The sequence below is a fragment of the Pseudomonas sp. HUK17 genome (assembly GCF_001566765.1).
In genome coordinates, this window is sequence record NZ_LSMW01000009.1 from 1 (window position 1) to 55,561 (window position 55,561).

The 55,561-nt window shown below is 62.4% G+C and carries 54 protein-coding genes, 2 tRNA genes, 1 other RNA gene and 1 pseudogene (1 of these 58 cut by a window edge); 37 read left to right on the forward strand and 21 right to left on the reverse strand.

Features of this window, described 5'->3' with window-relative positions:
- The first annotated feature begins 16 nt into the window (after nt 1-16).
- Together AX284_RS05110 and AX284_RS05115 are read left to right on the forward strand one after the other, a co-directional pair.
- Nucleotides 17-92 (forward strand) — tRNA-Glu (locus tag AX284_RS05110).
- 4 nt (nt 93-96) lie between these two features.
- Nucleotides 97-172 (forward strand) — tRNA-Gly (locus tag AX284_RS05115).
- Nucleotides 173-263: 91 nt separating this feature from the next.
- Here AX284_RS05115 and AX284_RS05120 read toward each other — a convergent pair.
- On the reverse strand, nt 264-1,259 hold the full coding sequence (locus tag AX284_RS05120) for a sulfate ABC transporter substrate-binding protein (protein WP_064308485.1): 996 nt from the start codon (nt 1,257-1,259) through the stop codon (nt 264-266).
- Between the two features lie 168 nt (nt 1,260-1,427).
- On the opposite strand from AX284_RS05120, the gene smc reads away from it, so the two are divergent.
- The 3 genes from smc to ligA all read left to right on the forward strand — a co-directional run bounded on the left by smc (nt 1,428) and on the right by ligA (nt 8,515).
- On the forward strand, nt 1,428-4,913 hold the full coding sequence (gene smc / locus AX284_RS05125) for a chromosome segregation protein SMC (protein WP_064308484.1): 3,486 nt from the start codon (nt 1,428-1,430) through the stop codon (nt 4,911-4,913).
- Nucleotides 4,914-5,118: 205 nt separating this feature from the next.
- Entirely contained in the window at nt 5,119-6,015 is an 897-nt protein-coding gene (gene zipA, locus AX284_RS05130) for a cell division protein ZipA (RefSeq protein ID WP_064308483.1), read from the forward strand.
- A gap of 115 nt (nt 6,016-6,130) precedes the next feature.
- Entirely contained in the window at nt 6,131-8,515 is a 2,385-nt protein-coding gene (gene ligA, locus AX284_RS05135) for an NAD-dependent DNA ligase LigA (protein ID WP_068383881.1), read from the forward strand.
- A gap of 214 nt (nt 8,516-8,729) precedes the next feature.
- On the opposite strand, the gene galE is transcribed toward ligA, so the two are convergent.
- Entirely contained in the window at nt 8,730-9,818 is a 1,089-nt protein-coding gene (galE, locus tag AX284_RS05140; protein WP_017639608.1) for a UDP-glucose 4-epimerase GalE, read from the reverse strand.
- 359 nt (nt 9,819-10,177) lie between these two features.
- Here galE and AX284_RS05145 point away from each other — a divergent pair, with 359 nt between their 5' ends.
- From AX284_RS05145 to AX284_RS05175, 7 genes are all read left to right on the forward strand, one after another.
- Nucleotides 10,178-11,356: a glycosyltransferase family 1 protein gene (locus tag AX284_RS05145; RefSeq protein WP_068383883.1), complete on the forward strand. Its 1,179-nt coding sequence runs from the start codon at nt 10,178-10,180 to the stop codon at nt 11,354-11,356.
- Nucleotides 11,347-12,525, forward strand: coding sequence for a UDP-galactopyranose mutase (gene glf, locus AX284_RS05150; protein ID WP_064308481.1), 1,179 nt, complete (start codon nt 11,347-11,349; stop codon nt 12,523-12,525). The genes AX284_RS05145 and glf overlap by 10 nt, the downstream gene beginning before the upstream one ends.
- 8 nt (nt 12,526-12,533) lie before the next feature.
- Nucleotides 12,534-13,655: a beta-glucosidase gene (locus AX284_RS05155; protein WP_017639611.1), complete on the forward strand. Its 1,122-nt coding sequence runs from the start codon at nt 12,534-12,536 to the stop codon at nt 13,653-13,655.
- Complete coding sequence (locus tag AX284_RS05160; protein ID WP_064308480.1) at nt 13,652-15,418, forward strand: ABC transporter ATP-binding protein; 1,767 nt, start codon at nt 13,652-13,654, stop codon at nt 15,416-15,418. The genes AX284_RS05155 and AX284_RS05160 overlap by 4 nt, the downstream gene beginning before the upstream one ends.
- 88 nt (nt 15,419-15,506) lie before the next feature.
- Nucleotides 15,507-15,603, forward strand: an RNA gene (gene ffs / locus AX284_RS05165) — signal recognition particle sRNA small type.
- A 248-nt stretch (nt 15,604-15,851) separates the two neighbouring features.
- Complete coding sequence (locus AX284_RS05170) at nt 15,852-16,163, forward strand: hypothetical protein (protein WP_068384007.1); 312 nt, start codon at nt 15,852-15,854, stop codon at nt 16,161-16,163.
- A gap of 98 nt (nt 16,164-16,261) precedes the next feature.
- Nucleotides 16,262-16,615: a hypothetical protein gene (locus AX284_RS05175; protein ID WP_068383885.1), complete on the forward strand. Its 354-nt coding sequence runs from the start codon at nt 16,262-16,264 to the stop codon at nt 16,613-16,615.
- A gap of 26 nt (nt 16,616-16,641) precedes the next feature.
- On the opposite strand, the gene AX284_RS11840 is transcribed toward AX284_RS05175, so the two are convergent.
- The 5 genes from AX284_RS11840 to AX284_RS11905 all read right to left on the reverse strand — a co-directional run bounded on the left by AX284_RS11840 (nt 16,642) and on the right by AX284_RS11905 (nt 19,746).
- Nucleotides 16,642-16,842, reverse strand: a complete 201-nt coding sequence (locus AX284_RS11840; RefSeq protein ID WP_153015314.1) for a hypothetical protein — start codon at nt 16,840-16,842, stop codon at nt 16,642-16,644.
- Between the two features lie 12 nt (nt 16,843-16,854).
- The gene (locus AX284_RS05180) at nt 16,855-17,199 is read right to left on the reverse strand and encodes a hypothetical protein (protein WP_068383887.1); all 345 of its coding nucleotides are present in this window, start codon (nt 17,197-17,199) and stop codon (nt 16,855-16,857) included.
- Nucleotides 17,196-17,393, reverse strand: a complete 198-nt coding sequence (locus tag AX284_RS11845; protein ID WP_153015315.1) for a hypothetical protein — start codon at nt 17,391-17,393, stop codon at nt 17,196-17,198. The genes AX284_RS05180 and AX284_RS11845 overlap by 4 nt, the downstream gene beginning before the upstream one ends.
- A gap of 132 nt (nt 17,394-17,525) precedes the next feature.
- Entirely contained in the window at nt 17,526-17,825 is a 300-nt protein-coding gene (locus AX284_RS11850; RefSeq protein ID WP_153015316.1) for a hypothetical protein, read from the reverse strand.
- Between the two features lie 61 nt (nt 17,826-17,886).
- Complete coding sequence (locus AX284_RS11905) at nt 17,887-19,746, reverse strand: hypothetical protein (RefSeq protein ID WP_068383889.1); 1,860 nt, start codon at nt 19,744-19,746, stop codon at nt 17,887-17,889.
- A 26-nt stretch (nt 19,747-19,772) separates the two neighbouring features.
- Between AX284_RS11905 and AX284_RS11860 the strand changes: the two genes are divergently transcribed.
- On the forward strand, nt 19,773-20,180 hold the full coding sequence (locus AX284_RS11860) for a hypothetical protein (protein ID WP_153015317.1): 408 nt from the start codon (nt 19,773-19,775) through the stop codon (nt 20,178-20,180).
- Between the two features lie 28 nt (nt 20,181-20,208).
- On the opposite strand, the gene AX284_RS05190 is transcribed toward AX284_RS11860, so the two are convergent.
- From AX284_RS05190 to AX284_RS11870, 5 genes are all read right to left on the reverse strand, one after another.
- A complete protein-coding gene (locus tag AX284_RS05190; RefSeq protein ID WP_068383891.1) occupies nt 20,209-20,598 on the reverse strand; it encodes a hypothetical protein in 390 nt (129 codons plus the stop codon).
- Complete coding sequence (locus AX284_RS05195; protein WP_068383893.1) at nt 20,595-21,125, reverse strand: hypothetical protein; 531 nt, start codon at nt 21,123-21,125, stop codon at nt 20,595-20,597. The genes AX284_RS05190 and AX284_RS05195 overlap by 4 nt, the downstream gene beginning before the upstream one ends.
- A gap of 120 nt (nt 21,126-21,245) precedes the next feature.
- Nucleotides 21,246-22,070 carry a DUF6945 domain-containing protein gene (locus tag AX284_RS11865; protein WP_153015318.1) on the reverse strand — a complete coding sequence of 275 codons (825 nt, stop codon included), beginning with the start codon at nt 22,068-22,070 and terminating at the stop codon, nt 21,246-21,248.
- Entirely contained in the window at nt 22,048-22,227 is a 180-nt protein-coding gene (locus tag AX284_RS11910; RefSeq protein ID WP_160329273.1) for a hypothetical protein, read from the reverse strand. Before AX284_RS11910 ends, AX284_RS11865 begins: the two co-directional genes overlap by 23 nt.
- 1,383 nt (nt 22,228-23,610) lie before the next feature.
- A complete protein-coding gene (locus AX284_RS11870) occupies nt 23,611-23,940 on the reverse strand; it encodes a hypothetical protein (protein ID WP_153015319.1) in 330 nt (109 codons plus the stop codon).
- A 117-nt stretch (nt 23,941-24,057) separates the two neighbouring features.
- Between AX284_RS11870 and AX284_RS11945 the strand changes: the two genes are divergently transcribed.
- Nucleotides 24,058-24,219: a hypothetical protein gene (locus AX284_RS11945; RefSeq protein WP_177329648.1), complete on the forward strand. Its 162-nt coding sequence runs from the start codon at nt 24,058-24,060 to the stop codon at nt 24,217-24,219.
- Nucleotides 24,216-24,497 carry a hypothetical protein gene (locus AX284_RS05205; protein WP_068383897.1) on the forward strand — a complete coding sequence of 94 codons (282 nt, stop codon included), beginning with the start codon at nt 24,216-24,218 and terminating at the stop codon, nt 24,495-24,497. The genes AX284_RS11945 and AX284_RS05205 overlap by 4 nt, the downstream gene beginning before the upstream one ends.
- 196 nt (nt 24,498-24,693) lie before the next feature.
- On the opposite strand, the gene AX284_RS05210 is transcribed toward AX284_RS05205, so the two are convergent.
- From AX284_RS05210 to AX284_RS05220, 3 genes are all read right to left on the reverse strand, one after another.
- Nucleotides 24,694-25,263, reverse strand: coding sequence for a recombinase family protein (locus AX284_RS05210; protein WP_068383899.1), 570 nt, complete (start codon nt 25,261-25,263; stop codon nt 24,694-24,696).
- Between the two features lie 127 nt (nt 25,264-25,390).
- Complete coding sequence (locus AX284_RS05215; RefSeq protein WP_068383901.1) at nt 25,391-25,582, reverse strand: hypothetical protein; 192 nt, start codon at nt 25,580-25,582, stop codon at nt 25,391-25,393.
- A gap of 268 nt (nt 25,583-25,850) precedes the next feature.
- Nucleotides 25,851-27,137 (reverse strand): site-specific integrase, encoded by a 1,287-nt coding sequence (locus AX284_RS05220; protein ID WP_068383903.1) that lies wholly within the window; start codon nt 27,135-27,137, stop codon nt 25,851-25,853.
- A 399-nt stretch (nt 27,138-27,536) separates the two neighbouring features.
- Between AX284_RS05220 and AX284_RS05225 the strand changes: the two genes are divergently transcribed.
- The 7 genes from AX284_RS05225 to AX284_RS05255 all read left to right on the forward strand — a co-directional run bounded on the left by AX284_RS05225 (nt 27,537) and on the right by AX284_RS05255 (nt 35,054).
- Nucleotides 27,537-27,818 carry a hypothetical protein gene (locus tag AX284_RS05225; protein ID WP_064308479.1) on the forward strand — a complete coding sequence of 94 codons (282 nt, stop codon included), beginning with the start codon at nt 27,537-27,539 and terminating at the stop codon, nt 27,816-27,818.
- 185 nt (nt 27,819-28,003) lie between these two features.
- Complete coding sequence (dnaX, locus tag AX284_RS05230) at nt 28,004-30,004, forward strand: DNA polymerase III subunit gamma/tau (RefSeq protein WP_064308478.1); 2,001 nt, start codon at nt 28,004-28,006, stop codon at nt 30,002-30,004.
- 33 nt (nt 30,005-30,037) lie between these two features.
- Nucleotides 30,038-30,364 (forward strand): YbaB/EbfC family nucleoid-associated protein, encoded by a 327-nt coding sequence (locus AX284_RS05235; protein ID WP_007162246.1) that lies wholly within the window; start codon nt 30,038-30,040, stop codon nt 30,362-30,364.
- A 62-nt stretch (nt 30,365-30,426) separates the two neighbouring features.
- Nucleotides 30,427-31,026, forward strand: coding sequence for a recombination mediator RecR (recR, locus tag AX284_RS05240; protein ID WP_064308477.1), 600 nt, complete (start codon nt 30,427-30,429; stop codon nt 31,024-31,026).
- A 98-nt stretch (nt 31,027-31,124) separates the two neighbouring features.
- Nucleotides 31,125-31,634 (forward strand): sigma-70 family RNA polymerase sigma factor, encoded by a 510-nt coding sequence (locus AX284_RS05245; protein ID WP_068383904.1) that lies wholly within the window; start codon nt 31,125-31,127, stop codon nt 31,632-31,634.
- Nucleotides 31,631-32,560 carry a DUF4880 domain-containing protein gene (locus AX284_RS05250; RefSeq protein ID WP_064308476.1) on the forward strand — a complete coding sequence of 310 codons (930 nt, stop codon included), beginning with the start codon at nt 31,631-31,633 and terminating at the stop codon, nt 32,558-32,560. The genes AX284_RS05245 and AX284_RS05250 overlap by 4 nt, the downstream gene beginning before the upstream one ends.
- A 76-nt stretch (nt 32,561-32,636) precedes the next feature.
- Entirely contained in the window at nt 32,637-35,054 is a 2,418-nt protein-coding gene (locus AX284_RS05255; RefSeq protein WP_068383906.1) for a TonB-dependent siderophore receptor, read from the forward strand.
- A gap of 37 nt (nt 35,055-35,091) precedes the next feature.
- On the opposite strand, the gene fnr is transcribed toward AX284_RS05255, so the two are convergent.
- Nucleotides 35,092-35,823: a fumarate/nitrate reduction transcriptional regulator Fnr gene (fnr, locus tag AX284_RS05260; RefSeq protein WP_068383908.1), complete on the reverse strand. Its 732-nt coding sequence runs from the start codon at nt 35,821-35,823 to the stop codon at nt 35,092-35,094.
- Between the two features lie 63 nt (nt 35,824-35,886).
- On the reverse strand, nt 35,887-37,269 hold the full coding sequence (gene hemN, locus AX284_RS05265) for an oxygen-independent coproporphyrinogen III oxidase (protein WP_068383910.1): 1,383 nt from the start codon (nt 37,267-37,269) through the stop codon (nt 35,887-35,889).
- A gap of 111 nt (nt 37,270-37,380) precedes the next feature.
- On the opposite strand from hemN, the gene AX284_RS05270 reads away from it, so the two are divergent.
- Nucleotides 37,381-38,028 carry an alpha/beta family hydrolase gene (locus AX284_RS05270; protein ID WP_064308473.1) on the forward strand — a complete coding sequence of 216 codons (648 nt, stop codon included), beginning with the start codon at nt 37,381-37,383 and terminating at the stop codon, nt 38,026-38,028.
- Here AX284_RS05270 and AX284_RS05275 read toward each other — a convergent pair.
- Both AX284_RS05275 and AX284_RS05280 read right to left on the reverse strand, forming a co-directional pair.
- Nucleotides 38,025-39,593, reverse strand: a complete 1,569-nt coding sequence (locus AX284_RS05275; protein WP_064308472.1) for a rhodanese-related sulfurtransferase — start codon at nt 39,591-39,593, stop codon at nt 38,025-38,027. The genes AX284_RS05270 and AX284_RS05275 overlap by 4 nt on opposite strands.
- Complete coding sequence (locus AX284_RS05280) at nt 39,590-40,192, reverse strand: cysteine dioxygenase (RefSeq protein ID WP_064308471.1); 603 nt, start codon at nt 40,190-40,192, stop codon at nt 39,590-39,592. Before AX284_RS05280 ends, AX284_RS05275 begins: the two co-directional genes overlap by 4 nt.
- A 252-nt stretch (nt 40,193-40,444) precedes the next feature.
- On the opposite strand from AX284_RS05280, the gene AX284_RS05285 reads away from it, so the two are divergent.
- From AX284_RS05285 to AX284_RS05350, 14 genes are all read left to right on the forward strand, one after another.
- Nucleotides 40,445-41,224, forward strand: a complete 780-nt coding sequence (locus AX284_RS05285) for a class II aldolase/adducin family protein (RefSeq protein ID WP_068383912.1) — start codon at nt 40,445-40,447, stop codon at nt 41,222-41,224.
- Entirely contained in the window at nt 41,221-42,174 is a 954-nt protein-coding gene (locus tag AX284_RS05290; protein WP_068383914.1) for an ABC transporter substrate-binding protein, read from the forward strand. The genes AX284_RS05285 and AX284_RS05290 overlap by 4 nt, the downstream gene beginning before the upstream one ends.
- Nucleotides 42,175-42,179: 5 nt before the next feature.
- Nucleotides 42,180-43,145: an ABC transporter substrate-binding protein gene (locus AX284_RS05295; RefSeq protein WP_093250931.1), complete on the forward strand. Its 966-nt coding sequence runs from the start codon at nt 42,180-42,182 to the stop codon at nt 43,143-43,145.
- Between the two features lie 210 nt (nt 43,146-43,355).
- Nucleotides 43,356-44,384: an ABC transporter substrate-binding protein gene (locus AX284_RS05300; RefSeq protein WP_017639637.1), complete on the forward strand. Its 1,029-nt coding sequence runs from the start codon at nt 43,356-43,358 to the stop codon at nt 44,382-44,384.
- 63 nt (nt 44,385-44,447) lie between these two features.
- A complete protein-coding gene (locus AX284_RS05305; RefSeq protein ID WP_017639638.1) occupies nt 44,448-45,290 on the forward strand; it encodes a MetQ/NlpA family ABC transporter substrate-binding protein in 843 nt (280 codons plus the stop codon).
- Nucleotides 45,287-46,384 (forward strand): methionine ABC transporter ATP-binding protein, encoded by a 1,098-nt coding sequence (locus AX284_RS05310; protein ID WP_068383918.1) that lies wholly within the window; start codon nt 45,287-45,289, stop codon nt 46,382-46,384. Before AX284_RS05305 ends, AX284_RS05310 begins: the two co-directional genes overlap by 4 nt.
- The gene (locus AX284_RS05315; RefSeq protein ID WP_068383920.1) at nt 46,377-47,030 is read left to right on the forward strand and encodes a methionine ABC transporter permease; all 654 of its coding nucleotides are present in this window, start codon (nt 46,377-46,379) and stop codon (nt 47,028-47,030) included. Before AX284_RS05310 ends, AX284_RS05315 begins: the two co-directional genes overlap by 8 nt.
- Nucleotides 47,031-47,321: 291 nt before the next feature.
- Nucleotides 47,322-48,413 (forward strand): dimethylsulfone monooxygenase SfnG, encoded by a 1,092-nt coding sequence (gene sfnG, locus AX284_RS05320; RefSeq protein ID WP_068383922.1) that lies wholly within the window; start codon nt 47,322-47,324, stop codon nt 48,411-48,413.
- A gap of 3 nt (nt 48,414-48,416) precedes the next feature.
- Complete coding sequence (locus AX284_RS05325; protein WP_017639642.1) at nt 48,417-49,205, forward strand: ABC transporter ATP-binding protein; 789 nt, start codon at nt 48,417-48,419, stop codon at nt 49,203-49,205.
- 170 nt (nt 49,206-49,375) lie between these two features.
- A complete protein-coding gene (locus AX284_RS05330) occupies nt 49,376-50,257 on the forward strand; it encodes a branched-chain amino acid ABC transporter permease (RefSeq protein WP_017639643.1) in 882 nt (293 codons plus the stop codon).
- A gap of 10 nt (nt 50,258-50,267) precedes the next feature.
- Nucleotides 50,268-51,314, forward strand: coding sequence for a branched-chain amino acid ABC transporter permease (locus AX284_RS05335; protein WP_068383924.1), 1,047 nt, complete (start codon nt 50,268-50,270; stop codon nt 51,312-51,314).
- Between the two features lie 76 nt (nt 51,315-51,390).
- The gene (locus AX284_RS05340; protein WP_068383926.1) at nt 51,391-52,713 is read left to right on the forward strand and encodes an ABC transporter substrate-binding protein; all 1,323 of its coding nucleotides are present in this window, start codon (nt 51,391-51,393) and stop codon (nt 52,711-52,713) included.
- A gap of 3 nt (nt 52,714-52,716) precedes the next feature.
- Entirely contained in the window at nt 52,717-53,463 is a 747-nt protein-coding gene (locus tag AX284_RS05345; protein ID WP_068383928.1) for an ABC transporter ATP-binding protein, read from the forward strand.
- Nucleotides 53,464-53,492: 29 nt separating this feature from the next.
- Nucleotides 53,493-54,095 carry a class I SAM-dependent methyltransferase gene (locus AX284_RS05350; RefSeq protein WP_068383930.1) on the forward strand — a complete coding sequence of 201 codons (603 nt, stop codon included), beginning with the start codon at nt 53,493-53,495 and terminating at the stop codon, nt 54,093-54,095.
- A gap of 24 nt (nt 54,096-54,119) precedes the next feature.
- Here the strand turns inward: AX284_RS05350 and AX284_RS05355 are convergent.
- Together AX284_RS05355 and AX284_RS05360 are read right to left on the reverse strand one after the other, a co-directional pair.
- Nucleotides 54,120-54,904: pseudogene (locus AX284_RS05355) on the reverse strand (MetQ/NlpA family ABC transporter substrate-binding protein).
- A 17-nt stretch (nt 54,905-54,921) separates the two neighbouring features.
- Nucleotides 54,922-55,561, reverse strand: partial view of an LLM class flavin-dependent oxidoreductase gene (locus AX284_RS05360; protein ID WP_064309052.1) — the 3' end only. 728 nt of this gene lie beyond the right edge of the window; only the last 640 of its 1,368 coding nucleotides appear in the window; its start codon lies off the right edge, out of view; its stop codon occupies nt 54,922-54,924.

The following is a 55,561-nucleotide window of genomic DNA, read 5'->3' on the forward strand; positions in this document are numbered from 1 at the left end:
TGCGGAAAGAGGTTTCGTCCCCTTCGTCTAGTGGCCTAGGACACCGCCCTTTCACGGCGGTAACAGGGGTTCGAGTCCCCTAGGGGACGCCACATTGCGGGAATAGCTCAGTTGGTAGAGCACGACCTTGCCAAGGTCGGGGTCGCGAGTTCGAGTCTCGTTTCCCGCTCCAAATAAACAAAGACACCGCCTAAGGGCGGTGTTTTTGTGTGCGCGGCTTTTATGTCGGTCAGAGGCCCGGCACCAAGCCGGGCGCGAGCGTCCTATTGAGGCGTATAGATCTGGTCGAAGACGCCGCCATCGGCGAAGTGGGTCTTCTGGATGCCACTCCAGGGACCGAATTCCTTTTGCGCATCGATCAGTTCGAGCTTGGGAAAGCGGTCGGCGTACTGCGCCAGGACCTGGGCGTTGCGCGGGCGCAGGAAGTTGTCCGCGGCGATCTTCTGGCCTTCTTCGGACCAGAGATACCTGAGGTAGTCCTCGGCCTCGGCGCGAGTACCTTTCTTGTCGACGACACTGTCGACCACGCTCACCGGCGGCTCGGCCTGCACCGAGATGCTCGGGTAGACCACCTCGAAGCCGCCCCGGCCGAATTCCCGGGCGATCATCTCGGCTTCGTTCTCGAAGGTCACCAGGACATCGCCCTGCTGATTCTTCATGAAGGTGGTGGTGGCGGCGCGACCGCCGGTATCCAGGATGGGCACGTGCTTGAACAGCTCGGCGACGAAGTCGCGGGCCTTCTGCTCGTCACCACCCGGTTGGCGCAGGGCGTAGGACCAGGCGGAGAGGTAGGTGTAGCGACCGTTCCCGGAGGTCTTGGGATTGGGCACGATCACCTGGACGCCGTCCTTGAGCAGATCGGACCAGCCATGGATGCCCTTGGGATTGCCCTGGCGCACGATGAGCACCGTGGCCGAGGTGAAGGGCGCGCTGCGATCGGGCAGGCGGGTTTCCCAGTCCTTGGGCACCAGGCCGCGATCAGCCAAGGCCTGGATGTCGGTGGCCTGATTCATGGTGATGACATCGGCCTGCAGGCCGTCGATGACCGAGCGGGCCTGCTTGCTGGAGCCGCCATGGGACATCTGGATCACCGGCGTGTCGCCGTGCTCGGCTTTCCAGTGTGCCTGGAAGGCCGGGTTGTAGTCCTTGTAGAAGTCACGCATGACGTCGTAGGAGACGTTGAGCAGCGGCGGCGCGGCGAGGGCCTTGGCGCTGGCCGCCAGGGCGGCGGCGAGCAGGGTGAAGCGAAGGATCTTCATGGGGGCATCCTGCGATTGGGGGTGCAGGACTATAGCCTGTCGCCCCGGCGGCGTGCAGAACGGCTGGAAATAAGCTCATGCTCAGCGACGGCAGTCGTGGCCGCCAATGGTAGACTTTCGCCCTTTCGCCTGCGGTTGGGCACGGCGCGGTGAACAAGGGCTCCTGATATGCGGTTGAGGTCGATCAAGCTGGCGGGATTCAAATCCTTCGTCGATCCGACGACGGTGAATTTCCCGAGCAACATGGCAGCGGTGGTCGGTCCCAACGGTTGCGGCAAGTCGAACATCATCGACGCCGTACGCTGGGTGATGGGCGAGAGCTCGGCCAAGAATCTGCGTGGCGAGTCGATGACGGACGTCATCTTCAATGGCTCCAACAGTCGCAAGCCGGTATCCCAGGCCTCCATCGAGCTGATCTTCGACAACTCCGACCACACCCTGGTGGGCGAATACGCGAGCTACGCGGAGATCTCCATCCGCCGCCGGGTGACCCGCGAGGGCCAGAACACCTATTTCCTCAACGGCACCAAGTGCCGCCGGCGGGATATCACCGATATCTTCCTCGGCACCGGCCTGGGGCCGCGCAGCTATTCGATCATCGAGCAGGGGATGATCTCCAAGTTGATCGAGGCGCGCCCGGAGGATCTGCGGCACTACATCGAGGAGGCCGCGGGCATCTCCAAGTACAAGGAGCGGCGGCGCGAGACCGAGAATCGCATTCGCCGCACCCAGGAGAACCTCGCCCGCCTCACCGACCTGCGCGAGGAGCTGGAGCGGCAGCTGGAACGGCTGCATCGCCAGGCGCAGTCGGCCGAGCGCTTCCAGGCCTTCAAGCAGGAGGAACGGCAACTCAAGGCGCAGTTGCAGGCGGTGCGCTGGCGCGAGCTGGATGGCCGCGTCGAGCAGCGCGAAAAGGTCATCCGCGACCAGGAGACGGCCCTCGAAGCCCTGACCGCCGAACAGCGCCAGGCGGACGCCGGCATCGAAAGACTGCGCGATGGCCATCATGAATTGAGCGAAGCCTTCAACCTGGTGCAGGGTCGCTTCTACTCCCTGGGTGGTGACATCGCCCGCCTGGAGCAGACCATCCAACACGGTCAGCAGCGCCAGCGTCAGTTGCAGGACGATCTGCGCGAAGCCGAACAGGCCCGTAGCGAGGCCGAATCCCATTTGGAGCACGACCGGGTGCTGCTCGCCACCTTCGAGGAAGAGCTGGCGATGCTCGAACCCGAGGAGGAGGCGGCACGTGAGTTGGGCGAGGAGGGCGGTGCCGCGCTGGAAGAGGCGGAGCTGGCCCTGGCGGACTGGCAGCAACGCTGGGAAGCGCTCAGCGCGGCGAGTATCGAGCCGCAACGGGAGGCCGATGTGCAGCAGGCGCGCATCCGCTCGCTGGAGCAGAGCCTGGAGCGCGGCATGGACCGGCAGCGCCGGCTGCGTGATGAACGCACTCTGCTGGGCGAGGACGGGCCTTCCGAGCGTCTGGTCATGCTGGAAGAGCAGATCGCCGAGGACGAGTTGCTGCTGGAGGGTTTGGCCGAACAGGAATTGCAGGTCGTCGAAGGCCTGCAGCGACTACGCGAAGAACTGCTGGGGTTGGCAGGCGAGCAGAGTCAGCGCCAGGGCGAATTGCAGCGCCTCGAAGGCCGCATTGCCTCGCTGGAAGCCCTACAGCAGGCGGCCCTGGCACCCGATACCGGCGCGGCCCAGTGGCTCGAGGCCGAGGGTCTCACTCAGGCGCCACAGCTGGCGGACGATGTCCAGGTCACCCCCGGTTGGGAGCTGGCGGTGGAGACCGTCCTCGGCAGCGATCTGCAGGCGGTCTGCCTGGATGACCTGGCGCCTCTGCGTCTCGCTACCTTCGCCAGCGGTGCCTTGAATCTGGCGCTGCCCGGCTCGCTGCCGGTCGCCGCCGGCAGCCTGCTGGAGCAGGTGCAGGCGCCGCGCGACCTGTCGCCCTGGCTGGGGCAGGTGCTGATCGCGAACAGTTACGACGAGGCGCTGGCGCGGCGGCCGGCCTTGGCACCAGGGCAGAGTCTGATCACGCCGGAGGGCTACTGGGTCTCCCGGCATTTCCTACGTGTGCGTCGTGCTCAGGCGGCCGAAGGCAGTGTCCTGGCCCGCGGCCGCGAACTGGAGGAGTTGCAGGCGCGACGCCTGGAGCTGAGCGAGGCGCTCGCCCTTCAGGAGGAGCGACTGGAGGATCGTCGCGCGGCCCAGCAACGTCTGGAAAGCGAACGTGAAGATGCCCGCCGTCGCCAACAGCAGGAGCAGCAGCGGCTGGCCGAATCCCGTGCCCAGCTCTCTGCCCAGCAGGCACGGGCCGAGCAGCTGAGCATCCGTCGGCAGCAACTGGAGGCCGATCTCCAGGACGTCGAGCAACAATTGGCGCGTGAGCAGGAGGAGTTGGGTGAATGCCGGTTGCGCCTGCAGGACGCCCTCGACGCCATGGCCGTGGATACCGAGCAGCGCGCGCTATTGCAGGAACAGCGCGATCGTCATCGGCAGGCGGTGGAAGCGGCGCGCCAGCGCCAGCGCCAGGCTCAGGAACAACTGCATCAGCTGACGGTGCGGCTGACCACCCTGAGAGCCCAGCGTCAGTCGACCTTCCAGGCGCTGGAGCGGCTGGAGTTGCAGACCGCACGCCTCGGCGAGCGCTGCGAGCAGCTCAATCTCAACCTGGAGGAAGGCGGCGAGCCCCTCGATGAATTACGCCTGCGCCTGGAAGAGTTGCTGGGGCGACGTCTGCAGGTGGACGAGGAAATGCGCACGGCGCGCCTGGCGCTGGAAGATGCCGATCGGGAGTTGCGCGATTTCGAGCGGCGGCGGCTGCAGGCGGAACAGCAGGCGACGCTGCTGCGCGGCCAGTTGGAGCAGCATCGCCTGGAATGGCAGGGCTTGGCGACCCGGCGCAGCGGCTTCGCCGAGCAGTTGGCGGCTGATGGCTATGACCTGCCGACGGTGATCGCGACCCTGCCGGCGGAGGCCAGCGAGGCAGCCTGGGAGGAGCAGCTGGAAGCCGTCGCGGCGCGGATCGGCCGGCTTGGACCGATCAACCTGGCGGCCATCGACGAATATCAGCAGCAGGCCGAGCGCAAGACCTATCTGGACGCCCAGAACGCCGATCTGGTGGAAGCGTTGGAGACCCTGGAAAGCGTCATCCGCAAGATCGACCGGGAAACCCGCAATCGCTTCAAGGATACCTTCGACCAGATCAATCACGGCCTGCAGGCCTTGTTCCCAAAAGTTTTCGGTGGCGGCAGTGCCTACCTGGAACTTACCGGGGAAGATTTACTCGATACCGGGGTTGCGATCATGGCGCGTCCGCCGGGCAAGAAGAACAGCACTATCCATTTGTTGTCGGGCGGTGAAAAGGCGCTGACGGCGCTGGCTCTGGTATTTGCCATCTTCCAGTTGAATCCGGCGCCGTTCTGCATGCTCGATGAAGTGGATGCACCCCTGGATGACGCCAACGTCGGCCGTTATGCCCGCTTGGTCAAGAGCATGTCGGAGAAGGTGCAGTTCATTTACATCACGCACAACAAGATCGCCATGGAGATGGCCGATCAGTTGCTGGGTGTGACCATGCATGAACCGGGCTGTTCGCGGCTGGTGGCGGTGGATGTGGAAGAGGCCGTGGCCATGGTCGATGCCTAATGCCCCACAGCCTCGCGGCTTGGCGGTGTAAAGTTGGCAATAGTCGTGCTAGCTTATGGCCGCGCTAGCGGTAAGTGGAAAAAGCTAAGAAGAACACTGACTTGGCGTAGGTTTCGGAGGTTTTGGAAAGACCTCGCAAGCGTCGACTTTCCAAAGTTTCCCGACGGGTGTCGGTCCATTATTTTCACAGGGGTATGTCTTTTTCATGGATATGGGTCTGCGCGAGTGGCTGATCATCATCGGCGTCATCGTCATCGCCGGTATTCTGTTCGATGGTTGGCGTCGCATGAGCGGCAAGGGCAAGCTCAAGTTCAAACTTGACCAGTCGTTGAACAATCAGCCGGAAAACGAGGACGAGGATCCGGAAATCGTCGGTCCGACGCGGGTGGTAGAACCCAAGGAGCCATCCCTGGACGATCCGGGCGAGCCGACGCCACCGCGCTCCACGCAGCGCAAGCGCCGTGAAGAACGCCGTGAAGAACCCAGTGCCGACAGCTTCGATCTGTCCAGCGATGAAAGCCTGGCAGGCCTGGCCGCCGATTCCGATGAAGTCGTGACCCGTGGTCGCGACAAGCCGCGCAAGGAAAAGCCGCTGAGCAGCAAGGCGCCCGAGCGTGAGTCGGTCAGCGAGCCCGTCAGCAGCAACAATAGTCAGGCGGCCATGGCGCCGGTGGACGAGGTGCTGGTGATCAATGTCATCTCTCGTGACGAGAAGGGCTTCTCCGGTCCGGCACTGCTGCAGAACATCCTCGAAAGCGGGCTGAGATTTGGCGACATGGACATCTTCCATCGCCACGAGAGCATGTCGGGCAATGGCGAGGTGCTGTTCTCCATGGCCAACGCCGTGCGTCCGGGCACCTTCGATCTGGATGCCATCGACGACTTCCACACCCCGGCGGTGAGCTTCTTCCTGGGTCTGCCCGGTCCGCGCCATCCCAAGCAGGCCTTCGACCTGATGGTCGCTGCGGCGCGCAAGCTGTCGTCCGAACTCAATGGCGAGTTGAAGGACGAGCAGCGCAGCGTCATGACCGCCCAGACCATCGAACACTACCGCCAGCGTATCGTCGACTTCGAACGCAAGAGCCTGATGCTCAAGCGTTGATCGCGCCGGAGCGAACCAAGAGCAGCCTCGGCTGCTCTTTTTGTTTGTAATCTTTGTAGCGGCGCCGCTGGTGGCGCCAGGGCCACCCCTAGGGTGGCGACAGTGAGAGACCACCATGACCGACGCCCAAGATGCCGTCACCCGCATCGCCGCCCTGCGTAGCGAGATCGACGCCCACAACTACCGCTACTACGTACTGGACGAACCGAGCGTGCCCGATGCCGAGTACGATCGGCTGTTCGGCGAACTCAAGACGCTGGAGGCCGAGCATCCCGAGCTGGTGACGCCCGACTCGCCCACCCAGAGGGTCAGCGGCGCGGCCCTGGCCGCCTTTGGCACCATCCGCCACGAGGTGCCCATGCTCAGCCTGGGCAACGCCTTCGCCGATGAGAATCTGCAGGACTTCGACCGCAGCGTTGGCAAGCGCCTGCGCGAGGAATTCGGCGAGACCGACTTCGCCGGGCCGGATTCCGGCGTCGAATACACCTGCGAGCCCAAGCTCGATGGCCTGGCGGTCAGCCTGCTGTACGAGGCGGGAATCTTGACCCGCGGCGCCACCCGCGGCGACGGCACCACCGGGGAAGACATCACCGCCAATGTGCGCACCATCCGCAACGTTCCGCTACGCCTGCAAGGCGAGGGCTGGCCGGCGGTGCTGGAGGTGCGCGGCGAGGTGTTCATGTCCCGCGGCGGCTTCGAGGCGCTCAATGCCCGGGCCATGGAAAGCGGCGGCAAGACCTTCGCCAATCCGCGCAACGCTGCCGCTGGCAGCCTGCGCCAGCTGGATTCGCGCATCACCGCCCAACGTCCGCTGGAGTTCTGCTGCTACGGTTTCGGGCGGGTCGAGGGCGGGGCACTGCCGGACACCCAGTACGACATCCTGCAGCGGCTGCGTGAATGGGGAATCCCCATCAGCCGCGAGTTGCGCAAGGTGCAGGGCGCGTCAGGCTGCCGCGCCTACTACGAGGACATCGGCCAGCGGCGCGATGCGCTGGCCTACGAGATCGACGGCGTGGTCTACAAGGTCAACCGGCTCGACTGGCAGGGCGAGCTGGGTTTTCGCGCGCGCGAGCCGCGCTGGGCGCTGGCGCATAAGTTTCCCGCTCGCGAAGAGCTGACCGAACTGCTCAATGTCGAATTCCAGGTGGGGCGCACCGGGGCCATTACCCCGGTTGCCCGGCTCAAGCCGGTACAGGTGGCCGGCGTCACCGTGACCAACGCTACCTTGCACAACATGGACGAGATCGCGCGGCTGGGCGTGATGATCGGCGACAGCGTGATCGTGCGCCGCGCCGGGGACGTCATCCCGCAGATCATGCAGGTGGTACCGGAGCGGCGGCCAGCGGATGCCCGGCCGGTGGAGATCCCCACCCATTGCCCCGTGTGTGGTTCGGCGGTGGAGCGCACCCAACTGATCAAGCGCGGCAAGGGCAAGGAGTCGGTCAGCGAAGGTGCGGTCTATCGCTGCGTTGGCCGGCTGGCCTGCCAGGCCCAGCTCAAACAGGCGATCATTCATTTCGCCTCGCGGCGGGCCATGGACATCGACGGCCTGGGCGATCGCATCGTCGAGCAACTGGTGGACCGCGAGCTGGTGAAGTCGCCGGCCGATCTCTACACCCTGACCTATGAGCAGGTGGTCGAACTGGAAGGCTTCGCCGAGGTGTCCAGTCGCAACCTGCTGGCCGCCATCGAGGCCAGCCGCCAGCCGGCGTTGGCACGCTTCATCTTCGCGCTGGGCATCCCCGAGGTGGGCGAGGAGACCGCCAAGCGCCTGGCGCGCGCCCTGGGCAGTCTGCAGCGCATCCGCGAGGCCCTGCCCGAGGTGCTGGTCTACCTGCCGGACATCGGGCCAGAGGTGGCCTTCGAGATCCATAACTTCTTTCAGTCTGCGCACAACCAAGACGTCCTGGAAGCGCTGCTGGCCAATGGTATCGAGCTGGCCGACGAGGGTGAGGTGCACGCCGAATTCTCCGGCTATGCCACCTTCGCCGACTTCCTCGACCAGTTGCACATTCCCTATCTGGGCAAGACCGGCGCCAAGACCCTGGCCACGGCCTTTCCCACGCTCGCGGCGCTGATCGAAGGCTCCCAGGACTGGTTGACCTTCAAGACCCTGTCCGGCCTCAACGAGCGGGCCAAGCAGGGGCTGCGCGAGTACTTCGCCGAGGCGGACAACGTCGCCCAGGCGCTGGCCATCGAGGCCCAGCTCAAGGCCTTCGGCATGCATTGGGAAAGCACGCGCCAGGTTGTACAGGGATTACCCTTCGCCGGTCAGACCTGGGTGCTCACCGGAACCCTGGAGGCCATGAGTCGCGATGCGGCCAAGGAGCGCCTGGAAGCCCTGGGCGCCAAGGTGTCGGGGTCGGTATCGGCCAAGACCGCCGTGGTGGTGGCCGGGCCGGGGGCGGGGTCCAAACTGACCAAGGCGAACGAGCTAGGGGTCACGGTGCTGGACGAGGATGCCTTCCTGCAGATCCTCGAGGCGCAAGGCGTTCGCTAGCGACAGGGATCAGGCCCGCAAGGGTCTGATCTTCACTGTTTCTGCCAATAACTGCAGGCGTTGTTGGTTATAACGAAGCGGTAATAAAGACGTGCCCATATTTTTCGCTTCGTTTAAAAACTGCTTTAAGGCAGTGCCAAGGCAATAACTGAAAAAATAAGGCTTCGCTTGGTTTAAGCGAAGCCTTATTTGTCGGCCAGAATAATTTCTAGGTTCAAGCGGAGCGCGTGGCGGGTTCGCTCGCACGTTGTTCTTTTTCGAGAACTTCTTCCACGGCGATAGCCGCCTTGGTCGTCTGGCGATAGCCATGGGGATTGAGCGACTGCCAGCCCCAGGCATCTTCCAGCATGGTGGCAAGGCTGCGTTCGGCGCGCCAGCCGAGCTCCTGCCAGGCCTTTTCCGGATCGGCCCAGCACTGGGCCACGTCGCCTGCGCGTCGCGGGGCGAAGTGACAGGGGATGTCGCGGCCCAATTGCTGTTCCAGGGTCGCCACCACCTCCTTGACCGAATGTCCGCGTCCGGTGCCCAGGTTCCAGGTCGAAACCCCGGGGCGCTCGGCCAGAGCGTTCAACGCCGCCAGATGACCGCGGGCCAGGTCCTGGACATGGATGTAGTCGCGGACGCCGGTGCCATCGGGCGTCGGGTAGTTGTCGCCGTAGACGTCCAGCCAGGGCCGGCGACCATTGGCCACCTGCAGCAGATAGGGCACCAGGTTGTTGGGCGTGCCCTGGGGGTCTTCGCCGATCAGGCCGGAGGGATGGGCGCCGATGGGATTGAAGTAGCGCAGCACGGCGATGGACCAGCGCGGATCGGCCCCGGCCAGCCCGCGCAGCACCTGCTCGGCCATGAGTTTCGACTGGCCATAGGGGTTGGTCGGCTCGGCGGTCGGGCAGCTTTCGCTGATGGGGGGAATGCAGTGACCGTAGACGGTGGCGGAAGAGCTGAAGACCAGCTGGTGCACCCCGGCGGCGGCCATGGCCTGGCAGAGCACCAGGGTGCCGCCGACGTTGTTGTCGAAATAGCGCAGGGGGTGCTGCACGCTCTCGCCGACCGCCTTGAGTCCGGCGAAATGCAGGACCCCGGTGATCGGCAGCTCCTGAAACAGCCGATCCAGGAGGGCGCGATCCCGGACGTCCCCGCGCACGAAGACAGGCGCCCGCCCGGCGAGCGTGGTAAGGCGCTGCACGGCTTCCACCCGGCTGTTGACCAGGTTGTCCAGAATCACCACCTCGTGGCCCGCACGGAGCAGCTCCAGCGTCGTATGAGAACCTATGTAGCCTGCGCCGCCCGTGATCATCAACATGCAACCGTCCTCACCAAACCTGTAGCCATTAATTCGAAATAACTGTTTCGTACAGACTCGAGTGCAACTAACGCTTCGCTTTAATTATTCTCGAGCGAAGCGTTAGTTGTGCCAATTCGTCGAGCAGACGTTGTTCTGAAGTTGAATGAAGATATTGGTTCTAGCGAAGCGGAAGTTCATCGACAAAGTTATGAACCCTTGCCGATTAGATAAGTCGATAACGTTGCTCGATATCGCGCAGTCAGACTGCCGATACCTTCGGGACGGTCTCTGGACGTTTTGCAAGTTGCCAAGGCGCCGGCCGAGGCGCGGCTGTTTTGCCGCCTTCGGCCAGGCGTCCGATCTCACAGGAGCACACCATGAGTTGGGCCGGCCCCCATACCGAAACGATCGGCAAGACCAAACAGCCCGCACGCGTTGCGGAGCGCCCCCTGGATCCCGCCAGGCCCCTGCTGCTATGCCTGGCCCATCTGCGCTGGAGCTTCGTCTACCAGCGTCCGCAGCACGAGATGGTGCGCTTCGCCGAGCACTACAACGTGCTCTATTGCGAAGAGCCCCTGGATACCACGGATGGCCGGTCGCACCTCGAGGTGCGGGTGGAGGAGAACGGCGTGCGGGTACTGGTGCCTCATCTGCCTCGCGGCCTCTCCGCGGAAGCCCGAGCCTGCGCCCAGCAGGAACTGCTGCAAACCTATCTGCAGGAGTTGCGGCAACCGGTGGCGGTGGCCTGGTATTTCACGCCCATGGCGCTGGACTATGCCGGCGAGATCCCGGCGCAGACCCTGGTCTACGACTGCATGGACGAACTCTCGGCCTTTCGCGGCGCGCCCCCGGCCCTGCTGCAGCGGGAGCGGGAATTGCTGCAGCGCGCCGACCTGGTGTTTACCGGGGGCTACAGCCTCTACGAAGCCAAGCGTGACCGCCATCCGCAGGTCTTTCCCTTTCCCAGCAGCGTGGACGTGGCGCACTTCGGTCAGGCTCGCGCGGCCCTGCCGGAGCCTGCAGACCAGGCCGGTCTGGCGCGGCCGCGGCTGGGCTTCTATGGCGTGATCGACGAGCGCCTGGATCTCGACCTGCTGGCCGCGGTGGCGCGGCTGCGTCCCCAGTGGCAGTGGGTGATCCTGGGCCCGGTGGTCAAGATCGATCCAGCCAGCCTGCCGCAGCTGCCCAATCTGCATTATCTGGGCGGCAAGACCTATGACGAGTTGCCGGCCTATCTGGCGGGCTGGGACGTGGCCCTGATGCCCTTTGCCCTCAACGAGGCGACGCGCTTCATAAGCCCCACCAAGACGCCCGAATACCTGGCCGGCGGCTGTCCGGTGGTGTCGACGCCCATCACCGATGTGGTGCGCACCTACGGCGACAGCGGCGTGGTCTGGATCGCCGAAGGCGCCGAGGCCTTTGTCACTGCCTGCGAGGCGGCCCTGGCCAGTCAAGATCAGCGCGAAGCCTTTCTGGCGCGCGCCGATGCCCTGCTGACCGGGATGTCCTGGGACAGCACCTGTGACCTGATGCGGGAGAAGATCCAATGGCGGTAACGGCGCTCGAGCGTTTCGACTATCTGATCGTGGGGGCCGGTTTCGCCGGCAGCGTGCTGGCGGAACGGCTGGCCGCGGGGCTGGGCAAGCGCGTGCTGGTGGTGGATCGGCGCCCGCACATCGGCGGCAATGCCTTTGATCACTATGACGATGCCGGGGTGCTGGTGCACCGCTATGGTCCGCACATCTTCCACACCAATTCCCAGCGCATCGTCGACTACCTGTCGCGCTTCACCGAGTGGCGGCCCTATGAGCACCGGGTCCTGGCCGACGTCGCGGGTCAACAGGTGCCCATCCCGATCAACCTGACCACCCTCAATCGCCTCTACGGTCTGGAATTGGACGAGCAGGGCGCCGAAGCCTTTCTCGCCGCCCGCGCCGAGCCGGTCGAGGACATCCGCACCTCCGAGGACGTGGTGATCAACCAGGTCGGGCGCGAACTCTACGAGACCTTCTTTCGCGGCTATACCCGCAAGCAGTGGGGCCTGGATCCGTCGCAACTGGACCGCTCGGTGACGGCGCGGGTACCGACCCGAACCACCACCGACGATCGCTACTTCGGCGACACCTTCCAGCAGATGCCCCTGCACGGCTTCACCCGCATGTTCGAACGGATGCTGGATCATCCCAACATCAAGGTGATGGTGAACACCGACTACCATGAGATCCGTGAACTGATCCCTCATGAGCATCTGGTCTACAGCGGACCGATCGACGAATTCTTCGATTATCGCTTCGGTCGCCTGCCGTATCGTTCCCTGACCTTCAAGCACGAGACGCGCGATACGCCGCGCTTCCAGCCGGTGGCGGTGGTCAACTATCCCAGCGAAGCGGTGCCCTACACCCGCATCACCGAGTACAAGCACCTCACCGGCCAGACGCACGAGCGCACCAGCCTGACCTACGAATATCCCAGTGCGGAAGGCGAGCCCTATTATCCGATTCCACGCCCGGAAAACGCCGAGCTCTTCCGGCGCTACCAACACCTGGCCGAGGCGACACCCAATGTCGTCTTCATCGGCCGCCTGGGGACCTATCGCTACTACAACATGGACCAGGTCGTGGGTCAGGCGCTGGCCGCCTACAAGCGCATCGAGGAAGCGGAACTGGGGCCGGCGGCGGGGGAGAGCGCCGAACATCACGAAAGCCTGGCACGGCAGGCACCATGAAAGACGTGATGGCCGAGCGCTCGCCCTTCCAGAGTTTCTTCATGGCCGGCTTCGAATGCTCCAGCCATAGACGCGCCGATGGCCGACGCCTGGATCTGCTCGCCAGCACTGGCCATGATCGCTGGGCCGCGGAAGACTATCGCGCGGTGGCCGCCCAGGGCCTGCGCACCGTGCGCGACGGCGTTCGCTGGCACCGCGTAGAGGCCCAAGCCGAGCGCTATGACTGGTCGAGTGTCCTGCCGCAGGTGCGTGCCGCGCGGGCGGCTAACGTCCAGGTCATCTGGGACCTCTGTCACTATGGCTGGCCCGATCACCTGGATATCTGGCGACCGGCCTTCGTCGATGCCTTCGCCCGCTATGCCGCCGCCTTCGCCCGGCTGCTGCGCGAGGAGGGCGAGACCCATCCCTGCCTGGCGCCGATCAACGAGATCTCCTACTGGGCCTGGGCCGGCGGCGACCAGGGTCTGTTCAATCCCACCGCCCAAGGCCGCGGTCAGGAGCTCAAGCATCAACTGGTGCGCGCCAGCATCGCCGCCATCGAGGCGATTCGTGACGAGTTGCCCGAGGCGCGGTTCCTTGCCATCGATCCGCTCATCCATGTCGCCGCGCGCCGCCCCGAGCAGCGCCAGGCCGCGGAGGCCTATCGCCAGGCCCAGTTCGAGGCCTGGGACCTGCTCTGCGGGCGTCAGTGGCCCGGCCTGGGCGGTCGCCCCGATTACCTGGACATCCTGGGTCTGAACTACTACTCCGACAACCAGTGGTATCTGGACGGCGGTACCCTGGCGGCGGACGATCCGGCCTATCGACCCCTGCAGGGGATGCTGGCCGAAGTCCACCAGCGCTATGGCCGGCCATTGCTGATCGCCGAGACGGGGGCCGAAGGTCCGGCGCGGGCCGCCTGGCTGGAACACGTCGCCGATCAGGTCGGGCGGGCGCTGCGCCAGGGCGTGCCGGTGCAGGGCATCTGCCTGTATCCGGTGCTCGACTATCCCGGCTGGGACGATGATCGCCTCTGTCCCACCGGGCTGTTCGGCATGGCCGACGGGGCAGGGCGCCGGGCGCTGCACGAGCCCCTGGCCGAGGTCCTGCAGCGCCAACGCCAGATACTGGCAGGCGGAGAGGGGCGATGAGCGCAGCCAGGCGCCGCGAGCAGCGGCGCGCCGAATGGCCCCTGCCGGAGCGGGTCGGCGGCTTTCTCTGGCGCTATGTCCGCCTGCGACCCTGGCACTTCGGCGGCCTGCTGTTGCTGGTGGTCGGCGCGGCGACCTGCGCGGTGGCGGTGCAATACGGCATGAAGCTGCTGGTCGATGCCATGGCCGATCCGGCTCGCCGGGCGGCGGTGTGGGGACCCTTCTGGCTGTTCATCTCGCTGATCGTGCTGGAGAACCTGTTCTGGCGCAGCGGTGGCTGGCTGGGTTGCCGTACGGTGGTGGCCAGCTGCGCCGATCTGCGCGTCGATCTGTTCCGCTATCTCACGGGCCATCCGATGCACTACTTCTCCCAGCATTTCGCCGGGGCCCTGGGCAATCGCATCTCCGCCACCGGAGCGGCCGCGGGGGCCATCTACGGCGGCCTGGCCTGGAAGATCATGCCGCCCTGCGTCGACTTCATCGGCGCGGTGGTGGTGCTCTGCACCGTGGACCTGCGCATGGCCGGAGCGCTGGTGGCCTTCGTGCTGATCGTGGCCTTAGTGATCACCGCCTTCGGCATTCGCGGGCGGGCGCGGCACCAGCGCTTCGCCGCCCAGTCGGCCCATGTCGGCGGCGAGCTGGTGGACCTGGTGCAGAACGTCTGGACCATCAAGGCCTTTTCCGCCCGGGAGCGCGAGGTGCAGCGACTGGCCCAGGCCATCGGCGTCGAGGCGCGTGCCCAGCGCAGCAGCTGGATGCATCTGGAACAGGCCCGGGTACTCCATGACACCTGCCTGTCGCTGATGGCCGGCGGTATGCTGGCCTGGGCCATCGCACTGTGGAGCCGCGGCAGCATCACCGCCGGCGACGTGGTCATGGTCAGTGCCCTGACCTTTCGCATCCTGCACGGCTCCCGTGACCTGGCCCTGGCGCTGGTGGACACCACTCAGCAACTGGGCGCCATCGGCGAAACGCTGCGCATCCTTATCCAGCCCCACGGCCAGAGTGATGTCGAGCGGCCCCTGACCCAGGCGCGCGGCGCCCTGAGCTTTACGGGCGTGAACTATCGCTATCCCGATGGGCGGCAGGTGTTCCAGGGTTTCGATCTGGAAGTGCCGGCCGGCCAGAAGATCGGGCTGGTGGGGCCGTCGGGTGCCGGCAAGTCGACCCTGATCGGGCTGTTGCAGCGCCTCGACGATGTCCAGCAGGGACGGATCTGCATCGATGGCGAGGACATCCGCACGGTCAGTCAGGACAGCCTGCGCCAGCGCATCGCCGTGGTGCCCCAGGAGACCGCGCTGTTCAATCGCAGCATTCGCGAGAACATCCGCTATGGCCGTCCGGAAGCCAGCGACGTCGAGGTAGAGGCGGCGGCCCGCCACGCCTATTGCGACGACTTCATCCGCGAGTTGCCTCTGGGCTACGACACCCCGGTTGGCGAGCGCGGCGTGCTGCTTTCCGGTGGTCAGCGCCAGCGTCTGGGTATCGCCCGGGCCTTTCTCAAGGATGCGCCCATCCTCATCCTCGACGAAGCCACCTCGGCGCTAGACAGCCATTCCGAGACGGTCATCCAGCGGGCACTGTTGGAATTGATGGAGGGCCGCACCGTGGTGGCGGTGGCCCATCGCCTATCCACCCTGACCGGCTTCGACCGCATCCTGGTGCTGGAGCAGGGCGTCATCGTCGAGGACGGCCCGCCGCAGCGGCTGCGCGAGGGGGAGGGCAGTTTCGCCGCGCTCTGGGACCTGCAGGCAGCACCCTAGCGAACCTAAGTCCTTGTATGGCTTGCAACTTCGCCCCAACCGCGTAGAATGACGCACCTCACCTCAGGGTGAGGCGTTATGGTGGCTCTGTCGGTCCCCCCGCAACGATCAACCGTGAACCCGGTCAGGCCCGGAAGGGAGCAGCCGCAGCGGTGATGTCGTGTGCCGGGGTGTGGCTGGCGGGGCCACCTCCATTTCTGCTAAGTAATTGTTTTACTTAGACATTCTCTGCTCTAGATTCCTTTGTGTGACAGCCGTTTAGCTCCTTCATGTGTGACATAGAAGGGCGCTTGGCGCTGATCCTATCTGCTTTACCTCCCTCAAGCAAAAGTCATCTTATACAGCCGTTCGTCGCCGCTAGGCGGATGAGTCATAGTCATACGAATCGGCTACCCTTCTTGTATTGAGAAACCTCATACAGGGTAGGGACACCATGAGCGACAAGCTTTTTCTTCTCCAAAGCCAAAAGAAATCCACAAGCCACGTTCTCCATTTGATCCTCTCTGTGATCACAGGTGGACTGTGGCTGATCGTTTGGTTTTGTGTAGCTATGAGTAATAAGTCGCACAATAATCGTATCCAAGGCGATATGAATCGCTTCTTTAGCTATAAAGCTCAAGGTATGACTGATGTTGAAGCATATCAGCATGAGGCGAAGGAGGTCGCTGAGCAAAAGAAGCTAAAGCTACGAGCGTTCATGGTAATTGCTGGGCTAATCTTCGTATTGTATCTGATTAACCATTGATAATGTTTGAAAGTGGACTCGAGTTTGTTAAGGGTGCTTTCAGAAAAGTACTTTGGCTGGCACCTCAAATACTTTTCCTTCCAATAACAATATTCGTTATGAAGGGCTTGTTTGGTTCGCCATCTGATATCAGTTTGGCTGTTCTATCTGGTGCTTTAACGGCAGCCGGCGCCTTCAGTGCTCTTGCTTACACTGCGGCCAAAGCGGATATCAACGAGGACTACAAAAAAAGTTATGAGCAGGCAGGGAACTATCTGTTTAGAGCGGCGCTGCTCTTCGGGGTCGTTCTGACGTTCCATTTTACTTTTCTGCACAAGGAAATGCTTGCTTACGGTTTGGATGCGCTGGCCCCTATCTATCTATTTGTCGGGGCTTCCTTGGCAGGGATGGGTTTTGTTTGGCTTCATATATGCCTTGGTTACCTTTGCAAGGCGTTGATATGGTCGCCTTGATTGGGAGGCTCGTCACCTCCCTTACCTCAAGCAGTGAACGCTGTATCGTCACCACCCACAAGCTCATTCATCAAGAATAGAAGCATCTCTTCATCTCCCTCCTTAACAGCCTCTTCCATCTTAAAAATCAAGCATCCTTGATACCATAGGTCATCTGGAATCTGCTTGCCTTCTGCTTGATAAGCCCGCATTACGTTACCTAGATTGGATTTCAATTCATTTAACATCCTCGCATCCCCTTATTGATTGGTGTTCTGTTGTGATTGTTGCTGAGTGCGGAAGCCCTGTTGACCGTTAAAGATGACAGTTGGCTTGCGTTCAAGACTTTCAACACGTTGCTCAAGATTCCGCAAGGTCCTACCAGTGTTGATCTGGTACTGGTCTAAGCTTTCATTCAGGTTGTTAATCTTGTTTTCCAACCTGCTCTGCATAGCGGTTAGGTTACGCTGCGTCTCAAGGGTTAGCTGATTGATGCTCTCTTTAAACTCTCGTTGCCACGTAGTGCTCTGACTAATTGACCAGCAGATAGCACCGATCAGGGCGATGTTAGTAAAGGCACAGATGTGCTGGAAGCTAAGCTTCATAGCAACACCTCTACCAGGCGGGACATCACAAAGCTTGAGCCTATACGGGCAGCTTTTTCATTCTTGAGTAGGGTGGTGATGAAGCTACCAATGCTCTTGTTGGGATATTGCTGGTTAAAGATCGCTACCAGCTTTTCAGGAAGTTGGATCGAACTTCGTTTGCCATGAACGACATAATTTACGAATACACGCATGTGATGCCTCGGGATTGCCAAAATAGAATGATTTAAACCAGTGTTTATGCGGTTTGTAGAGGTGCAAAAAGGGATGCCCTGTAGGGGCCATAGGGGTAGGCTAAAATAGCCCTTACAAACCGCTCTACGACGTTATACGGATAGTCTTGCTTTAGCCTTAGCAATAGCGGTGCGAGAGCGAGGGATATAGTTCACTTCCTGATACTCTCCGACACCACCAAGAGCCTCATGGAAACTCGGCGATACCTTCGCCAGCTCACCAGCATCAACAGCTTGTGAGGAAAGAAGCTTATCTTTCAGTGCATAGTATTTTTCGAGGACAGCATCAGAGACTTTGATGAGCTTGTGAGTGGTGCTGTTCTTGGGTTTGAAGCTGGTGGTTATAGCGCCAGTGATAAGATTTGATGATTTATGGATGATTAGATAATTCATTATTTTTATATCTCAGAAATTAGAACGCCCCAATCAAGGGGCGCTGTATAGTTGTTTTTAGTTAACGTCCTACAGATGGATATTGATAGCGCGTGTCTTCAAGAACGTTAGATTGAGTGCGGCGAGCAATGTCCTGAATACCACTCTGCATCTGTTCAAGAAGCTGATCAGGGTTTAGGTTTGTCCCATTGATTACTACAGCACCGGAAGCGATGTTAACGCTGTTGTTAATCTGCCGATTGTCGTTGTTACTATAGCTCTGGGTCATCTGCTGCATGATCCGATCACTGTCCGGCGTACTAACCCTTGGGTCCTGACCGAACTGAGGGGCCATTGCAGGAGGGAGAGCATCAGGCATCTTGAACGGGTTGATAGGTTCCTGATACTTCAGAGCAGAGGGTTGGTAGAGCTTGAAGTCTGGCACCCATCTGTTACCGGCCTCGCCTTGCTGTGGACCTAAGACGAAACGCTTTAGGGAGTCCCAAGCATCACCAGCACCAAGGATGTTGTTATCAATTGCCCAGCCTGGACCGCTGTTAGTGGCGAGGCGCTTGCCGATCCACGTTGCAGTGTCCTTACCGGCCTCAATAGCTGCATCCGTCTGCTTGGCATCTGGAAGCTTGCGGTAGTTGTCGTACCATTTGGCAAAGCCCGTCAGGCTCTCGGTGAAGCTAGTCATCTTCTCCACCACAGGAATCTCAACCAGTCGGGTGAACAGCTCCTGTAGGGGCACAGCGGCTGCGTACAGCTCCTGCTCAGCCTTGTTCCGATCCTCAAGAGTCTTGGTCAGCTCCTCGCTGTTCCTTTCCATATCAGCCCAAAACTTGCTGTTGGCGGTGCGTTGAGCGTCAGCACGGAGGGAATCGGATGACTCCTCGATAGCCTTAGCATTGCGCTGGGCCGAGAGGGTGAGGGCGTTTACAACGTCTGCCCACTTCACAAAACCTTTCTGCTGATCCTTGGCGTACTTAATGCTCCAGTCCTGCATGGTGCCGCCCCATCCCTTGCCCTTGGCGTAGGACTCGATCAGGGTGGACTTAAAGCCGCTATCACTGTCAGCAATGGTGGACAGGTCCTCCTGGGTCACCTGGTTCTTGCCCTGGATTTGCAATAGCTGGCGGATGAATCGTTGCTGTTGATCTGCCCCGAGGTGAGCGAAGGTAGCCCGCTGCTGGATCAACTCCCAATTCCGTAGAGCGTCGCGAGTAGAGGTGCCTGCCATACGTTGGTTAACGAGGAGGCTGTTGAAGTCCCTGATACCGCCTTCAGCGTCCGTACCGTACTTGTTCGTGGTACGGCGGTAGTAGTCCATAGCGTTTGATTTACGCTCGTCTGAGCCCCCCACAGACTGTCCCAGAAGCATACGGGCCGTATCGGTGCGGATGACGCGATCCTGTACGCTGTTGATCTGACCGTTTAGGGCCTGGATCGAGGAGTAACCCGCATACCCGGCTAGTCCCGCCAAACCTGCTCGACTGGCTGCAACCATCCCAGCAACACCACCAGCACCACTGTTACCCTCAGCGATGGCCTCACCCTGGCGAGCAGTGGCACGCATTGATTGGGATAGAGGGCTACGTTCTACTATGGCTTTAATCTTGATGCTGTTAGCGCTGAATTGGGCACGTTGAACGGCAGATTGAAGGCTACGGTTGAGCTGAGCATTATCGATCCTAAACCGATCAAGCTTGAACTCGGTGAGCCGGCTAACCTGGTTTAAGCTTTTCTGGATCTGCTTTTGAAATTGAAGGCTGTTAAATTGAACCTTTGGCATCACAACGAGGCTTTTGCCAAACTGCTCCTTTAGCTTCAGCATCATGGCTTCGAGCCGTTGTATTGCCTGTTCTGCTTGGCGTAGCTGAGCTTTGTTGACTTTGATGTTTAGCTCGCTATAAAAGCTTGCTATTTTTGTTTCTGACATAAAATTTACTCTGAATTGAGGTTTAAGTGAGCATTTTTGAAGATCTGAAAAATACGAAAATTACTGACACTGCTTTCTATCTGATGTTTGTTTTAACATTGCTAGCACCTGGGACAGCCTATTCAATGGTTTTCCATATGGAAGTATTCACAGAGCTAGATAGCTGGAAAGTGCTCTTGATGGTTATAGCTATGGGGGCGCCGTTGTTTGTTGTAACCACGGCCGTGACTTATATGACTAATCATAGCTATTTCGAAGGTGAAGATGGCCTGAGAATTTTAGGCTTTTATTCTTGTTTGAATGTTTTGGTCACGCCATATGTAGTGCTAATGATAGCAGTTGATCAAGGATTTAGTTTCTTCGCTACATCTATAGCTGCATTTGCTTCTTGCGTAATTGGTGGTGCAGTTCTAGGCGGAGCTAGTCGAATATAGTGAGTGTGCCGTCCATGGCTTTTTGTCATTACTCGACGGCTTGGTAAGCTGCTTTGAAGTTTTTGTCTTTCAGCATCTGATCCAGGGTGACATCTTTGCTACCGTACTGTTGGGCAAGCTTATACGTCAGCATAGTTGTGCCTTCTGCCCGTACGAGAGTCACACCAACAGTTTTGAGAATGGGAGCAACGTCTAAACTGATGGTAGTAGTGGCGACACGACCGTCAGCCGATACAAGGAACGCATCAACCATCGGTGACATTGCTTTAACTTTTGTGATGCCAGCTTGCTCCATCAGCTTCTTAGTCTTGGCAAGAGTCTCTGGATTAGACTTAAGCTCCAGCCCTTGGGTAGGTTTGGTCTTTAGCACCACGTGCTCTTTAGTTTTCATTTTCAGAATCTTCTCTTTGATACTCATTGTTCTTGTTCCTCTAGGTTTTTAAGCATCTGCTCATATTGCTCAACAGCTTTCTTCTGAGCTTCTGCGTCTTTCTTAGCCCGTTGCGCGTGAACTTTTTCTGCTTCTTTAGCCGCTTCGTCTGCCAATAGATCAGCCTTTAGCTTTTGTTGTAGTGCCTTGGCATTTACTTCTACCGCTGCGACATAAGCATCTTGAATCATCTGTTCAATAAACCTCTTGTCGTCTCCTTGAAGACTTGCAGGCTTCAAGAAGTTGATACCGTAGCTACCATTCCCAGAGCTAGTGGAGCGTTCAGTATCAAGCAGGGTATAGCCTTCAGAGGCAAGGTGTAGAACGCCCTGTGAGAAGGTGTTGAGAGTAGTGGCGTGTAGCTTTACTTTGCTATGAGCAAAGGCTGGGTTGCTATAGACTGCAATAGCAGTATCCATTAGCTGGCGACACTCTTTGCTGTCATATTTAAAGGATTCAGTTTTTATAGGGAAGGTAAACTGGCTACGAAATGAGTTAAGGGTTTGGTAAGACATGGTGATACTCCAGATATTTAAGTTTAGTTTATTGAGGCCGTAAGGTGCCCTCAGACCATTTAGTCTTTTAGACCGAATTAGGGTTTTAGTTAGGGTGAAACGCAGAGGGAAAGTTAGAGATTAAAAAGGACATTCATCAGAAGTGAAATAACCTTGTTTGCTGTCATAGATGAACCATTCACCCAAAATCTTACAGCCTCCGTTACCTTTCAAAACATTATCAGCATCCTTAACCCCGTTGGCTTCCAATACGTACATTGCTTCCGTCGTTTCCAGTTGCTTGAAATTAGTAGAAATAAACTGAGCGATAGTTTCAAAGATAATTTTAGTTTGTTTTGCTGGCTCTTCTATATCATCTTCAAAATCCCAAGGATCACGATCAGGCTCAGTTCGGTATTGAATCTGTTCTACTGGCTCTTGATAGCTACTATAGTTATCAGCGGCACACTCCATCAAAGTATCAAAGTCATCCTCTTCTTCTACGACGTTCTCTACGGCCTTTATAGGCTTTTTAGGTGTAGGAGCTACCTGGCTATCAACTTGTTTTGGTCGTTCAACCTGCACGCTTACAGAGGGCTTCTGAGCGATGTTATCAGGCTGCACTAACATCAGATTATTAAAGCGCTTGAAGAACCATTTCTGCCGTGTTGCTGTAGCTTTCCTTTTCTCGGCAAATAGGACGCCGTGCTTAGTGAAAAAGGTTATAGCTCGCATCACGGTCTTACGATCGATTGATAGTTCATTAGCCACGGAGTCAAGGGTGTCGTAATATTCTTTCTTTTCGCGAGTGAAGAATTCACACCGTTGCTTCATCCAGCAATAGATGACTTTCTGTTGCATCGTGATTTCTACAATCTCACCGGTAGCGCTTGAGACAAAACTATTCGCAGCAAGTAGATCATAAGGTAGTTTTAGGAATTGTTCAGCGTTTGATTGGTTCTGCATTTTGGTTATCCTCAACATTTGGGAATTGGGTTGATTTCATTTCTTTATAAGCTTTCGTAATTAGAAGCTGTACCACGTGTTTAGGTGAACAGTTTCCGTTATGCTCAATCAGTGCGATCAGCTCTTGAGCGCTACGGTCGTTAAGCCCGATCTTCATACAACACCTCTTAAGTTAATGTAGGTCCTTTTTGGGACTAACATCATTCAATCTTATTGATCTTACGATCATCAACACACAAACAATGATAAAGGACGAAAAGCCCTAACACTCAAAGCCAGCACCAAAGTAAGAATTAGCACGGATAAGAATATAGGATTACAAAGAACGTTCTTTGCTTTTATGCTCTTGTATTTAAAGTTCTGCGTGTCGAGACGGAGTCGAGTCAAAGCAGGACTTAGTAGTTATTAATTTTGATCATTTATTTCTCCTTCTTTTAAAATCTATCTATATTTCTATTTATCTCTCTATCTATATACGGTACCTCAAAGGGACCTACATTAGTCCTAAAAGGGACCAAGGTAGATACCTCAAAGGGACTAACCAATTCTGCTCAGTAGCTCATATAGCTCCGCATCCCGTAGCCTGTTTAAGATCAGGTTGAGCATGTCGCTGGCGCTTAGCCTGTTCTCCTGTGCTAAGTGATTGAGATATTGAAGATTGCTAGATTTTAAGCTTATGTGCTGTCTTTACTCATTGGTGTTTACCTCTTTCTTTTGTTTTAACATCTTGAATCCGTGTTCAGGGCCTTGTCCTGGGAAGTGTTTGCACCTCCACCTGTGAAAGGCTGAATGACATTTGGTGGAACACAATCTTTTACTGCTTCGAGTGGTGGTCATAGGGGAAGAACACCACTCACAAGGTTTTATGATTTGCATTTTTGTTTTACCTTTTCGAATGAATAACAAAATTAGAGCAATAAAAACCCTCGCTGTTGATGTAAACCAGCAAGGGTGTGAAGAATAAAAAAAAGGCAGTAGGGAAAGTTCACTAACTGCCGAGGTGCACAGGAGGAGAGTGCTTGGAGTATAAAAGGTGCTAACTCCCGTTGATGTTTGGCAACGTAGTTAGCTGCTCACACGATTCTTTACTTCATTCCGCTGGATGAGCTTGCTGAAGAACCCGGTTAGAGGTGAGGACAAGTCAGAGAACATCGTAGAGGTAAGCGAGCGGGGGAGAGCAGAAGCCTCACCACGAGATGTTTACAACGGCAACATCCAAGCCTGAGTTGCGGAGACACGAAAACCCAACGCGTGGGCTGGGGTACTCATCAATGTAATAAGTTAATTATATCAAGAGGCGCTTAAATCCAGCTATGGGATTTATCTCAAAGGCGTGTAAGAGATTAGCTATTAAGCTGGCTGCGCTCTAAATTTGCATCTCTTATAATTAAATAATAGCATAACACCCCCCATTTTTGTCAATATACTGAACAACTTATTTTACATACATTAAATATAGAAAATATACAGGAATGCAGTAATAACAAGGGTTGTAGCGATATTAACCATTTACAGGCTACATACCATCCGACGAACGGTATCATTTGTAATAGTGTTTCCCTACGTGGAGACCTCTGGACCATAATACTTCGTCAATCGCTTGAATCAATATTTCAATTTCAGTGTTCTTTGCACTAAAGGTAACCTGTTCATTTGGCTTGCGTAGGGTTGACTCTCTTAGATTATGCCGTTCTATCAATAGCTCCGCTGTTGTCTTCGTTTCATACTTTTCTATTAATTTAAGGTCGGATACATATGCTGTCAGCCGGGCTTCTTTAATTTTAATTTCTTTCTTTCTGACCCACCATACAAAAGGAGCAGGAATGAGAAAAAATATTAGCAGGATGATTAACGTTATCGCTGTGTTCATCGATTTTTCCTTTAAGCTATCGTAGCCTCTGAACAGTCTAGTGCACCATGCCACGTTCTGCGCTAAAGAATTTCAATGCGCTGCCGATACAAGTGTACTGCATAAAGGAGGTGCGTTATGTTGGAAAAAATTGTATCTATCTTTTCTATGCTTTGGTCCTTCTGGGAAAAGCTTGATGAAAAGACTAAAAGCTCTATCATAGAAGCGATAATCAAAGCGTTTGAGCCTGTTTTTCGCAAGCAGTACAAAGACTCTCGCGATCCGGATTTCAAAGTATGACCAGCCTTGTAAAAGTTATTGCCCGCTATCCGGAAGTAGCAGAAACCGCTGCGGTGGTTGTTGCTAAGCAAGTAGAGGCGGTTGTTGTTAGCAGCCTTGCTAATGGCGAGAAGGCAGCAGAGTTTGCTATGGAGGTAAGCGGCTTCGTTAAAGGCGAGAAATTTAGGTCTGAGCTCAGCTCCGCCGTAGGTGAGCCGTTTAACACTGAGTCGGAAGATGAGTTTGTCGGACGTGCTAAAGAGGCTATGAGGGCTCTACTTAAGAAGAAGTTTATTTAGGTTCAGATATATAGCTCCTCTGTTAAGTAGAATCTGACGGAGGAGTATCGATTTCACCTAAACGGTTAAAATATTGACCTATAGGCTACCTGCAAACCTCTTGGTGCAACGCTGGGAGGTAGGATGTAGCGTAGTAGCCAGAAATGACAAAGCCCCAAAAAGGGGCCTTATAGCTCGTTGCGTGGGATGTAAGTAGTCAGCCTTTGTTCCAATGACGCTTAACCGTTGCGATACCTACGCCGAGATCTTTGGCAGCTTGGCTCTGAGTCAATCCGCGTGTCTTAGCTGCCTGTACCTTCTCAGTAGTGCCTACAGCTTCAGGTCTGCCTAGCTTCTTGCCTTCTGCCTTCGCTCGCTCCAGGCCGGCATGCGTGCGCTCGATCAACAGATCGCGTTCGAACTCAGCCACCGCACATAGCACCTGCATCGTCATCTTGCCTGCTGCACTGGTCAGGTCTACTCCGCCCAAGGCCAGACAATGAACCCGGATACCCTCATCTGACAGCTTTTCAATAGTGCTACGTACGTCCATAGCGTTACGGCCTAGACGGTCGAGCTTGGTGACGATCAGCGTATCTCCGTGCTCCATGCGCTCTAGAAGCTTCTGGAAGCCTTTACGCTCACTGGCTTGGGTAGAGCCGGACACCGTCTCAGTGACTACCCTGCGAGCATCGACCGCGAAACCTGCCTGCTGTACTTCGAGCAATTGGTTGTCTGTGGTTTGGTCGGCAGTGGAGACGCGGGCATATAGGAACGTACGGCTCATCTCGATCCCTCGGTATCAATAAAGGTGGGATCATTTTACCAGCGTATCAAATAGTCGTTCAGCCTATTTGTTGATACCAGTTAACGTATCGGATGAGCGGTATCCTTTAACGGTCGATTGATGATCCCTAGAGGAACCTGTGAGCCTTTGCCAGAGCATGTTCAAGAGCGGTGACACACTCCTTTTCTTTGGCATAGGCGGAGAAGCGCTGATGCAAGTCCACCTTGGCACGTTCCAGGCTGGCTTTCCGCGTAGCTAGCTGCTGCTCTAGCAGGTCTTTGTTCGTGCTGACCTCGCAGAGAGGGGTAGTACGTTTCATAGCAATCTCCTCACGATTTTGCTGGGACCAAGCCTTCAGACAGTCGTTTGAATACAGAGTCGTCAGGGAACTGTAATGACTTTGTAAAGCTTGATAACAGGCAGCTTCAGGAGGTCGTTAGGATGTGAAGCGCGTGCAGAAATCGAGCTGCCAGTGCTTAGCAAATAGGGGAAGGGGAACGATAATCGGGCCACAGACGTGCTACAAGGTGCGTGTTTACTGGGTAGCGTCAGAATGGCCCTTGGGCCTAATTGTTATAATGTAACGTTTATAATGGGTTTATGATCAGTTTTATCTGGCTCACTGCTGCAAGCATCTGCTCGATGAAGCGTCGCTTCCCATACACCGCAAAGGTCACAGCTGTATCCCCATGACCTACCATGTCCTTGAGTAGGCTATCGGCGATTCCAGCTTCTCTCATGTCGTCTATGAACGAGTGCCTGAAGCTATGGAAGGTCTTTCGAGGATCGGTAATCCCTTGCTTGTGCCTGTAGACGCCAAACCACTTCGATACCGCATAACCATACCTGCCACGGACAGCCTTCAGCTCAGGCCACAGCCTTTCCTGTCCTGCCTGCTTCAAGTCTTCTAGGTGGTCACGTAACCCCATTTCCAGCAGGTCGGGATGCAAAGGGATGACTCGTCGGCTGGCTGGGTTCTTGAGCTTCTGGTCTGGCCTAGCGTCATCGATCTTGATACAGGTGATGCCTTGCTCTTCTACGATGTCCTCAAGGTAGAGCTGAGCTAGCTCCTCCAAGCGTGCCCCTGTGGTCCGGGCTAAGAGGGGTAGCCAATACCTCCAGGGATTCTTCCTAGCTTCCTTAGTAAGAGAGCTATGGGTAAGGAGGTTGGTGATGTCTCGTCGATCAAAGGGTAGGCGTGCATCCTTAGCTGATGCCTCCATTACCTTCATTCCACTCAGGGGGTTAGCTTGCAGGTATCCATTGGAGACGCACCAGTTCATCCAGGAGGTCAGCTTTCGTAGCCGGTTGTTGATGGTGACTGGTGTGATGGTCTCGTACTGATGACCAGACTCCAGAATCTCCAGCAGCGTCTTGCCTTTGAATTCAGGACGCAGGCCGTAGTACCGAGGGCAGCGGGATAACCTTTCTTTTAGGGTCCTAGCCCGTTTCTGATCTAAGGCTTCCGCTTCCATATCACCCATCAAGGCAAAGAAGTCATGGATGGTGCGTTCAACGTCAGCTATCTGTCCTTGCCTCCAAGCTCCTTGCTTCCCTTCAGCTACGTATTCCTTTGCAAGCCTGCTCAGCAGCGGTCCGTTTGCCCTGTCTGGTGGTGGAGGCCTGACATGATTAGGAAGAGAGGAGGGCAGGAGTTCGAGTCTCTCCGTCAGCACCAAAGTCCTACACAGTGTCTGTAGCTCACTGTAGGTGGCTTGCGGGTGCTTAGACCGATGCTCATCGACCTGCTGAGCTATCGCCGTAGCTTTGAAGATTGCTGCTCGTCGCTCCTGTATCCCTAGGCTGATTCGTAAGTGCTGATTGCCGATGCGGACGTTGAGGTAGTAGGTAGAACCTCTGCGAATAACGTACATGTGTGACAGGCCTGTGTGACACCAATGTGTGACAAAGCCGCCACCTCAGGAATCGTGTGTTGAGCATCGAATGGAGGTAAAATCCCAAATTGCCCAGAACCTGCTATCTAGAGCGTTTCAACGATCAACCGGTGTGCTTGCACATTACCCGGTCAGGCCCGGAAGGGAGCAGCCGCAGCGGTGATGTCGTGTGCCGGGGTGTGGCTGGCGGGGCCACCTCCATTTCTGCCCTATGCTTTTCCTCCTCCGCGTTTCCCCCCTCTTTTTCCGCCTTGTCTCCCAGCGCTCCGCGAACCACGCCACAGGGCTTTCGTGACGAAATGCACTGTTTTGGTTCATAGCTCTGTGCCATCATGCGTGCCGTACTCTTACCACTGGACAGATGTCCAAGGATCTCTTGTGAAGAATGGACTCGAAAGCGCAGGACGCGCCCTGAGCAATGGCCTCCATCCCTATCGTGTCGACTGCCGACGTGGCACCGAGACGACGCTGGTCGCACAGATCTACCACCCCAGCGAGCCCCTGCTGCTGATCAGGATCGACTTGACCAACGAAGAGGCGATCAATCCCTTCAAGATGAACGCCACCGTGACCCGCCTGCGCGGCCAGCTGGATGCCCTGGCGGCCTATGTCGCAAGCGTGGTCCTGGCCGATGGCGAAGACCACTGCCGGCGTGCCTGAAACGGCTTTCTACCCGCCGTTTTCCCTCCTGATCGCTTGAAAAGCCGCTTGGCCGCCTTCATCTAGGGAGGTAGGAGGTAGCCGCAGCCCGCACGGCATCGCTCCAAGGCCACGCCGCGGGATGCATTCGCGGCCCCTCTTCGTTAGCATGGGCGCCCCCCACGTCTTCTCCTGATCAGGTCTCGATGAGTTACCAGGTTCTTGCGCGCAAATGGCGCCCGCGGTCATTCCGCGAAATGGTCGGCCAGACCCATGTGCTCAAGGCGCTGATCAATGCGCTGGACAACGAGCGGCTGCACCACGCTTATCTGTTCACCGGTACCCGCGGGGTGGGCAAGACCACCATCGCGCGGATCCTGGCCAAGTGCCTGAATTGCGAGACCGGTATCAGCTCCACGCCCTGTGGCAGCTGCTCGGTGTGCCGCGAGATCGATGAAGGCCGCTTCGTCGACCTCATCGAGGTGGACGCCGCCAGCCGCACCAAGGTGGAAGACACCCGCGAGCTCCTGGAGAACGTGCAGTACGCGCCGTCCCGCGGTCGCTACAAGGTGTACCTCATCGACGAGGTGCACATGCTCTCCACCCACAGCTTCAACGCCCTGCTCAAGACGCTGGAAGAGCCCCCACCCCACGTTAAGTTCCTGCTCGCCACCACCGATCCGCAGAAGCTGCCGGTCACCATCCTCTCGCGCTGCCTGCAGTTTTCGCTGAAGAACATGCCGCCGGAGCAGGTCGTCTCCCACCTGCAGCAGGTGCTCGCGGCGGAAAGCATTCCCTTCGAGGACGATGCCCTCTGGCTGCTGGGGCGTGCGGCCGATGGCTCCATGCGCGATGCCATGAGCCTGACCGACCAGGCGATCGCCTTTGGCGAGGGCAAGGTGCTGGCCGCCGACGTGCGCGCCATGCTCGGTACCCTCGATCATGGCCAGGTCTACGATGTACTCCAGGCCTTGCTGGACGGTGACGGTCGCGCGGTGCTGGACGCGGTTCGTCATCTGGCCGAGCAGGGCCCCGACTGGGGCGGCGTGCTGGCCGAGCTGCTCAATGTGCTGCACCGCGTGGCCATCGCCCAGGTGCTGCCCGATGCCGTGGACAATGGCCAGGGCGATCGCGAGCGGGTGCTGAGCCTGGCGCAGACGCTGCCGGCGGAAGATGTCCAGTACTACTATCAGCTGGGTCTGGTCGGGCGGCGCGATCTGCCGCTGGCACCGGATCCGCGCCACGGCTTCGAGATGGTCCTGCTGCGCATGCTGGCCTTTCGGCCCGCCGGTGCGGTGGTGGCCGAGCGACCAGCACTAAAGACGACGGGAGCCAGCCCGGCCACGGCTGACTCCAACCCCCGTCCGGTGGCCGCGGCGGTTCCGGCAGCGGCTGCGCCTACACGCCCGTCGCCACCCGAGGCAGCACCTGCGCCGGTGCCGGCGACGCCTGTCTCCAGTAATACCACCCCTATAGAAGAGCCGGTGGATCTCCCCTGGGAGGATCCTGCACCCGTGGCGGTCAAGGCGGCTCCGGCTGCAGCTCCGGCTCCGGCTCAAACTCCGGTCGAAGCGGCTGGCGCGCCGGTCGCCCCCAGGGTGCTCCCGACCCCCCAGGTCGAGGCGACCCCTGAAGCCACGGTGATCGCCGAATTGCCCGCGGACACCTCCGGTGACGATCTGGACGGTGACGAAGAGCCGCCGCCAGCCGAGGATTACTACGAGGTGGGGCTGGACGACTATCTCGACAGCCTTGGCGATCCGGCTGACGACGAAATCGCTGCGGCGCCGACGCCGGCGGTGCAGCCGGCCACGGGCCTCGCGGCCGACTGGCAGGCGCTGTTCCCCGACCTCAAGCTGGGCGGGTTGACCGCCAGCATCGCGGCCAACTGCACCCTGGTGGCGGTGGACGGCGATCGTTGGCACCTGCACCTGGATCCGGCGCAGAGCGCCTTGTTCAACGCCAACCAGCAGCGCCGGCTCAACGATGCGCTGAATCAGCAGCAGGGACGACCCATCACGCTCGAGGTCACCATCCAGACCCCCGAGCAGGAGACGCCCGCCCAGGCCGCCGCGCGGCGCCGAGCGGAGCGGCAGCGGCAGGCGGAGCAGTCCATCCAGGACGACCCGCTCATCCGCCAGATGATGCAACAGTTCGCCGCCACGGTGCGCGCGGGTACCATCGAGCCGGTCGACACCCAAGCCTGACCGGTTTTCCATTCATAGTTCGAGGTAGCAGACATGATGAAAGGTGGCATGGCCGGCCTGATGAAGCAGGCCCAGCAGATGCAGGAAAAGATGCAGAAGATGCAGGAAGAGCTGGCGAACGCCGAAGTGACCGGACAATCCGGCGCCGGCCTGGTCAGCGTCGTCATGACCGGCCGACACGACGTCAAGCGCGTCAGCCTGGATGACAGCCTGATGCAGGAAGACAAGGAAATCCTCGAAGACCTGATCGCCGCCGCGGTGAACGACGCCGTGCGCAAGATCGAGCAGAACAGCCAGGACAAGATGTCCGGCATGACCTCCGGGATGCAGCTGCCGCCCGGCTTCAAGATGCCTTTCTAAGACGCTTCAATAGCGGGTGTCCGTCGGACACCCGTTTCTCCCGCCTTCCAGTACGGTAGTCCATGAGCTTCAGTCCCCTGATTCGCCAATTGATCGATGCGCTCCGGGTCCTGCCCGGTGTCGGCCAGAAGTCCGCCCAGCGCATGGCCCTGCAACTGCTCGAGCGCGAACGCCAGGGTGGCCAGCGCTTGGCCTCTGCCCTCAGCGCCGCCATGGAAGGGGTCGGTTACTGTCAGCGCTGCCGCACCCTGAGCGAAGACCAGATTTGCGGCTTCTGTGCCGATACTCGGCGTGACGACAGCCTGCTCTGCGTGGTGGAAGGCCCCATGGATGTCTTCGCCGTGGAGCAGACTGGCTATCGCGGACGCTACTTCGTGCTCAAGGGGCACCTGTCGCCCATCGACGGCCTGGGCCCGGACGCCATCGGCGTGCCCGAACTCGAACGGCGCGTTAGCGAAGGGGGGTTCCAGGAGATGATCATCGCCACCAATCCCACGGTTGAAGGCGAGGCGACCGCCTACTATATCGCCCAACTGCTGGCGCCCAAGGGCCTGACCATCTCCCGGATCGCCCATGGCGTACCCCTGGGCGGCGAACTGGATCTGGTCGACGGCGGCACCCTGACCCACGCCTTTGCCGGGCGCAAGCCGATCTCGCTCTAGCGTTGCGCTATCCCGCCGCCTTGAAAGGGCAACAGGCCTGTATCTTGTGATCGAGAAGCATTATCATTATCGGAAGTCAGCTGCTTCCGAGGATGGTGATGCAGACGCTCGAGTCCGACCGGCACGGACATATCCGGACCCTCTACCTGGACCACCACGGCTGGCTGCGCGAGCGGCTGCAGCGGCGGCTGGGTTGCCTGGGGCAGGCGGCCGACCTGGCCCAGGACACCTTCGTCCGGCTGTTGGCCCGGGAAGGAGAGCTGGAACGGCTGCGTGAACCCCGTGCCTTCCTGGCGACCATCGCCCAGGGATTGCTGGCCAACCACTGGCGGCGCCAGGCCCTGGAGCGCGCCTATCTCGAAGCGCTCGCCGCGCGACCGCAAGCCGTACAGCCTTCGCCGGAAGCCCAGGCCCTGATCCTGGAAACCCTCACTGAACTCGATGCGCTGCTCGACCGCCTGCCTGGCCGGGTGCGCCAGGCCTTTCTGCTGGCGCAACTGGAAGGGCTCACCTATGCCGTCATCGCAGGGCGTCTGAGCGTGTCGGAGCGGATGGTCAAGAAGTACATGGCCCAGGCCATGCTGCATTGCCTGGAACTGGTGTCTTGAGTCTTCTCACACCCAGCCAGGGCGGACCTCTGGAAGAGGCGGCCAACTGGTTCGCCGAACTCGCCGCCGACGAGGTGGATCCAGCCACCGAGCGGGCCTGGGAGCGCTGGTTACAGGCGGATAGTCGCCACGCCGTGGCCTGGGCGCGGGTGGAGGAGATCAGCGCCCGCTTCAGCGGTCTGCCCCCGTCGGGCCGGATGGCCCTGGCGCGGCGCGAATCCCTGGGACGACGGCGGGCGCTCAAGGTGCTGGGACTGGCAATGGGCGGGCTGGCCCTTGGCTGGACGCGGCCGGACGACTGGCAGCTGGGGCAGGGCCCTGCGCTGAGCACGGCGGTCGGCGAGATCCGCGCCTTCGATCTGGCGGCCGGGGTACGCGTCTGGCTCAACACCGACAGCCAGCTGGCACAGGCGACGGCAAACCATTGGCGGCTGTTGCGCGGCGAGGCGCTGTTCGAAAGCCGCGGCGGAAGCGCGCCCACGGTGCTGGAGGCGACGGCGGGTCGGGTGCGCTTCGGTGTGGGCTGCTGCGCGGTCCGCGCGCGTGACCACGGTCTGGAGGTCGCGGCCTACAGCGGTGCTCTGCAGCTGTTGCCACGCCAGGCCAGGCCCGAGACTCTGGCGGAAGGGAGGCAGGCCCTGCTGACGCCTACCGCCGTGCAGCCGTTGGGTCGCGTCGATCCGGGGCGGCAGCTCTGGCGCCAGGGGCGGCTGGTGGTGGACGACTGGTCGCTGGCGGCCCTGGTGGCGGAACTGGGGCGCTATCGCCCGGGCCTGTTGACCTGCACCGCCACGGTCGCCCCGTTGCGGGTAGTGGGCAGCTATCCCCTCGCGGATACCGACCGCGCGCTGGCGGCCCTGGCCGACAGCCTGCCGGTACGGGTGGAGCGACGCCTGCCCTGGTGGGTGCAGATCGTGCCCGCCTGAAAAAACTGCCGCCGACGGTTCCCCTTTGACGTTCTCGCGGGGCTTAGGGGAAACGATCTCCGCTTCGAGGCCCTCCATGCACCGCCATACCCGTTTCACCCTGCATCCGCTGCGCCGCGCCCTGCGCGCCTTCGCCCTGACCGTACCGCTGGGTATCACCAGCCTGGCCGCGCCCCAGGGCCTGGCCCAGGCTGCCGCCATTGCCCAGGAATACCGCATCGAGGCCGGTAGCCTGGCCACGGTAGTGAGCACCTTCGCCGCTCAGAGCGGGGTACTGCTGTCGGCCCCCGCCCAGGGGCTGGAGGGTCGCCGCAGTCCGGGGCTGCAGGGCCGCTACACACCGGCCGAGGGCTTCCAGCAGATCCTCCAGGGCAGTGGCCTGCAGGCGGTGCGTCAGGCCGATGGCAGCTATCGCCTGGAGTCGGCGGCCGCGACCGGGGTGACGTCTCTCAGCGAGACCACGGTGACCGGCTTCGCCCTGGGCAATGCCCTGGGCGAGACCGATGGCTACCTGGCGACCCATAGCAACGTGGCCACCAAGACCAGCAAGGGGCTGCTGGAAACCTCCCAGTCGGTTTCGGTGGTGACCCGCGAGCAGATCGATGAGCAAGGCGCCAAGACCGTGCAGCAGGCCATGAGGTACACCCCGGGCATCTTCACCGGCCAGATCGGCGCGTCCAATCGCTATGACTATGTGGTGATGCGCGGCTTCGCCGACAACAGCGTCGACAACGTCTTTCTCGACGGCCTCAAGACCATGGGCGACAGCGGCACCTTCAGCTCGCTGCAGGTCGATCCCTACTTTCTCGAGCGCATCGACGTGGTGAAGGGACCGGCCTCGGTGCTCTATGGCCGCAGTCTGCCGGGCGGCCTGGTGGCGCTCACCAGCAAGAAGCCGCTGTACCAGCCCTATCACCAGGTCCAGGCCACCCTGGGCAATCTCGGCCAGCGCGGCGCCGGTTTCGATTTCGGCGGGCCGCTGGATGAGGAGGGGCGTATCGCCTATCGCCTGGTGGGCCTCGCCCAGCACAGCGATACCCAGTTCAACCACGTGGAAGAAGAGCGCTATGCCCTGGCGCCCAGCCTGGCCATCGACCTGAGCGACGACACCACCCTGACCCTGCAGGCCTATCTGCAAAAGGACCCGGACGGTGGCTACCACAGCGGGGTACCGGCCGAGGGCAGTCTCTATCGGCGCAACGGTCGCTACATCAGCAACCATTTCTTCGAGGGCGAGCCGGACCACGACAAGTTCGAGCGGACCCAGCAGATGGTCGGCTATCAGTTCGAGCACAGGTTCAATGACGTCTGGAGTGCGCGGCAGAACTTCCGCTACGCCAAGTCGCGGGTCGAGCTGGAGCAGGTCTATGGCTACGGCTATGTTGGCGACAGCAACCTGCTCAATCGCTATTACTCTGGCGGCCGCGAGAACCTGCACGCCTATACGCTGGACAACCTGGTGCAGGCGGACTTCGACTGGGCTGGCAGTCGGCACACCCTGCTCGCCGGGCTGGACTACCAGCGTCGCTGGACCCATGTGGATTGGCCCAGTGGCACGGCGGATCCGCTGGACGCCTTCGCGCCGAACTACGGCGGTCAGGTGACCCTCTCCCCCGGCACCGAATACCGCCGCGAGCTGGCGCAGACCGGCGTCTACCTGCAGGATCTCATCGAGCTGGATCGCTGGCGCTTTTCCCTGGGTCTACGCCAGGACTGGGTGGAGATCGGCATCGAGGATCGTCTGGCGGGTTCGCGCAGCAGCGCGCGTCGCGGCCAGGCCAGCGGGCGGGCCGGGGCACTCTATCTGTTCGACAACGGCCTGGCGCCCTACCTGAGCTATTCCACGTCCTTCAATCCCAACGCCTACAACGACGCGGCGGGCAATCCCCTGGAGCCCACCGAGGGCAAGCAGTGGGAGCTGGGCCTGAAGTACCAGCCGCCGGGCAGCACCGGCTTCTACACCGCCTCGCTGTTCCATATCACCCAGGAAAACGTGGCGACCAAGCTGCCGCAGGAAGACTTCTATTCCTCGGTGGGCGAGATCCGTTCCCGTGGCCTGGAGCTGGAAGGCCATCTGCAGCTGGCCGAGCGCCTCAAGCTGCTGGGCAGCTACACCTTCACCGACATCGAGTACACCCAGGCGCTGGATGGCAACCAGGGCAACACCCCGAACCAGGCGCCACGCCACCAGGCGTCGCTGTGGGGTGAGTACGAGCTGGCCGGACCACTGGCGGGGTTCAGCGTCGGCGCCGGGGCGCGCTACGTGGGTACCAGCTGGGCGGACAAGGCCAACACCCGTAAGGTACCGGCCTACACCCTGGTGGATGCCATGCTCGCCTATGACTTCACCCGGCTGGGGATGCCGGGGCTCACGGCACGGGTCAATGCCAACAACCTGATGGGCAAGGACTATGTGGCGTCCTGCTATAGCCTGGACTTCTGCTATTTCGGGGAGGAGCGTAACGTGACCGCGACGGTCAGCTACAACTTCTAGACGCTCAGGGTCCTGCCACTCAGGCAGGACCCCAGCCTCAACCTTCCAGCTGGCCGCCGGCGAGGGCGCAGAGGCGGGCGGAGTCGAGGATGCGTACCTCCTTGCCTTCGGCCACCAGCACGCCGCTCTGCTGGAAGCGGGTAAAGACCCGCGATACGGTCTCCACCGCCAGGCCGAGGAAGTTGCCGATCTCGTTGCGCGACATGCTCAGACGGAATTGCTGGGCGGAAAAGCCACGGGCATGGAAGCGCGCCGAGAGATTGACCAGGAAGGTGGCGATGCGCTCGTCGGCGCTCTTCTTGGACAGGAGCACCATCATCTGCTGATCGTCGCGGATCTCCCGGCTCATCACCCGCAGCAATTGCCGGCGCAGTTGCGGCAGCTGCTCGGAGAGCTCGTCCAGGCGCTCGAAGGGGATCTCGCAGACGGTGGTGGTCTCCAGCGCCCTGGCCGAGACCGGATAGCGCTCGGTGTCCATGCCCGATAGCCCGACCAGTTCGCTGGGCAGGTGGAAGCCGGTGATCTGCTCCTCCCCGGTATCGCTCAGGCTGCTGGTGCGCAGGGCGCCGGAGCGCACCGCATAGACCGAGCCGAAGGTATCGCCCTGGCGGAACAGGTGGTCGCCCTTGGCCAGCGGCCGGCCGCGCTTGACGATCTGGTCGAGGGCGTCCAGGTCCTTCAGGTCGAGCGAGAGCGGCAGGCACAGCGAGGCGAGGCTGCAATCCTTGCAATGGGCCTGGGCGGTGCGCAGCTTGAGGGGCTCGGTCATGGCGGAGGATCGCTTCTCGTCTTGTTCCAAAAGTCTAACTTTAGCAGTCATGGCAGGCATGGGTCATATCACCCGGGAAAAGCGCTGGTTGTCGTGGCCCGACAGGTAGCGGTCGAACAGCATGCACAGGGCGCGAATCAGCAGGCGGCCAGGGGGCAGCACCTGGAGGCCGCGCTCGTCGAGGCGGATCATGCCGTCGGCGGCCATGGCCAGTAGCTGCGGCCAGGCGTCCGCGAAGTACTGGCGAAAATCCAGCTCGCAACTGCGTTCGATGGCGGCGAAATCCAGCTGGAAATGGCAGATCAGCTGGCCGATCACCGCGCCGCGAATGCGGTCATCCCGCGACCGTCGCAGGCCACGGGCCACCGCCAGGTCGCCGTGGCCCAGGCGTTCCTGGTAGCGGGCGAGGTCGGGCGTATTCTGGCAGAGGACATCGCCGATCTGGCTGATGGCGGAGACGCCCAGGCCCAGCAGGTCGCAGTGACCGTGGGTGGTGTAGCCCTGGAAATTGCGCTGCAGGGTGCCGTCTTCCTGGGCGATGGCCAGATCATCGTCGGGCAGGGCGAAGTGGTCCATGCCGATGTAGCGATAGCCGGCGGCCAGCAGCTGTTCCACGGTGCGCTGCAGCATCTCCAGCTTGGCCGCGGGGTCCGGCAGTTCGCTGGCTTCGATGCGCCGCTGCGGCGGAAAGCGCTGTGGCAGATGGGCGTAGTTGAACACCGACAGGCGATGCGGTTGCAGCTCCAGGACCCGTTCCACGGTGTGGGAAAAGCTGGCCGGGGTTTGCCGGGGCAGGCCGTAGATGAGGTCGAGGTTGATGGAGCGGTAGTCGAGAGCGCGAGCGGCCTCCACCAGGGTGCGGGTGTCGTCGAAGGGTTGCAGGCGATTGATCGCCAGCTGCACCTGCAGGTCCAGGTCCTGGACGCCAAAGCTCACGCGGTTGAAGCCCAGCTCGCGGAGCAGGCCCATGGTGCTCCAGTCGGCTTCGCGCGGGTCGATCTCGATGGAGTAGTCGCCGCGGTCGTCGTCGGCCAGGGTGAAGTGGCGGCGCAGGTCAGCCATCAGCTCGCGCAGCTGCATGGGGTTGAGAAAGGTCGGGGTGCCACCGCCAAGGTGCAGCTGTTCCACCCGCTGCCCACCGTCCAGGTGCCGGCTGGTGAGGACCATCTCCTGGCGCAGGGCCTCCAGGTAGGCGGCGCTGCGGCTGCGGTCCTTGGTGATGACCTTGTTGCAGGCGCAGTAGTAGCAGATGTTCGCGCAGAAGGGCACGTGCAGGTAGAGCGACAGCGGGCGTCCGGCCTGGCGGCTCAGGCGCAGGGCGCCGAGCAGGTCGAAGGGGCCGATGCCGTCGTGGAATTGCACGGCGGTGGGGTAGGAGGTGTAGCGGGGGCCGGCGCGATCGTAGCGGGCGATGAGGTCGGCGTCCCAGACGAGGGCGGCTGTCATGCCGGGCTCCAATGGTTTCGAGGCGCCCAGTGTGAGGGGCAGGCTCCTGGCTTTATTGATCCAGATCAATAAAGGCCGGGTTAAGCTCTGGCGTTTGACGAGGAGTAGCCCATGGCAGACGAGTTGTACCTCGGTGGTTTTCGAGAATGCCGCCCCGCCGGCAGCCCCTTGGCGACCCTGTTGCTGGCCCATGGCGCCGGCGCGGGGATGGATAGCCCCTTCCTGCAGCAGCTGGCCGAGGAGCTGGCCCGGCGCGAGATCCGTACCCTGAGATTCGACTTTCCCTACATGGCGCGGGCGCGCGCCGAGGGCAGGCGGCGCCCACCCAATCCGGCGCCGGTCCTGCTGGAGCACTGGCGGGAAATGGTCGCCACCTGGCGCGCGGCAGAAAGCGGTCCGCTATGGCTGGCGGGCAAGTCCATGGGTGGGCGGATGGCCAGTCTGCTGGCCGACGAGCTGGGCGCGGCGGGCCTCATCTGCCTGGGCTATCCCTTCCACCCGGCGGGCAAGCCCGACCGGTTGCGCACCGAGCACCTGGCGACCCTGCCCACGCCGACACTGATCGTCCAGGGGGAGCGGGATGCCCTGGGGTCGCGGGAGGAAGTGGCGGGCTACACCCTGGCGCCAAGCATCGAGGTGCAGTGGATCGCGACCGCGGACCATGATCTCAAACCACTCAAGCGCAGTGGCCTGAATCAGGCCCAGGTGCTGGTGGACACGGCGGCGCGGGTGGCGGGCTTCGTGCGGACCAGCGGCTAGATCACCCGGAAACCACTGGTGCCATCCCGCCGTAACTGCTCGACCAGGCCGAACTCCCAGTCCAGGTAGGCCTGCATGGCTTCCCGCGGGGCGTCGGTGCCCTCATAGGGGCGCCGGTAGCGATCACGCCGGATCGACAGCAGCCGCGTCTCGCCGGCTTCGACCGGCAGGCCGGCGGCCAGCCAGGCGGCGGTTCCGCCCTCCAGGAGCAGGACCGGCCGGTCAGTGGTGGCCTGGACGTCGACGGCGGCGAAGGCGGCCAGTTGACCACTGCCACAGGTGCAGACATAGCGCTCGGCGGGTGGCAGCTGCGTTGGCAGATCGGCGCGCAGCACCCAGGCCGCGCCGGGGATATGCCTTTGCACATAGGTGGCGCTGGCGGTGACGTCCACCACCAGGGTGCCTGGCTCGGCCAGCAATTCCTGCAGCCGCGTCACCGAGATGCGCTCCACCGGCCCCGGCATGGGCACCGGTGCCTGCCAGGGGCCGGTGGCACTCATGGCGCTCGTCGGGATGTCGTCGACCACCGCAACCGCCCAGCCCATCTGCGCCAGCCAGGAGGCGCTCATGTTGGCGCGCACGCCGTCGTCGTCCACCAGCGCCAGGCGCGCGCCACGCACCGGGGCACTGTGATCGGTCTCCTGCACCAGTTGGCCGCCGGGAGTGGAGCGGGCGCCGGGCAGGTGGCCGGCGGCGTATTCCTCGGGAGTGCGCACATCGATCAGGTAATTGGTCCGCTGGGCGTCGCTGCGCCAGGTCTCCAGTTCGCTGAAGGGCAGGCGGGCGACGCCGGCGCGATCGGCGACCTGGCGGGCGCGGGCGGCGGCGGTCGCCCGGGTCGCCGGACTCACCGCACCGAAGCGGCGTTGCTGGTCGTGTTCCAGAGTCTGGCCGGCCAGGGTCCAGCCGATGGTGCCATTGCGCAGGGCGGCCACCGGATTGGGAATGCCAGCGTTGATCAGTGACTGGGCGCCGATCAGGCTGCGGGTACGGCCGGCGCAATTGACAATGACCCGGGTCCGCGGATCGGGTGCCAGCTCGGCCACCCGCAGCACCAGTTCGGCACCCGGCACGCTGACCCCACCGGGAATGCTCATGGTCTGGTATTCCTCGAAACGGCGGGCGTCGAGGATCACCAGATCGGCGTCCTGCTCCAGCAGCGCCTGGACCTCCTCGGCGGGCAGCGAGGGCGTATGGCGCCGGGCCTCTACCAGCTCGCCAAAGGCCTTGCTTGGTACGTTGACGTCGATGAAGAGTTCGCCGCCGCTGGCGCGCCAGCCCGCCAGGCCGTCGTCGAGCAGGGCCACGTCGGTGTAGCCCAGGGCGTGCAGGCGTTCGGCCGCGCGTTCCGCTAGGCCCTCGCCATTGTCATAGAGGGTGATGGCCACGTCGCGCCGCGGCAGCCGCGACCAGGCCTCCAGTTCCAGGCGCGACAACGGCAGATTGGCGGCCCACAACGGATGGCCGGCGGCGAAGGGGTCTTCCTCGCGGACGTCGAGCAGGGCGACTTCGGTGCCGGCGAGCAGGGCCTGGCGAATGTCCTCGGCGGTGCGGATGGCGGTCATGGTGTGGCGGTCTCCTGGGACAGGTCCCACAGGTTGGGCAGCTGGCGATTGGTGTAGCCGGAGATGAAGGGCTTTTCCTTGCCATCCGCGGCATAGACGGCGCGGCGCACGGCGCCGATGTTGCCGCCATAGACGTGGATGCTGATGGAGGTGCGGTCGGCATAGGCGTTGCTGACCTGGTGGATGTCGCCCACCCGCGGCGAGACCGCTTCCACCTGGCCCGGCTCCAGGCGCACGGGAGCGCCTTCCGGCAGCAGGCGGCCGGCGGGGTCGCGGGCGAAGCCCTGGGCGGTCTCGGCGCCGCGCAGCATGCCGATCAGGCCCCAGGTGCGGTGGTCATGCACCGGCGTGGCCTGGCCCGGCCCCCAGACGAAACTCACCACCGAGAAGCGCTGGCGGGCATCGGCATAGAGCAGGTACTGGCTGTAGCGCTCGGGGCGGGGCAGGGCGCAGTCCTCGGGCAGCCAGTCGTCATGGCGGACCAGTTCGCCGAGCAGGGCGGCGCCGCGCTGCAGCAGCTGCGGCTCGGCAGGGTGGTCGTCGACCAGGGTGGCGAGGTCATGCAGGAACAGGCGCAGGCGGTCGAGCCTAAGGGTCATGGAGGGCTCCACGGGTAAGCCGGGTGGGCGATGACGGCCATTAAAGCAAGGCCGGCGCCCAGCGCCTTAGATCGATTGGTTCTGTGCTGAAAACCATAACTCGCATAATTTCCTGTTTAAGTTATCCATTCTGTGCATATTAGGTTATGCGCAATCGATATTTCCGTCCGGGCGACTCACAACGTTAGGTTCTAAGCAGACCAGGGCAACGCCCGTCGTCCTGGCACCTCCTTTCGCTTTCGGAGCCTCTGCATGACCGCCTTCGTTAACGCCCTCGCCAGCGTCCGCGCCCAGGTGTCCGCCGCCGAATGGGAGGCGCGGGTCAAGCTCGCCGCCGCCTATCGCCTGGCCGCCCGCGAACGCTGGACCGACCATATCTACACCCATTTCTCGCTACGGGTGCCGGGGCCGGACGCGCACTTCCTCATCAATCCCTTCGGCCAGACCTTCGACGAGATCACCGCCTCCTCGCTGGTGAAGGTGGACATCGACGGCGAGATCGTCCTCGACCCCACCGGGTTGGGCATCAACCCGGCCGGCTACGTGATCCACAGCGCCATCCATCGCGCCCAGCCGGACCTCCATGCGGTGCTGCACACCCATACCGCGGCAGGCATCGGCGTGTCCGCCCAGCGCGGCGGACTGCTGATGATTTCCCAGCACGCCATGAGATTCTTTGGCCGCCTGGCCTATCACGGCTACGAGGGCGTGGCCCTGGATCTGGACGAGCAGAGTCGACTGGTGGCCGACCTCGGGGCGCACCCGGCGATGATCCTCTGCAACCATGGGCTGCTCACCGTGGGCGCAAGTCTGGAAGAGGCCTTCTGGCACCTCTATTACCTGGAGCGTTCATGCGCGGCGCAACTGGCGGCCCAGAGCGGCGGTGCCGAACTGGTGATCGCTCCGGACGCCGTCGCCCAGAAGGTCAGCGATCTCATCCCCGGCAATCTGGCGCGCGGCGCCCATATTCGTCACTGGGACGCGGCGGTGCGCCAGCTGGAGCGCCACGAGGGCCGGGAGTACGCGCAATGAAGCGACTGCTCGCCACGCTGGGCCTGGCGCTGCTGCTGGGACAGGCCCAGGCGGCTCCGGATCTTTCCGGGGTGACCCTGGTACTGGGCGACCAGGCCCGGGGGCTGCGCGCCATGATGGAAGCCGCCGGGACCCTCGAAGGCGCGCCCTATCGCTATCGCTGGGCCAACTTCCAGGGCGCCGCGCCGCTGTTCGAGGCCCAACGCGTTGGCGCGGTGGACACCTCCTACGCCGGTGACCTGCCGGTGCTGATGGCCGCGTCCGGCGGCGTGCCGCTCAAGCTCATCGCCACCAATGTCGGCTATCCCCAGGCCAATGGGCTGCTGGTGCAGGCTGATTCACCGATCCGTTCGGTCAGGGACCTCAAGGGGCGCACCGTGGTGGTGTCCTCGGCCAAGGGCAGCATCTCCCAGCACCTGCTCTATGCCGCCCTGGAGGAGGCCGGACTCAAGCGTGAGGACGTGACGGTCAAGTTCGTGCTACCCACCGATGCCAGTGCCGCCTTCAACGCCGGGCAGATCGAGGCCTGGGCGACCTTCGATCCCTATCTGGGCATCGCCGAGCAGCACGGCGCCCGGCTGCTGCGCGACGGCCAGGGGCTGACCACTGCCCTGGGCTTTCTCACTGCCACGCCAGCGTCGCTGGAGGATCCAGCCAAGCGCGCCGCCATCGCCGATTTTGCCGGGCGCCTGGCCCAGGCACGGGCCTGGGCAGTCGCTCATCCGCAGGACTATGCCCGGGTCTACGCCGAATTGACGCGCCTGCCGGAAGGCGCCGCGGTGGCCATCTCCACCCGCACCTCCCGTGGCCTGCGCCCGGTGCGGCCGGCGGACCTTGTCGCGGTGCAGCAGGTGGCCGATCTCTTCAGCGAACTCCAGGTGCTGCCCAAGCCGGTCGACGTCGCCGCCCTGGCCGATGCCAGTGTCTTTACCCAGGAAGCCAAACCATGACTCTCATCCGCCGTACCCTGCTGGCGCTACCGCTGCTACTCGCCGCCAGCGTGGCCCTGGCCGCCGAGCCCCTGACCCTGCGCATCGCCGACCAGAAGGGCAATATGCGCGCCCAGCTGGAGGCCGCCGATGGCCTGCGCGACCTGCCGGGTTATCGCATTCAGTGGGCGGAATTTCCCGCCGCCGCGCCCCTGGCCGAGGCGCTCAATGCCGGCGCGGTGGATGCCGGCATCATCGGCGATGGTCCGCTGCTGTTCGCCCTGGCTGCCGGCGCGCCGGTCAAGGCCATCGCCGTGGACAAGTCCGATCCCTATGGTACGGCGGTGATCGTGCCACGCGACTCGCCGCTGCGCAGCGCGGCTGATCTCAAGGGCAAGCGCATCGCCACCGGGCGTGGCTCTATCGGCCACTACATCGCCCTCAAGGCGCTGGACTCGGTGGGCCTGACGGCCAAGGACGTGAGCTTTCGCTTCCTCGGCCCGGTGGACGCCAAGATGGCCCTGGCCAATGGCTCGGTGGACGCCTGGGCGACCTGGGAGCCCTATACCGCCCAGGCCGAACAGGTCGACGGCGCCCGGGTGCTGGTCAACGGCCGTGGGCTCTGGGCGGGCAACAGCTTCCTAGCTGCCACCGACACGGCTCTGGCCGATCCGGCTCGGCGCGCGGCATTGCAGGACTACCTCAATCGTCTGGCCGCTGCCCAGCGCTGGGGCTACGCCCACCTCGACAGCTATGCCAAGACCCTGGCGCAGATCATCGGCTTTCCCGAGGCGGTGGCCCGTCTGCAATTCGAGAGACGCCAGCTGCATTGGGAGCCCATCGACCGCCAGGTGGTGGCCGACCAGCAGGCGGCAGCGGATTTCTACCATCGCAGTGGCCTGATTCCGCAGCGGTTGGATGCGCAGAGGACCTTCGCGGAGGGGTTTCAGGTAGCCAAGCCGGACCAGCCGCGGCAGGCGGCGCGGGAGTAGGGCAGTGGCTCAGGTGTCCCTGGCCCGTCGGGCTTCGCTTTGCTCAGCGCCAACCTACGTACGCTAGCGCCCCCTCTTCCTTTGGGAGAGGGCTGGGGTGAGGGAAAAGCCACACCGCCACTCGGCCTATCCATATAACCCATACTTATTTCAAAAGCGCTGAACAACTTTATTAGGCTATAAGCCAATTCCATGGATGAGCGTGCCACGATGCCCTTACGTTTCCCCTTCACCCGTCGTCCCCTGGCTTTGGGACTCGCCGTCAGCCTGCTCACCGGGCTGATCGCCGCACCCCAGGCGGCCCAGGCCGAGGGTACCCTGCGCATCTCCGAACAATTCGGCGTGTCCTATGTGATCCTCCATGTGCTGCGTGACCAGCAGCTGATCGAGAAGCACGGCAAGCAGGAGGGCGTCGACATCAAGGTCGACTGGATAAAGCTGTCCGGCGGCGCGGCCGTCAACGAGGCGGTGCTGTCGGGGGCGGTGGACGTAGGCTCCGCCGGGCTCGGACCGCTGTTCACGCTCTGGGACCGCACCCATGGTCGGCAGAACGTCAAGGCCGTGGCCAGCCTGGGGGCCTTTCCCAACTACCTGGTCACCAACAACCCGCAGGTGAAGACCCTGGCTGACTTCACCGCCAAGGACCGCATCGCCGTGCCGGCGGTCAACGTCTCGGTGCAATCGCGCTTCCTGCAGTACGCCGCCGCCCAGGCCTTCGGCGAGAAGAACTGGAATCGCCTGGATCCCCTGACCGTGGCGGTGCCTCATCCGGATGCCACCGCCGCGGTGATTTCCGGCGGTACCGAGATCAACAGCCATTTCGCCAATCCACCGTTCCAGGAGCAGGAACTGGCCAGCGGCAAGGTGCACAAGGTGCTCAGTTCCTATGACGTGCTCGGCGGGGCCGTCTCGCCCAACCTGGTATTCGTCACCGAGAAATTCCGCCGGGACAATCCCAAGACCTACAAGGCCTTCCGCGAGGCGCTGATCGAGGCCGGGCAGATCATCGAGAAGGACAAGGCCGCCGCCGCCCGCACCTACGTGAAGGTCGAGAATTCACGTCTCGATCCGGCACTGATCCAGCAGATCATCGAAAGCCCCGAGGTCAACTTCGACACGGCGCCGCAGAACACCCTGAAGCTGGCGGAGTTCATGTACCGCATCGGCGCCATCCGCAACCAGCCCAGCAGCTGGCAGGACTATTTCTTCGTCGACGCGCCCGACCAGAAGGGCAGCTGATCCCTTTTCCCTTACGGGTTCCACCGGACCACCGGACGAGCCCTCGACATCTCGAGGTCTCCCATGGCTATTCCCCCGATTTTCCAGCGCCTTGGGCTGCTCCTGGCGAGCACGACCCTGGCGCTGTCCGCCCAGGCGGCTGAGCTGCAGAAGATTCGCCTCGGCATCAACGACAGTCCGCAGAACGCTGCCTTGGAGCGCGCCGCCGAGGTGGCGCGGGACAGGGGCGTGGCGGTGGAGATCGTCGCCTTCAGCGACTGGAACACGCCGAATCTGGCGCTCGCCCATGGCGACATCGACGTCAACTACTTCCAGCATCAACCCTTCCTGGAAAATGCCAATGCCCAGAACGGCTACGGCCTGGTGCCCATCGCCTACGGGGTGGAAAACAAGGTCGGCCTCTATTCCAAACGCGTGAAAAGCTTTGCCGAGGTGCCGGACGGCGCCACCGTGGCGGTGGCCGACGATCCGGTCAACCAGGGGCGCGGGCTGCACCTCTATGCCCGCGCCGGCCTGATCCAGCTCCGGCCCGACGCCGGACCCAAGGCCAGCCTGCAGGACATCGTCGCCAATCCCAAGCAACTGAAATTCATCGAGCTGCCCGGGCCACAACTGGCGCGGGTGCTGGACGACGTGACCCTGGCGCAGAGCTATCCCTCGCACATCCTCGCGGCCGGCACGACGGATCCCAACAGCGCGCTGCTGTTCAGCGACGACGAGGCCAGCGGCCACCTCTATGCCCTGAGATTCGTGACCAAGCCGGAAAAGGCGGATGACCCGGCGATTCGTACCTTCATCCAGGTGTTCCAGAACGATCCGCGGGTGCGCGAGGCCATCGCCCAGGCCTATGGCAATCCGCAGCTCTACAGCCTGGCCTGGCTGAATCGACAGGAGGCTGCCCGATGAACACTGCCCTGCGTAAACCCGCCGCGGCGGCGCAGCCGCCCCTCGAACCCCAAGCCGCCTCCGCGCGCGAGCATCTGCGCCTGAGCGGGGTGCAGAAGGTCTATACCGGCGGCGCGCTGCCGGTGACCGCCCTGGCGGACATCGACCTCAGCATCGCGCGTGGCGAGATCTTCGGCATCATTGGCCGCAGTGGCGCCGGCAAGTCCAGCCTGATCCGCACCCTCAATCGCCTGGAAGACGTCAGTGCCGGCCAGGTGCTGGTCGACGGCGTCGACATCGGCACCCTGCAGGGCGACCGGCTGGTAGCGCTGCGGCGGCGCATCGGCATGATCTTCCAGCACTTCAATCTGCTGGCCTCGCAGACGGTGCTGGAGAACCTGGCGCTGCCGCTCAAGGCCGCCGGTTTTCGTCGTGACGAGATCGAAGCCCGGGCCCGGGAATTGCTGGAACTGGTGGGCCTGCAGGGCAAGGAGCAGGTCTATCCCTCCCGTCTGTCCGGCGGCCAGAAGCAGCGGGTGGGCATCGCCCGTGCCCTGATGCTCAAGCCCGAGCTGCTGCTCTGCGACGAGGCCACCTCGGCGCTGGACCCGGAGACCACCCAGTCGATCCTGGCGCTGTTGCAGGACATCAATCGCCGCCTGGGGCTGACCATCGTGCTCATCACCCACGAGATGGCGGTGATTCGCCAGATCTGCGACCGGGTGGTGGTGCTGGAGCACGGGCGCATCGTCGAACAGGGACCGGTGTGGCAGCTGTTCGGCGCACCCCAGGCGGAGGCCACCCGGGCGCTGCTGGCCCCCCTGGCGGCCCAGCTGCCGGCGGATCTGGCCAGGCGGCTCGCTGCCACCCGGCAGTCTGGTGCCCGGGCCGTGTTGGAGCTCCACTACGACGGCCAGGGCGCGGAGCCCGACTTCCAGGCGCTGGGCCAGGCCCTCGGCGCACCGGTCGAACTGCTGCATGGCGGTATCGACCGCATCCAGGGCCATGCCCTGGGCCGCCTGCTGGTGGCGACCGCGGCGCCGGAGCGACGGTTGGCCACCTTCCTGACCCAGACCGGGTTGTTCGCCCGGGCGGAGGTGCTGGGCTATGTCTGACTTCATGCTCAAGGCGCTGTGGAAAGCCTTTCTCGATACCCTGACCATGGTCAGCGTGTCCGCGGCCATCGTCTGGTTCGCCGGCATCGCTCTGGCGGTGGTGCTGGTCACCACCGGACGTGGCGCCATCTTCGCCGCGCCGACCCTCAACCGGGTGCTGGGTACGGTCATCAACGCCTTTCGCGCCACGCCCTTCATCATCCTGCTGGTGGCCCTGATCCCGCTGACGCGGCTGATCACCGGTACCACCATCGGCGTCTGGGCGGCGGTGGTGCCCATCACCCTCAGCGCCACGCCGTTTTTCGCCCGCATCGCCGAGGTCAGCCTGCGCGAGGTCGGCAGCGGGGTGATCGAAGCGGCCCAGGCGCTGGGTTGCGAGCGCCGCCACATCGTCTTCAACGTGCTGCTGCCGGAGGCTCTGCCCGGCATCATCGGCGGCTTCACCGTGACCCTGGTGGCCATGATCGGCGCCTCGGCCATGGCCGGCGCCATAGGCGCGGGCGGTCTCGGCGACCTGGCGATCCGCTACGGCTACCAGCGCTACGACACCCAGGTGATGGCCGTGGTGATCGCCATCCTGGTGGTGCTGGTGTGCGGCATCCAATTCATCGGCGATCGCTACGTGCGGCACCTGCGGGCGCGTTAACTCCTCGTTCTTTCCCCTGCGACGCCCGGAGCGGCCCTTGGTCCTCCGGGCGTCGTCGTTTTCGATATTGGACAGTCATCGGGCAAAAGCCCAGGCCAGAGCCTCTGTCTGCTGTTGCGGAGGAGACAGGGACCCAACAGCTGCCTGGGTCGAAACAGCCTGTCGATGCCAAGATTTTCTTTTAAATGATTGATTTGTAAGGATTATCTCTGTTGGTCCGGTTCTTGATTAGTCCAGGGTAGCCATCATCTCGACCGCCCTCGACGGCGGCGTCACCTGGAGGAAACAACCGTGTCCCACGTCCCCGTCAAATTCGCCTATTGGGTCCCCAACGTCAGCGGCGGCCTGGTGGTCAGTACCATCGAGCAGCGCACCCACTGGGGCATCGACTACAACCGCAAGCTGGCCCAGCTCGCCGAGCAGGCCGGTTTCGACTATGCCCTGACGCAGATCCGTTTCACCGCCGGTTATGGCGCCGAGTACCAGCATGAATCGGTGGCCTTCAGCCATGCGTTGCTGGCCGCCACCGAGCGGCTCAAGGTGATCGCCGCCATCCTGCCCGGCCCCTGGAATCCGGCGCTGGCGGCCAAGCAGCTGGCGACCATCGACCAGCTCACCAATGGCCGGGTCGCCATCAACCTGGTGTCCGGCTGGTTCAAAGGCGAATTCCACGGCATCGGCGAGCCCTGGCTCGACCACGACGAGCGCTACCGGCGCTCCGAGGAATTCATCCGCGCCCTCAAGGGCATCTGGACCCAGGACAGCTTCAGCTTCGCCGGCGACTTCTATCGCTTCCGCAACTACACCCTCAAACCCAAGCCGCTGCAGCAGCCGCACCCGGAGATCTTCCAGGGTGGCAGCTCCCGCGCCGCACGGGACATGGCGGCGCGGGTCTCCGACTGGTACTTCACCAACGGCAACACCGCCGAGGGTATCCGCGCCCAGGTCGAGGACCTGCGCGCCAAGGCCGCGGCGAACGGTCATTCGATCAAGGTCGGCGTCAATGCCTTCGTCATCGCCCGGGACACCGAGGCCGAGGCCCGCGCGGTGCTCGACGAGATCATCGCCAAGGCCAACCCGGAGGCGGTCCAGGCCTTCGGTCACGAGGCGCGCAATGCTGGCGCGGCCAGTCCGGAAGGCGAGGGCAACTGGGCCAAGTCCAGCTTCGAAGACCTGGTGCAGTACAACGACGGCTTCAAGACCAACCTGATCGGCACCCCCGAGCAGATCGCCGAGCGCATCGTCGCCCTCAAGGCGGTGGGCGTGGACCTGGTGCTGGCGGGCTTCCTGCACTTCCAGGAAGAGGTGGAGTACTTCGGCCAACGGGTGCTGCCGCTGGTGCGCGAACTCGAAGCTCGGGCCGCGGCCCAGGCGGCGGCCTAGACCATGGGCGCGAGCCTGGCCACGCGCCCGGTCCTTCTGGAGGTCAGCGACCTGGCGCTGGCCTTCGGCGGGGTCACGGCCTTCGCCGAGGTCGGCTTCCAGGTTCGCGAAGGCGAGATCTGCGCCCTGATCGGGCCCAATGGCGCCGGCAAGAGTTCGTTGCTCAACGTGATCAACGGCCTCTACCGACCGCAGCGGGGTAGCGTGCGGCTGGCCGGATCAAGCCGCGCGCTGCGTCGCCCGCAGGCCGCGGCCCACGCCGGAGTGGCGCGCACCTTCCAGAATCTGGCGCTGTTCAAGGGCATGAGCGTGCTCGACAACGTGCTCACCGGGCGCGGCCGCCATCGGCGGGCCTCCTGGCTGGAGCAAGCCCTGCGCCTGGGCCGCGCCCCGGCCGAAGAGCGGGCGCAACGGGCAGTGGCCGAGCGGGCACTGGATTTCCTGCAACTGGGGGCCTGGCGCGACACTGCCGTGGGCAGCCTGCCCTATGGCCTGCAGAAGCGCGTGGAGCTGGCCCGGGCGCTGGCGGCCGAGCCGCGGCTGTTGCTGCTGGACGAACCCATGGCCGGGATGAACGCCAAGGAGAAGCGCGAGCTGAGCGGCTACATCCAGGCCATCAACCGCGAGCACGGGGTCACCGTGGTGCTGATCGAGCACGACATCCAGGTGGTGATGCAGCTGGCGGATCACGTGGTGGTGCTGGACTACGGTCGCCTCATCGCCGACGGCGCACCCGCCGTGGTGCGCCGGGATCCGGCGGTTATCGCCGCCTATCTCGGGACCCGTCACTAGAAGTTGTTGACGATCTGCTGCGCGTCGGCCAACCGGCGTTGGAAAGACCTTCGGAATGCTCATTTACCACTCGTAAACTCCGCTTCCTCAGGCCTTTCCGCCTTGTGTGGCTCTAGCTCGCGAGATCGTAAACAGTTTCTAAGGACATTGGACGCCTCAGGGAGAAAACCATGGCGTTTTTCTTGGAAGTCTTGCTCGGCGGCCTGCTCGCCGGGGTGATGTATGCCCTGGTGGCCCTGGGCTTCGTGCTCATCTACCGGGCCTCGGGCGTGTTCAACTTCGCCCAGGGCGCCATGCTGCTGTTCGCCGCCCTGACCTACGTCAGCTTGGTGGAGCGCGGGCTGCCCGGCTGGCTGGCGCTGCTCAGCACCCTGGGCGTCATGGTGCTGCTGGCGGTGGCGGTGGAGCGCACGGTGCTGCGGCCGCTGGTGAATCGCTCGCCGCTGGTGCTGTTCATGGCCACCCTGGGCCTGGCCTATTTCCTCGAGGGCGCCGCCCAGGCGTTGTGGGGCGCCCAGGTGCATGGTCTGGACCTGGGTATCGAGGATACCCCGCTGGAGGTGGGCGATCTCTTGCTGTCGACCTTCGACCTCTTCGCCGCGGCGGTGGCAGCGGTGCTGGTGATCGGACTGTCGCTGCTGTTCGAGCGCACCCGCTTGGGCATCTCCCTGCGCGCCGTGGCCGACGATCCTTTGGCGGCCCAGGCGGTGGGCATTCGTCTGCCGCGCATCTGGGTGCTGGTGTGGGCGGTGGCCGGTTGCGTCGGCCTGGTGGCGGGCCTGCTCTGGGGCGCGCGGCTGGGAGTGCAGTTCTCGCTGTCGCTGATCGTGCTCAAGGCGCTGCCGGTGCTGATCATCGGCGGCTTCTCCTCGGTCACCGGGGCCATCGTCGGCGGCCTGCTGATCGGGGCCAGCGAAAAACTCGCCGAGGTTTATCTCGGCCCCCTCATCGGCGGCGGCCTGGAGAACTGGTTTCCCTATGCCTTCGCCCTGGTATTCCTGCTGATTCGACCGGTCGGCCTGTTCGGCGAACCCACGGTCGAGCGCGTCTAGAGGACTTCCCATGACCACCTCCCTCGACGCCCTGACGGCGCGTCCGCTGTCCCCTCGTGCCCCTGCGTTGCGACCCGCCCGCCTAGCGCTGGTCGCGCTCCTGGCCTTGGCCTGCGGTGTGGTGCCCTGGGTCGGCACCGACTACCTGTTCAATGCCCTGCTGATTCCCTTTCTGGTGCTGGCCTTGGCCGGGCTGGGGCTCAATCTGCTCACCGGCTATGCCGGCCAGCTGTCGCTGGGCTCGGCCGCCTTCATGGCAGTGGGCGCCTTCGCCACCTACAACCTGCAGGTGCGCCTGGGCTGGCCCCTGCCGCTGTGCCTGTTCGCCGGTGGCTTGCTGGCAGCCCTGGTGTCGCTGCTGTTCGGCCTGCCCAGCCTGAGGATTCGCGGCTTCTACCTGATCGTCTCCAGCCTGGCCGCGCAGTTTTCTATCCTCTGGGCCCTGACCCGCTTCGACTGGTTTTCCCATGGCAGTGCCTCGGGGGTGATCAGCGCGCCGCCGCTGGTGTTGCTGGGCCAGGACTTCAGCGGGCCGCTGGGGCGCTATCTGGCCACCCTGGTGGTGGTGCTGGCGCTGTTCGCCTTCGCGGCGCGACTGGTGCACGGCGAACTCGGCCGGACCTGGATGGCGGTCCGTGACCGCGAGACGGCCGCCGCGGTGATGGGCCTGTCGGTGGTCCGGGCCAAGCTGCTGGCCTTCGCCCTGAGTGGCTTCTACCTGGGCATCGCCGGTGCGCTCTGGGCCTTCACCTACCTGGGCACCGTCGAGCCCCACGGCTTCGACCTGAGTCGCTCTTTCCAGATCCTCTTCATCGTCATCCTCGGTGGACTCGGCAGCCTGGCCGGCAGCCTCTATGGGGCCGCCTTCATGGTGCTGTTTCCGCTGCTGCTCTCCAACCTGGCCGGCTGGCTACCCGCTGACCTCGTCGCCGCCGGCCAGCTGGAGAACCTGCAGAAGATGGCCTTCGGCGCCCTGATCATCCTGGTGCTGATCAAGGAACCCGAGGGCCTGACCCGCCTGGCCACCCGCGGCTGGCAACGCCTGTGCCGCCGCTGACATCCCGTTTGCCGGCGAGAAGGCTCGCCGGTCTCACACCTTCACAAGGCCCACACCCCCAACAAGGAAAGTCCCCATGTGCAAACGTCATCTGCTCGGCAGCCTCGTCCTGGCCCTGGGCCTCACCACCTTCGGCCCGGTCCAGGCCGCCGGCGAGCAATACTTCCCGCTGCAGAGCTATCGCGTCGGCTCCTATGCCGCCGGTGGCACCGGCTTCTTCGGTGGCTTCATCGACTATATGAAATACGTCAACGCCAACGGCGGGGTGAATGGCGTCAAGCTGGTGTGGAGCGAATGCGAGACCGAATACATCGTCGAGAAGGGCGTGGAGTGCTATGAGCGCCTGAAGAATGGGCGGAACGGCGCGCCCGCGGCCGCCACCAATCCGCTGTCGGTGGGCATCGCCTACGCCACCCTGGAAAGGTCCACCGCCGACCGGCTGCCGCTGATCACCATCAACCATGGCCGTACCGATTCCACTGACGGCAGCGTCTTTCCCTATGTCTTCCCGCTGCAGCTCAATCCCTATTCGGAGGTCTCGGCCATCCTCAACTGGATCGCCCTGCAGGGCGGCGGGGTCGATAGCCTCAAGGGCAAGAAGATCGTCACCCTCTACCACGGCTCGCCCTACGGCAAGGAAACCAACGAGGTGCTGCAGCAGCTGGCGGATCGCTACGGCTTCGCGCTGACCCTGCTGGAGGTACCGCATCCGGGCAACGAGCAGCAATCCCAGTGGCTCAACATCCGCCGCATCAAGCCCGATTGGGTGATCCTGCGCGGCTGGGGGGTGATGAATCCGGTGGCGATCAAGACCGCGCAGAAAGTTGGTTATCCGGTCGACCACATCATCGGCAACATCTGGAGCAATTCCGAGGAAGACGTGCGGCCAGCTGGGGCGGCGGCCAAGGGCTTCCTGGCCATCACCACCCACCCCTCGGGCACCGACTTCCCGGTGCTGCAGGGCATCGCGCGCGACGTGGTGGCCAAGGGGCAGAGTGACCTCGCCGATCCCAAGCGCTTCGGCACCGTCTACTACAACCTCGGCGTGGTCAACGGCATCCTCAACGTCGAGGCGCTGCGCCTGGCCCAGGCCAAGTACGGTGACAAACCCCTCAGCGGCGAGCAGGTGCGCTGGGGTTTCGAGCACTTGAACCTGGACGATGCCCGCCTGCAGGCCCTGGGCGCCAAGGGCTTGGTGCAGCCGCTCAAGCTCTCCTGCGCCGACCACGAAGGCGGGGGCGCCATCCGCATCCAGCAGTGGGATGGCGAGAAATGGCAGCTGGTGAGCGACTGGGTGCAGGCCGATCGCGCCTTCCTGCGACCGATCATCGAGGCCTCGGCCAGGCAGTACGCCAAGGAAAAGGGCATCACGCCGCGTGACTGCAGCAAGGAGGGCTGAGACATGACGACCACCCCCTTGCTGGCGGTCGAGGCCATCGAAGTCCGTTACGACGGCGCCATCCTGGCCGTCGATGGCGTCAGTCTGCAGGTCGGCCAGGGCCAGGTCGTGGCCTTGCTCGGCGCGAATGGCGCCGGCAAGAGCACCACGCTCAAGGCCATCTCGGGGCTGCTCGGCGCCGCCCGCGGTAGCCTGGTCCGCGGTGCCATCCGCTATGCGGGGCAGGACCTCGCGGGCCAGTCGGCCGATGCCCGGGTCCGCGCCGGACTGGTCCAGGTGCTGGAGGGGCGCCACTGTTTCGGGCGACTCAGCGTGGAGGAAAATCTGCTCAGCGGCGGTTTCGTCCGCCGCCTAGGGCGCGCCGCGCAGCGTGAGGAACTGGAGCGCATCTATGCCTGGTTTCCTCGCCTGGCCGGCAAGCGCCGGCAGCTGGCGGGTCTGACCTCGGGCGGCGAGCAGCAGATGATCGCCCTGGGTCGCGCCCTCATGGCGCGGCCTCGCCTGCTGCTGCTGGACGAACCCTCCATGGGCCTGGCGCCGCTACTGGTGGAGGAGATCTTCGCCAGCGTCGCCCGGCTCAATCGGGAGGAGGGCCTGAGTGTGCTGATGGCCGAGCAGAACAGTGCCATCGCCCTGGACTATGCCCATCAGGCCTTCGTGCTGGAAAGCGGGCGGGTGGTGCAGTCCGGCGTGCCCGGTACGGGCCTGACGCGCGAGGCGGTGCAGGCGGCCTACCTGGGGGTGGGCTAAGCTTCCGCAACGACCAGGGAGCCCGCGCCATGAACAAGACCTCCTACAACGCCATCGCCGATACCTTTCGCCAGGCCCGCGTCAGCCTCAGGGACGACGAGCGTCGCTACCTGGAGGTGCTCCTGGAAAAGCTCGAGCCCGGCGCCACCCTGCTCGACCTAGGCTGTGGCACCGGCACCCCGGTCGCCGCCGCCATCCTCGCCCAGGGGCATCGCGTGCTCGGGGTCGATCAGGCGGCCGCCATGCTGGCCCATGCGCGGCGGGAATTTCCCAAGCAACGCTGGATCGAGGCGCGGTTGGAAACCTACGCCTGCGCCGAACCCTACCAGGGCGCACTGCTGTGGGATTCGCTGTTTCATCTGGAGCGCCGCTGGCACGCGACCCTCCTGGCGCGGGTGATCGCCGGGCTTCCGCAAGGGGGACGGCTGATGCTGACGGCGGGCGGCTCGGCGGCGGATGCCTTCGTCGATACCATGTTCGACCAGCCGTTCTTCTATGACTCCCACCCACCGGAGGAGCTGCGTGCCCTGCTCGTGGCGCAGGGCGTGCGCATCCTCATCGACGAACTCATGGACCTGCCCGACGGGGGGCGGAACCGGGGGCGCTGCGCCTTCGTCGTGGAAAAGCTCTGACGCTCCAAGAGAACGAGGCGTCGATCAGTCCTTCCAGCCCGGCTGGTAGAGGGTGCCATGGGCCTGGTCCAGGGCAGCGCGGACCTTGGGCGAGTGCTGGTAGACATCGATCAGCTTGGCCAGGCGTGGATCGTCCTTGTTGTCCGGGCGAGCGACGAACTGGATGACGTACTCGGGGTGGTCAAGGCCATCGAACAGCAGGGCCTGGTTGGGATCGATGGTCTTGGCCAGGCGCAGATAGTGGGGATAGCCCTGGGCCACGTCGACGTCGTCCAGGGAGCGGGCCAGCTGCACGGCTTCCAGCTCGACGATCTGGATATCGCGGGGATTGCCGGTGATGTCCGCCAGGGTGGCGTGGTAGCCGACGCCGGGCTTCAAGGTGATGAAGCCGGCCTTCTCCAGCAGCAACAGGCCACGGCGCCATTGATGGCATCGTTGGCGATGGCCACCCGCGCCCCTTTGGGCACCTCGGCCAGGGTCCGGTACTTCTTCGAATAGAGCCCGACGTTGTTGATGATCCCCGGCGCCACCGCCACCAGGTCATAGCCGGCGGTGCGCTTGGCGTTCTCCAGAAAGGGGATGTGCTGGTAGTAGTTGGCGTCGATGTCGTGGTTGGCGAGACTGGTGTTGGGGGCGATCCAGTCGCTGAATTCGACGATCTCCACGTCCACGCCGGCAGCCTTGGCCTCCTGCACCGCCACTTCCAGGGGCGGGGCGAAGGCGGCGGTGGTACCGATCTTGAGGGGGGCAGCCAGGGCTGCGGTGCTGAAGAGGCCGAGGGCGAACAGCAGAGGTTTGAGACGGGTCATGGGGCGTCCTTGAAGGGTCAGTCCTGGCGGAAACGACTGCCGAAGTGGCGGCTGTCGAGGTGGTCACCGCGGCCGAACAGCTTGTGTCTGAAGCTGCCCTCGGCGTAGGCGGTCTTGTAGCGTCCCCGGCTCTGCAACTCCGGGATCACCAGATCGATGAAGTCGCCGTAGCACTCCGGGGTAACGGTGCGGGCGAGGTTGAAGCCGTCCAGCCCGGTTTCGTCGATCCAGCCGAGCAGGGCATCGGCCACCTGCCCGGGATCGCCGACCAGGGTGGTGTAGCGGCCACCCAGGGCGTGCTGCTCCAGGAGCTTGCGGCGGGTCCAGCCGGCGTCCTTGGCCACCAGGCGCTGGAGCGCCGATTCGATGGCCTCGGTCCGTTGCGGGCGGATGGGTTCGTCGAGGCCATAGGTGGCCAGGTCGATGCCCACCGAGGCTGAGTGGTGGGCCACGCCGGCCTCGGCGCTGGCATAGCTCAGGTATTCGGCGTGCTTGTCGCGGGCCTCGGCGGCGGTGGGGGCGACGATCACCGTGAGGCCCATGAACAGCTTGACGTCATCCGCGCGCCGGCCGGCGGCCACTGCCGCGCCACGGACGCGCTCGACCTGGGCGCGGGTGGCGGCCTGGTCCTGCCCGGAGATGAACACGCACTCGGCG

What these genes read in the sequence shown, in the direction of transcription:
- AX284_RS05120 (WP_064308485.1), bottom strand. Translation starts at nt 1,259, where the DNA reads ATGAAGATCCTTCGCTTCACCCTGCTCGCCGCCGCCCTGGCGGCCAGC.
- smc (WP_064308484.1), top strand. Translation starts at nt 1,428, where the DNA reads ATGCGGTTGAGGTCGATCAAGCTGGCGGGATTCAAATCCTTCGTCGAT.
- zipA (WP_064308483.1), top strand. Translation starts at nt 5,119, where the DNA reads ATGGATATGGGTCTGCGCGAGTGGCTGATCATCATCGGCGTCATCGTC.
- ligA (WP_068383881.1), top strand. Translation starts at nt 6,131, where the DNA reads ATGACCGACGCCCAAGATGCCGTCACCCGCATCGCCGCCCTGCGTAGC.
- galE (WP_017639608.1), bottom strand. Translation starts at nt 9,818, where the DNA reads ATGTTGATGATCACGGGCGGCGCAGGCTACATAGGTTCTCATACGACG.
- AX284_RS05145 (WP_068383883.1), top strand. Translation starts at nt 10,178, where the DNA reads ATGAGTTGGGCCGGCCCCCATACCGAAACGATCGGCAAGACCAAACAG.
- glf (WP_064308481.1), top strand. Translation starts at nt 11,347, where the DNA reads ATGGCGGTAACGGCGCTCGAGCGTTTCGACTATCTGATCGTGGGGGCC.
- AX284_RS05155 (WP_017639611.1), top strand. Translation starts at nt 12,534, where the DNA reads ATGGCCGAGCGCTCGCCCTTCCAGAGTTTCTTCATGGCCGGCTTCGAA.
- AX284_RS05160 (WP_064308480.1), top strand. Translation starts at nt 13,652, where the DNA reads ATGAGCGCAGCCAGGCGCCGCGAGCAGCGGCGCGCCGAATGGCCCCTG.
- AX284_RS05170 (WP_068384007.1), top strand. Translation starts at nt 15,852, where the DNA reads ATGAGCGACAAGCTTTTTCTTCTCCAAAGCCAAAAGAAATCCACAAGC.
- AX284_RS05175 (WP_068383885.1), top strand. Translation starts at nt 16,262, where the DNA reads ATGAAGGGCTTGTTTGGTTCGCCATCTGATATCAGTTTGGCTGTTCTA.
- AX284_RS11840 (WP_153015314.1), bottom strand. Translation starts at nt 16,842, where the DNA reads ATGTTAAATGAATTGAAATCCAATCTAGGTAACGTAATGCGGGCTTAT.
- AX284_RS05180 (WP_068383887.1), bottom strand. Translation starts at nt 17,199, where the DNA reads ATGAAGCTTAGCTTCCAGCACATCTGTGCCTTTACTAACATCGCCCTG.
- AX284_RS11845 (WP_153015315.1), bottom strand. Translation starts at nt 17,393, where the DNA reads ATGCGTGTATTCGTAAATTATGTCGTTCATGGCAAACGAAGTTCGATC.
- AX284_RS11850 (WP_153015316.1), bottom strand. Translation starts at nt 17,825, where the DNA reads ATGAATTATCTAATCATCCATAAATCATCAAATCTTATCACTGGCGCT.
- AX284_RS11905 (WP_068383889.1), bottom strand. Translation starts at nt 19,746, where the DNA reads ATGTCAGAAACAAAAATAGCAAGCTTTTATAGCGAGCTAAACATCAAA.
- AX284_RS05190 (WP_068383891.1), bottom strand. Translation starts at nt 20,598, where the DNA reads ATGAGTATCAAAGAGAAGATTCTGAAAATGAAAACTAAAGAGCACGTG.
- AX284_RS05195 (WP_068383893.1), bottom strand. Translation starts at nt 21,125, where the DNA reads ATGTCTTACCAAACCCTTAACTCATTTCGTAGCCAGTTTACCTTCCCT.
- AX284_RS11865 (WP_153015318.1), bottom strand. Translation starts at nt 22,070, where the DNA reads ATGCAGAACCAATCAAACGCTGAACAATTCCTAAAACTACCTTATGAT.
- AX284_RS11910 (WP_160329273.1), bottom strand. Translation starts at nt 22,227, where the DNA reads ATGAAGATCGGGCTTAACGACCGTAGCGCTCAAGAGCTGATCGCACTG.
- AX284_RS11870 (WP_153015319.1), bottom strand. Translation starts at nt 23,940, where the DNA reads ATGAACACAGCGATAACGTTAATCATCCTGCTAATATTTTTTCTCATT.
- AX284_RS11945 (WP_177329648.1), top strand. Translation starts at nt 24,058, where the DNA reads ATGTTGGAAAAAATTGTATCTATCTTTTCTATGCTTTGGTCCTTCTGG.
- AX284_RS05205 (WP_068383897.1), top strand. Translation starts at nt 24,216, where the DNA reads ATGACCAGCCTTGTAAAAGTTATTGCCCGCTATCCGGAAGTAGCAGAA.
- AX284_RS05210 (WP_068383899.1), bottom strand. Translation starts at nt 25,263, where the DNA reads ATGAGCCGTACGTTCCTATATGCCCGCGTCTCCACTGCCGACCAAACC.
- AX284_RS05215 (WP_068383901.1), bottom strand. Translation starts at nt 25,582, where the DNA reads ATGAAACGTACTACCCCTCTCTGCGAGGTCAGCACGAACAAAGACCTG.
- AX284_RS05220 (WP_068383903.1), bottom strand. Translation starts at nt 27,137, where the DNA reads ATGTACGTTATTCGCAGAGGTTCTACCTACTACCTCAACGTCCGCATC.
- dnaX (WP_064308478.1), top strand. Translation starts at nt 28,004, where the DNA reads ATGAGTTACCAGGTTCTTGCGCGCAAATGGCGCCCGCGGTCATTCCGC.
- AX284_RS05235 (WP_007162246.1), top strand. Translation starts at nt 30,038, where the DNA reads ATGATGAAAGGTGGCATGGCCGGCCTGATGAAGCAGGCCCAGCAGATG.
- recR (WP_064308477.1), top strand. Translation starts at nt 30,427, where the DNA reads ATGAGCTTCAGTCCCCTGATTCGCCAATTGATCGATGCGCTCCGGGTC.
- AX284_RS05245 (WP_068383904.1), top strand. Translation starts at nt 31,125, where the DNA reads ATGCAGACGCTCGAGTCCGACCGGCACGGACATATCCGGACCCTCTAC.
- AX284_RS05255 (WP_068383906.1), top strand. Translation starts at nt 32,637, where the DNA reads ATGCACCGCCATACCCGTTTCACCCTGCATCCGCTGCGCCGCGCCCTG.
- fnr (WP_068383908.1), bottom strand. Translation starts at nt 35,823, where the DNA reads ATGACCGAGCCCCTCAAGCTGCGCACCGCCCAGGCCCATTGCAAGGAT.
- hemN (WP_068383910.1), bottom strand. Translation starts at nt 37,269, where the DNA reads ATGACAGCCGCCCTCGTCTGGGACGCCGACCTCATCGCCCGCTACGAT.
- AX284_RS05270 (WP_064308473.1), top strand. Translation starts at nt 37,381, where the DNA reads ATGGCAGACGAGTTGTACCTCGGTGGTTTTCGAGAATGCCGCCCCGCC.
- AX284_RS05275 (WP_064308472.1), bottom strand. Translation starts at nt 39,593, where the DNA reads ATGACCGCCATCCGCACCGCCGAGGACATTCGCCAGGCCCTGCTCGCC.
- AX284_RS05280 (WP_064308471.1), bottom strand. Translation starts at nt 40,192, where the DNA reads ATGACCCTTAGGCTCGACCGCCTGCGCCTGTTCCTGCATGACCTCGCC.
- AX284_RS05285 (WP_068383912.1), top strand. Translation starts at nt 40,445, where the DNA reads ATGACCGCCTTCGTTAACGCCCTCGCCAGCGTCCGCGCCCAGGTGTCC.
- AX284_RS05290 (WP_068383914.1), top strand. Translation starts at nt 41,221, where the DNA reads ATGAAGCGACTGCTCGCCACGCTGGGCCTGGCGCTGCTGCTGGGACAG.
- AX284_RS05300 (WP_017639637.1), top strand. Translation starts at nt 43,356, where the DNA reads ATGCCCTTACGTTTCCCCTTCACCCGTCGTCCCCTGGCTTTGGGACTC.
- AX284_RS05305 (WP_017639638.1), top strand. Translation starts at nt 44,448, where the DNA reads ATGGCTATTCCCCCGATTTTCCAGCGCCTTGGGCTGCTCCTGGCGAGC.
- AX284_RS05310 (WP_068383918.1), top strand. Translation starts at nt 45,287, where the DNA reads ATGAACACTGCCCTGCGTAAACCCGCCGCGGCGGCGCAGCCGCCCCTC.
- AX284_RS05315 (WP_068383920.1), top strand. Translation starts at nt 46,377, where the DNA reads ATGTCTGACTTCATGCTCAAGGCGCTGTGGAAAGCCTTTCTCGATACC.
- AX284_RS05325 (WP_017639642.1), top strand. Translation starts at nt 48,417, where the DNA reads ATGGGCGCGAGCCTGGCCACGCGCCCGGTCCTTCTGGAGGTCAGCGAC.
- AX284_RS05330 (WP_017639643.1), top strand. Translation starts at nt 49,376, where the DNA reads ATGGCGTTTTTCTTGGAAGTCTTGCTCGGCGGCCTGCTCGCCGGGGTG.
- AX284_RS05335 (WP_068383924.1), top strand. Translation starts at nt 50,268, where the DNA reads ATGACCACCTCCCTCGACGCCCTGACGGCGCGTCCGCTGTCCCCTCGT.
- AX284_RS05340 (WP_068383926.1), top strand. Translation starts at nt 51,391, where the DNA reads ATGTGCAAACGTCATCTGCTCGGCAGCCTCGTCCTGGCCCTGGGCCTC.
- AX284_RS05345 (WP_068383928.1), top strand. Translation starts at nt 52,717, where the DNA reads ATGACGACCACCCCCTTGCTGGCGGTCGAGGCCATCGAAGTCCGTTAC.
- AX284_RS05350 (WP_068383930.1), top strand. Translation starts at nt 53,493, where the DNA reads ATGAACAAGACCTCCTACAACGCCATCGCCGATACCTTTCGCCAGGCC.